General features: G+C 50.9%; 53 protein-coding genes (2 of these 53 cut by a window edge). 8 read left to right on the top strand and 45 right to left on the bottom strand.

The annotated features are described in order from the left end of the window. From HNQ57_RS01055 to HNQ57_RS18305, 12 genes are all read right to left on the bottom strand, one after another. Positions 1 to 403, bottom strand: partial view of a fumarylacetoacetate hydrolase family protein gene (locus HNQ57_RS01055; RefSeq protein ID WP_184460781.1) — the 5' portion only. Its footprint begins 386 nt before the window's first position; the window shows 403 of its 789 coding nt (coding positions 1–403); the start codon lies at positions 401 to 403; the stop codon falls past the left edge of the window. A 1-nt stretch (position 404) separates the two neighbouring features. Then, positions 405 to 1,238, bottom strand: coding sequence for an alpha/beta fold hydrolase (locus tag HNQ57_RS01060; RefSeq protein WP_184460782.1), 834 nt, complete (start codon positions 1,236 to 1,238; stop codon positions 405 to 407). Positions 1,239 to 1,377: 139 nt separating this feature from the next. Then, a complete protein-coding gene (locus HNQ57_RS01065; RefSeq protein ID WP_184460783.1) occupies positions 1,378 to 2,241 on the bottom strand; it encodes an SDR family NAD(P)-dependent oxidoreductase in 864 nt (287 codons plus the stop codon). Positions 2,242 to 2,400: 159 nt separating this feature from the next. Continuing rightward, positions 2,401 to 3,468, bottom strand: coding sequence for a transglutaminase family protein (locus HNQ57_RS01070; RefSeq protein WP_184460784.1), 1,068 nt, complete (start codon positions 3,466 to 3,468; stop codon positions 2,401 to 2,403). Continuing rightward, positions 3,465 to 5,996 (bottom strand): circularly permuted type 2 ATP-grasp protein, encoded by a 2,532-nt coding sequence (locus tag HNQ57_RS01075; RefSeq protein ID WP_184460785.1) that lies wholly within the window; start codon positions 5,994 to 5,996, stop codon positions 3,465 to 3,467. Before HNQ57_RS01075 ends, HNQ57_RS01070 begins: the two co-directional genes overlap by 4 nt. Positions 5,997 to 6,212: 216 nt before the next feature. Continuing rightward, positions 6,213 to 7,145 (bottom strand): alpha-E domain-containing protein, encoded by a 933-nt coding sequence (locus HNQ57_RS01080; RefSeq protein ID WP_184460786.1) that lies wholly within the window; start codon positions 7,143 to 7,145, stop codon positions 6,213 to 6,215. Further along, positions 7,142 to 8,629 carry a circularly permuted type 2 ATP-grasp protein gene (locus HNQ57_RS01085; RefSeq protein ID WP_184460787.1) on the bottom strand — a complete coding sequence of 496 codons (1,488 nt, stop codon included), beginning with the start codon at positions 8,627 to 8,629 and terminating at the stop codon, positions 7,142 to 7,144. Before HNQ57_RS01085 ends, HNQ57_RS01080 begins: the two co-directional genes overlap by 4 nt. Positions 8,630 to 8,965: 336 nt before the next feature. After that, on the bottom strand, positions 8,966 to 10,597 hold the full coding sequence (aceF, locus tag HNQ57_RS01090) for a dihydrolipoyllysine-residue acetyltransferase (protein WP_184460788.1): 1,632 nt from the start codon (positions 10,595 to 10,597) through the stop codon (positions 8,966 to 8,968). A gap of 21 nt (positions 10,598 to 10,618) precedes the next feature. Further along, positions 10,619 to 13,264, bottom strand: coding sequence for a pyruvate dehydrogenase (acetyl-transferring), homodimeric type (aceE, locus tag HNQ57_RS01095; RefSeq protein WP_184461109.1), 2,646 nt, complete (start codon positions 13,262 to 13,264; stop codon positions 10,619 to 10,621). 353 nt (positions 13,265 to 13,617) lie between these two features. Next, positions 13,618 to 16,488, bottom strand: coding sequence for an insulinase family protein (locus HNQ57_RS01100; RefSeq protein ID WP_184460789.1), 2,871 nt, complete (start codon positions 16,486 to 16,488; stop codon positions 13,618 to 13,620). Positions 16,489 to 16,531: 43 nt separating this feature from the next. Next, positions 16,532 to 17,614: an AI-2E family transporter gene (locus HNQ57_RS01105; protein WP_184460790.1), complete on the bottom strand. Its 1,083-nt coding sequence runs from the start codon at positions 17,612 to 17,614 to the stop codon at positions 16,532 to 16,534. Positions 17,615 to 17,653: 39 nt separating this feature from the next. After that, positions 17,654 to 18,022, bottom strand: a complete 369-nt coding sequence (locus tag HNQ57_RS18305) for a sulfurtransferase TusA family protein (protein WP_476726647.1) — start codon at positions 18,020 to 18,022, stop codon at positions 17,654 to 17,656. Between the two features lie 68 nt (positions 18,023 to 18,090). Here HNQ57_RS18305 and HNQ57_RS01115 point away from each other — a divergent pair, with 68 nt between their 5' ends. The 3 genes from HNQ57_RS01115 (at position 18,091) to HNQ57_RS01125 (ending at position 20,178) form a co-directional block, all read left to right on the top strand. Beyond that, on the top strand, positions 18,091 to 19,524 hold the full coding sequence (locus HNQ57_RS01115) for a M48 family metalloprotease (RefSeq protein WP_184460791.1): 1,434 nt from the start codon (positions 18,091 to 18,093) through the stop codon (positions 19,522 to 19,524). Positions 19,525 to 19,610: 86 nt separating this feature from the next. Continuing rightward, positions 19,611 to 19,916 carry an RNA recognition motif domain-containing protein gene (locus HNQ57_RS01120; RefSeq protein ID WP_008249240.1) on the top strand — a complete coding sequence of 102 codons (306 nt, stop codon included), beginning with the start codon at positions 19,611 to 19,613 and terminating at the stop codon, positions 19,914 to 19,916. Continuing rightward, positions 19,870 to 20,178, top strand: a complete 309-nt coding sequence (locus tag HNQ57_RS01125; RefSeq protein ID WP_226968257.1) for a VF530 family protein — start codon at positions 19,870 to 19,872, stop codon at positions 20,176 to 20,178. Before HNQ57_RS01120 ends, HNQ57_RS01125 begins: the two co-directional genes overlap by 47 nt. Before the next feature lie 224 nt (positions 20,179 to 20,402). Here HNQ57_RS01125 and HNQ57_RS01130 read toward each other — a convergent pair whose 3' ends face one another. The 3 genes from HNQ57_RS01130 to cysC all read right to left on the bottom strand — a co-directional run bounded on the left by HNQ57_RS01130 (position 20,403) and on the right by cysC (position 24,679). Beyond that, positions 20,403 to 22,538, bottom strand: a complete 2,136-nt coding sequence (locus HNQ57_RS01130; protein ID WP_184460792.1) for a molybdopterin oxidoreductase family protein — start codon at positions 22,536 to 22,538, stop codon at positions 20,403 to 20,405. A 193-nt stretch (positions 22,539 to 22,731) separates the two neighbouring features. Next, on the bottom strand, positions 22,732 to 23,928 hold the full coding sequence (sat, locus tag HNQ57_RS01135; RefSeq protein WP_184460793.1) for a sulfate adenylyltransferase: 1,197 nt from the start codon (positions 23,926 to 23,928) through the stop codon (positions 22,732 to 22,734). Positions 23,929 to 24,067: 139 nt separating this feature from the next. After that, a complete protein-coding gene (cysC, locus tag HNQ57_RS01140) occupies positions 24,068 to 24,679 on the bottom strand; it encodes an adenylyl-sulfate kinase (protein ID WP_184460794.1) in 612 nt (203 codons plus the stop codon). Between the two features lie 199 nt (positions 24,680 to 24,878). Between cysC and HNQ57_RS01145 the strand changes: the two genes are divergently transcribed. Continuing rightward, positions 24,879 to 25,763, top strand: coding sequence for a LysR family transcriptional regulator (locus HNQ57_RS01145; RefSeq protein WP_184460795.1), 885 nt, complete (start codon positions 24,879 to 24,881; stop codon positions 25,761 to 25,763). A 25-nt stretch (positions 25,764 to 25,788) separates the two neighbouring features. Here the strand turns inward: HNQ57_RS01145 and HNQ57_RS01150 are convergent, their stop codons facing one another. The 4 genes from HNQ57_RS01150 to HNQ57_RS01165 form a co-directional block, all read right to left on the bottom strand. Further along, a complete protein-coding gene (locus tag HNQ57_RS01150; RefSeq protein ID WP_184460796.1) occupies positions 25,789 to 26,982 on the bottom strand; it encodes a sulfotransferase family protein in 1,194 nt (397 codons plus the stop codon). A 33-nt stretch (positions 26,983 to 27,015) separates the two neighbouring features. Then, positions 27,016 to 28,140, bottom strand: a complete 1,125-nt coding sequence (locus tag HNQ57_RS01155; RefSeq protein ID WP_184460797.1) for a DUF1214 domain-containing protein — start codon at positions 28,138 to 28,140, stop codon at positions 27,016 to 27,018. Positions 28,141 to 28,436: 296 nt separating this feature from the next. Further along, positions 28,437 to 29,132: a tRNA (guanosine(18)-2'-O)-methyltransferase TrmH gene (gene trmH, locus HNQ57_RS01160; RefSeq protein ID WP_184460798.1), complete on the bottom strand. Its 696-nt coding sequence runs from the start codon at positions 29,130 to 29,132 to the stop codon at positions 28,437 to 28,439. 187 nt (positions 29,133 to 29,319) lie between these two features. Then, positions 29,320 to 29,742: a hotdog fold thioesterase gene (locus HNQ57_RS01165; protein WP_184460799.1), complete on the bottom strand. Its 423-nt coding sequence runs from the start codon at positions 29,740 to 29,742 to the stop codon at positions 29,320 to 29,322. A 145-nt stretch (positions 29,743 to 29,887) separates the two neighbouring features. Here HNQ57_RS01165 and HNQ57_RS01170 point away from each other — a divergent pair, with 145 nt between their 5' ends. Beyond that, positions 29,888 to 31,030, top strand: coding sequence for an acyl-CoA dehydrogenase family protein (locus HNQ57_RS01170; RefSeq protein ID WP_184461112.1), 1,143 nt, complete (start codon positions 29,888 to 29,890; stop codon positions 31,028 to 31,030). A 71-nt stretch (positions 31,031 to 31,101) separates the two neighbouring features. Here HNQ57_RS01170 and HNQ57_RS01175 read toward each other — a convergent pair whose 3' ends face one another. The 24 genes from HNQ57_RS01175 to HNQ57_RS01290 form a co-directional block, all read right to left on the bottom strand. Continuing rightward, positions 31,102 to 31,908: a bestrophin-like domain gene (locus HNQ57_RS01175; RefSeq protein ID WP_184460800.1), complete on the bottom strand. Its 807-nt coding sequence runs from the start codon at positions 31,906 to 31,908 to the stop codon at positions 31,102 to 31,104. A 220-nt stretch (positions 31,909 to 32,128) separates the two neighbouring features. Then, positions 32,129 to 33,364, bottom strand: coding sequence for a flagellar hook-length control protein FliK (locus HNQ57_RS01180; protein ID WP_184460801.1), 1,236 nt, complete (start codon positions 33,362 to 33,364; stop codon positions 32,129 to 32,131). A gap of 77 nt (positions 33,365 to 33,441) precedes the next feature. After that, positions 33,442 to 33,903, bottom strand: coding sequence for a flagellar export protein FliJ (gene fliJ, locus HNQ57_RS01185; RefSeq protein WP_184460802.1), 462 nt, complete (start codon positions 33,901 to 33,903; stop codon positions 33,442 to 33,444). A 16-nt stretch (positions 33,904 to 33,919) separates the two neighbouring features. Beyond that, positions 33,920 to 35,263 carry a flagellar protein export ATPase FliI gene (gene fliI / locus HNQ57_RS01190; RefSeq protein ID WP_184460803.1) on the bottom strand — a complete coding sequence of 448 codons (1,344 nt, stop codon included), beginning with the start codon at positions 35,261 to 35,263 and terminating at the stop codon, positions 33,920 to 33,922. 3 nt (positions 35,264 to 35,266) lie between these two features. Beyond that, positions 35,267 to 36,025 carry a FliH/SctL family protein gene (locus HNQ57_RS01195; RefSeq protein ID WP_184460804.1) on the bottom strand — a complete coding sequence of 253 codons (759 nt, stop codon included), beginning with the start codon at positions 36,023 to 36,025 and terminating at the stop codon, positions 35,267 to 35,269. A 46-nt stretch (positions 36,026 to 36,071) separates the two neighbouring features. Continuing rightward, a complete protein-coding gene (fliG, locus tag HNQ57_RS01200; RefSeq protein WP_184460805.1) occupies positions 36,072 to 37,079 on the bottom strand; it encodes a flagellar motor switch protein FliG in 1,008 nt (335 codons plus the stop codon). A 1-nt stretch (position 37,080) separates the two neighbouring features. After that, positions 37,081 to 38,736, bottom strand: a complete 1,656-nt coding sequence (gene fliF / locus HNQ57_RS01205) for a flagellar basal-body MS-ring/collar protein FliF (RefSeq protein ID WP_184460806.1) — start codon at positions 38,734 to 38,736, stop codon at positions 37,081 to 37,083. Between the two features lie 57 nt (positions 38,737 to 38,793). Continuing rightward, positions 38,794 to 39,135: a flagellar hook-basal body complex protein FliE gene (gene fliE / locus HNQ57_RS01210; RefSeq protein ID WP_008249201.1), complete on the bottom strand. Its 342-nt coding sequence runs from the start codon at positions 39,133 to 39,135 to the stop codon at positions 38,794 to 38,796. An 11-nt stretch (positions 39,136 to 39,146) separates the two neighbouring features. Continuing rightward, complete coding sequence (locus tag HNQ57_RS01215; protein WP_184460807.1) at positions 39,147 to 40,136, bottom strand: sigma-54 interaction domain-containing protein; 990 nt, start codon at positions 40,134 to 40,136, stop codon at positions 39,147 to 39,149. Then, positions 40,129 to 40,311, bottom strand: coding sequence for a hypothetical protein (locus HNQ57_RS01220; protein ID WP_184460808.1), 183 nt, complete (start codon positions 40,309 to 40,311; stop codon positions 40,129 to 40,131). The genes HNQ57_RS01215 and HNQ57_RS01220 overlap by 8 nt, the downstream gene beginning before the upstream one ends. A 604-nt stretch (positions 40,312 to 40,915) precedes the next feature. Next, on the bottom strand, positions 40,916 to 42,019 hold the full coding sequence (locus HNQ57_RS01225; RefSeq protein WP_226968256.1) for a sigma-54 interaction domain-containing protein: 1,104 nt from the start codon (positions 42,017 to 42,019) through the stop codon (positions 40,916 to 40,918). A 309-nt stretch (positions 42,020 to 42,328) separates the two neighbouring features. Beyond that, positions 42,329 to 42,679, bottom strand: coding sequence for a flagellar protein FliT (locus tag HNQ57_RS01230; RefSeq protein ID WP_184460809.1), 351 nt, complete (start codon positions 42,677 to 42,679; stop codon positions 42,329 to 42,331). 113 nt (positions 42,680 to 42,792) lie between these two features. Continuing rightward, on the bottom strand, positions 42,793 to 43,227 hold the full coding sequence (gene fliS / locus HNQ57_RS01235) for a flagellar export chaperone FliS (RefSeq protein ID WP_184460810.1): 435 nt from the start codon (positions 43,225 to 43,227) through the stop codon (positions 42,793 to 42,795). A 124-nt stretch (positions 43,228 to 43,351) separates the two neighbouring features. Beyond that, on the bottom strand, positions 43,352 to 44,743 hold the full coding sequence (fliD, locus tag HNQ57_RS01240; protein ID WP_184460811.1) for a flagellar filament capping protein FliD: 1,392 nt from the start codon (positions 44,741 to 44,743) through the stop codon (positions 43,352 to 43,354). Positions 44,744 to 44,894: 151 nt separating this feature from the next. Next, the gene (locus HNQ57_RS01245; protein ID WP_008249191.1) at positions 44,895 to 45,404 is read right to left on the bottom strand and encodes a flagellar protein FlaG; all 510 of its coding nucleotides are present in this window, start codon (positions 45,402 to 45,404) and stop codon (positions 44,895 to 44,897) included. Positions 45,405 to 45,546: 142 nt separating this feature from the next. Beyond that, entirely contained in the window at positions 45,547 to 47,013 is a 1,467-nt protein-coding gene (locus HNQ57_RS01250; RefSeq protein WP_184460812.1) for a flagellin N-terminal helical domain-containing protein, read from the bottom strand. A 620-nt stretch (positions 47,014 to 47,633) separates the two neighbouring features. Continuing rightward, positions 47,634 to 48,758, bottom strand: coding sequence for a flagellar biosynthesis protein FlhB (flhB, locus tag HNQ57_RS01255; RefSeq protein ID WP_184460813.1), 1,125 nt, complete (start codon positions 48,756 to 48,758; stop codon positions 47,634 to 47,636). A gap of 3 nt (positions 48,759 to 48,761) precedes the next feature. Then, on the bottom strand, positions 48,762 to 49,535 hold the full coding sequence (gene fliR, locus HNQ57_RS01260; protein WP_008249185.1) for a flagellar biosynthetic protein FliR: 774 nt from the start codon (positions 49,533 to 49,535) through the stop codon (positions 48,762 to 48,764). Positions 49,536 to 49,545: 10 nt separating this feature from the next. Then, a complete protein-coding gene (fliQ, locus tag HNQ57_RS01265) occupies positions 49,546 to 49,815 on the bottom strand; it encodes a flagellar biosynthesis protein FliQ (RefSeq protein ID WP_008249184.1) in 270 nt (89 codons plus the stop codon). Then, positions 49,812 to 50,558: a flagellar type III secretion system pore protein FliP gene (gene fliP / locus HNQ57_RS01270; protein WP_184460814.1), complete on the bottom strand. Its 747-nt coding sequence runs from the start codon at positions 50,556 to 50,558 to the stop codon at positions 49,812 to 49,814. Before fliP ends, fliQ begins: the two co-directional genes overlap by 4 nt. Beyond that, entirely contained in the window at positions 50,555 to 51,076 is a 522-nt protein-coding gene (gene fliO / locus HNQ57_RS01275; protein WP_184460815.1) for a flagellar biosynthetic protein FliO, read from the bottom strand. Before fliO ends, fliP begins: the two co-directional genes overlap by 4 nt. Then, the gene (gene fliN, locus HNQ57_RS01280; RefSeq protein ID WP_184460816.1) at positions 51,073 to 51,486 is read right to left on the bottom strand and encodes a flagellar motor switch protein FliN; all 414 of its coding nucleotides are present in this window, start codon (positions 51,484 to 51,486) and stop codon (positions 51,073 to 51,075) included. Before fliN ends, fliO begins: the two co-directional genes overlap by 4 nt. A gap of 9 nt (positions 51,487 to 51,495) precedes the next feature. Continuing rightward, positions 51,496 to 52,443 (bottom strand): flagellar motor switch protein FliM, encoded by a 948-nt coding sequence (locus HNQ57_RS01285; protein WP_008249178.1) that lies wholly within the window; start codon positions 52,441 to 52,443, stop codon positions 51,496 to 51,498. Between the two features lie 10 nt (positions 52,444 to 52,453). Next, complete coding sequence (locus HNQ57_RS01290; RefSeq protein WP_184460817.1) at positions 52,454 to 52,918, bottom strand: flagellar basal body-associated FliL family protein; 465 nt, start codon at positions 52,916 to 52,918, stop codon at positions 52,454 to 52,456. A 245-nt stretch (positions 52,919 to 53,163) separates the two neighbouring features. Between HNQ57_RS01290 and HNQ57_RS01295 the strand changes: the two genes are divergently transcribed. Beyond that, positions 53,164 to 53,442, top strand: coding sequence for a peptidylprolyl isomerase (locus tag HNQ57_RS01295; protein WP_008249174.1), 279 nt, complete (start codon positions 53,164 to 53,166; stop codon positions 53,440 to 53,442). Positions 53,443 to 53,498: 56 nt separating this feature from the next. Here the strand turns inward: HNQ57_RS01295 and HNQ57_RS01300 are convergent, their stop codons facing one another. Continuing rightward, positions 53,499 to 54,140, bottom strand: coding sequence for a TetR/AcrR family transcriptional regulator (locus tag HNQ57_RS01300; RefSeq protein ID WP_184460818.1), 642 nt, complete (start codon positions 54,138 to 54,140; stop codon positions 53,499 to 53,501). A 208-nt stretch (positions 54,141 to 54,348) separates the two neighbouring features. Here HNQ57_RS01300 and roxC point away from each other — a divergent pair, with 208 nt between their 5' ends. Then, positions 54,349 to 56,832 carry a putative rubber dioxygenase RoxC gene (roxC, locus tag HNQ57_RS01305; RefSeq protein ID WP_184460819.1) on the top strand — a complete coding sequence of 828 codons (2,484 nt, stop codon included), beginning with the start codon at positions 54,349 to 54,351 and terminating at the stop codon, positions 56,830 to 56,832. Between the two features lie 306 nt (positions 56,833 to 57,138). Further along, entirely contained in the window at positions 57,139 to 57,474 is a 336-nt protein-coding gene (locus tag HNQ57_RS01315) for a hypothetical protein (protein WP_184460820.1), read from the top strand. A 106-nt stretch (positions 57,475 to 57,580) separates the two neighbouring features. Here HNQ57_RS01315 and oadA read toward each other — a convergent pair whose 3' ends face one another. Continuing rightward, positions 57,581 to 57,671 carry the 3' end of a sodium-extruding oxaloacetate decarboxylase subunit alpha gene (gene oadA / locus HNQ57_RS01320; protein ID WP_184460821.1) on the bottom strand. Its footprint extends 1,724 nt past the window's final position, so 91 of the gene's 1,815 nt are visible here — the last part of the coding sequence; the start codon falls outside the window, past its right edge; it ends in the stop codon at positions 57,581 to 57,583.

Consider the following 57,671-nt stretch of genomic DNA (forward strand, 5'->3'; position numbering starts at 1 on the left):
TACATTCTGTAGCGGCCAAAACATCGGCCTCGGTGACACCGGGCCCCTGTAGGTCTGCTTTGAGCTTAAAGCCAATTTCGGCTTCTGCTCGGGGCTGGATCATATTACCGGCAACCGGCACATCGGCGCCGTTGGCGTACGCCATCGCATCGGTTAAAAAGCCAAAATCAGGTTGATGAACACCGAGCATGTCCTGCACGACTTTACTGGTCACCCCGATTTTTTTACCAACCACCACCTCGCCGTCATCTTCTAGACGACGCTTTAGCATCTGCAGGGAAATATAATAGGCATCATCAAGCGTAATGCCTGGCGCTTGTTCAGTGAGCGGTGAGATAGGCTGAAAGCTGCGCATTGCGGTATACAAGGCATTACCCAGCGCTTCAATTTCTTGTTTGTGCATATTAATTATTTCTCAAAAAATCGGCGGTATTGCGATTAAACATGTCCCGGTGTTCTACCATGACCCAGTGGCCACACTCAGAAACTAAGGTTAAGCGAATATGGCGACAATTTTTGGCAAGGGTTTGTATGCCGGTTTCCGGCATCATTTTTTCATTCACACCCCAAAAAGCCAAAACTGGGCATTCGATTTCTTGGAGGCGAGACGCCATATTGGGCACTATCATCGAGGTAATAACTTGGCTATTTTGTTGTTGAAATATACCCCAGCGTTCATTGATAAGCTGTTGGTCAACGACGCTATCGTCGTACACCAAGCCCCGACGAATAAAGTCCTCTAAGCGCTCCGGCGCCATCGGCCCAGAAGTAAATACCTCCTTCATCACCTGCATACCAGGCATATGAAAATAATCCGCCTGCTCCTCAATACCGCCCGGCGCCATCAGCACCAGCTTATTGACGCTAGCCGGATTATCTAAGGTGTACTTAATCGCAATGGCGCCACCTAGGGAGTTGCCAATAAGAGCACAGCGCTCAACGCCAAGCTGGGCGAGTAATTGCTGAACACATTCAACAAAGAAATCCAAATGATATTGAACATCCTCGGGCTTATCGGAATAACCATAGCCAATAAGATCAGGCACAATGACGCGAAAGCCCTGTTCAACTAAATAGGGATAGTTGTACTTGAAGTTGCTGTGGCCACTTGCGCCACTGCCGCTGCCGTGCAGAAATACCACAACAGGCCCAACGCCTTGATCCAAGTAGTGAATACGCTGGCCATTCGCTAGCGTGGCATACTGACCCTCTGGTAAACCCGCGATCTGTAATGCCATTTTGATGTTCTCCCCGCTTATAGGAGACCATGCCAAACCACGCCGGGCCAACACCGTCTCACCGCTATTTTAGAGCAAGGATTTTACCGAATTGCCCCGCGCTCCCTAATACCCCATATGGACGACAGCTGGACTCACACTACTGCACAATAGCGTCGCCAAACTCAGTGACGCCGCCAAAAATTGCGCGTGGCGACGGCGGCTGCCGACCATCAATATCGACCACGCCATAGTGTTCGCCAAGCTCAGCGGCCATACACACTTTGCCGCTGAATTGCATACGCTGAGGGTCTTGAGATAGCGCAGCGATAACCCGACCACTGTATTCTGGCGATTCGGCTATCGCGAGCATGTGGCCATATAATTCTGGTTGGGCGTCAATAACCGCCATGGTTCTCTCTGTTTTTAAAATTCCCATCCATAAGGCGACTACCGCTACATCGTAAGCTTTAAAATCCACCGCCATATCGTGGGCCATTTTGTCGACTGCGGCCTTGCCCGCGCCATAAGCTGGGCCATGCATATAACTGCGGCCACCGGGTGACGAGGTATTAATGACCAGACCCTGTGTGCTTTTCAGTAGCAGTGGCGCCGCAAAATAGCTCGCCACATAAGTCGAGCGCAGACCGACATCTAAAACCGCCTGTAATGCTAAAGGCTTCTCCCAGAAAGGCCCGGCGATGGTCAGACCATCAGGAACACACAGTGCATTGTTAACTAAGAGGTCGAGGCGGCCCTGTTCGGCGGCTATTTGTGCAAAAAGTGATTCGACCTGGCGGTCGTCTGCATGGTCACACACCACCGGAATTCCTCGCCCGCCACGGCGACTAACTTCTTCAGCAGTCGCAAATACCGTGCCCGGCAATGACGCCTCGCCTTCCTTTGCACTGCGCCCAGTAACATATACCGTGGCGCCAGCGTCACCCAAAGCAAGCGCAATACCTTTCCCTGCGCCACGACTGGCCCCAGTGACCAAAGCTATCAAGGTATTTTGAGCAGACATGAGCTTCTCACTAATTATTGTTTTGGAAAACGCCAGACGAACGCGACGACGTGCTTAGACCCACACTAGCATGGGCCTAGGCACATTGGAGTGACCGAAACGGTCAAGCGGATGACGGGAGCGACAGTACCCCGCGCTTACCACTGCATTGCGTATCTCTTATACGCTACGCGGCGGCAGTTGTGACTGAGTTTGCGATTGCAAAGCTTGAGTGGGGGTGGCCTGAGCCTGACTCTGGTTCTGTTGGCTCTGACTCTGTTGATTTGGCAGCCCAGCGTTTTGCGCCACCGGATCGTCCAGACGCCGAGTAGGAGTGCCATTATCTGTAAACAAGGCCCGTTCGGAGGGAGACTCCGCCCGCGACACGTCGACCGCCACCGACAATACCTGTTTGCCACCGCCACCAAATACCACACCTTTTAAAGGCGTTACATCAGAATAATCCCGGCCCCAAGCGGTAGTGATATGCTGATCCGCAGGCATAACATCATTGGTAGGATCAAAATCTTGCCAATCATCACCGGGAATATACACCGCAAACCAAGCATGAGATGCATCTGCGCCCGCGAGTTTGACCTGGCCTGGCGGCGGCAACGTCTCTAGGTAGCCACTGACATAGCGCGCGGCAAAACCCATGCCGCGTAAAACACCAATGGCAAGGTGCGCGAAGTCTTGGCAGACACCGCGACGACTGGCCATCACATCCTTCAGGGGCGTAGCCACAGTTGAGAAACCCGGGTCGTATTTGAAGTCCTTAAAAATACGGGAGTTTAACGCGTTCACCGCTTCAAGAAACGGACGATCCGGACTAAACAAATCGACCGCGAATTCACTTAGCTCCCTTGTTACCGCAATCATTGGTGAGTCAAAACAAAATTCAGAGGCTTTTACATCCTCAGTATTAGCGCCATTAATGAGCGCCGCACGCACCTCCGCGCAGGTGATGCCGCCACCGAGCAAACGCGGCTCAGACGGTGCAATTTCCACTTCACTATCAACAATCACTTCGAGGCTTCGGTGGGGCTTTTCCACCGTAAAATGGCAAACTACATTGCCAAAATAATCGACGCGTTTAATCTTGCTTGCCGGTGTTGGGATAATTCGAATATCACTAAAGTTCACCCGCTGGCCGTTACATTCACGCGGAATAAGGTAGGCAACGTTATAGCCCTGGTTCACTTGATCGGCATATTCATAGCGTGTCGAATGCTTGACTCGGTATTTCATGTCTCGCCCCTGCCACTCATTTCAACGGGTTGCGGCCCAGCGGCGTGATCAAAGTAACGATCTGCCAATGCCTGAGAAGCGGCCTTTAAATCACTGTCTAACTGACTGAGTAATTCACCCAACTTCAGGTGTTCACCGCTAGCCTCGTCCCTTGCGGCCAACTCATCCAAACGCGACATAAGCAAGGTGTTTGTTGCCCGTAAAATACAGCGCATGTCTTCCGTTAATTGAATACCCTTATTAGGGCCAAGCACTTCCTCTAAGTGGCTACGCAAACTCTCTAGCTGGAACATGACCGAACGCGGATTTTCACGATCAAACAACAGCAATTCCATGCCCTTATCGAGACGATAGCCGCTGCGATAATAACGTTTATAGACAATACGTGACTCTAGGCTCGCTAACACCGGCTTAAGCAGCGAAACATTTTGGCCATCACCAATATTAACCACCAACATACGGGTCAGCAGTTCAACCGTTTTCTGCGCCCGTTCAAGGCGTCGGCCCATTTCCATAAAGCGCCACGCCCGGCCTCTTACCATGCTCTCCTGACTGAGTCCGGAGAGTGCCAGCAAGCTCGTTATCAAAGGGTCGAGCAATTCATCTGGCGCCGCCTGCAAGCTGCTTTTTAAATTTTTATTTAAAAACTCCATGCCGTCGCGAATATCATTCACTAAACGCAGCATATCATTCGACAACAATTCTTTTACGCCGTCAGCAGAATGTAAAATGGCCTCCAGACAGTGTGCAATACTGCCTGGCCGAGAACGATTTGACACGATATCCAGCAGCTCGTGTTCCGGCGCATTAAAGTCGGCGGTTTTAGCGGTAAACCCTGGATACGTTCCCGTAACGTGGGTAACCGAGCACAATAACACTCGACGGCTTTCCGGGGAGAGGGGCTCAATACTATTAAGCTCCTCGAACGCGGTACGCACTAGACGCAAACCGGATTCAGCGCGCTCAGCGTAGCGGCCGAACCAAAATAAATTGTCGATTACCCGGCTCGGCAAACTGAAATTGCGATCGAGGGCCTGAGACTGTCGCGCTAACTTCTCCGGCTCAAAAACGCTGTCTTCGACTTCCGGTTCTGAGGCAATAATCCAGGTATCTTTACTACCGCCACCGTACTGGCTCACTATGTGCTGGGTATCAGTATGGCTGCCAATCTGCGTCAGCCCCCCCGGCATCACTGAGTAAGAGCTACCACTGGCAACCGTAAAACTGCGCAGCACCAAAGGGCGACTGCTAAACACCTTGCCATCAAGCGCGGGGGTCTGCGACGGACGCACGGCACTCTGCGCGACATAATCAACGGGGTTGGCAAGCACTTTAGCCAGAAGGCTAGCGCGCTCCTCAGCATTGAGCTCCGCGACAAACACACTGTGTCTGCCAGGTGCACGACAGGTGTGGCGAATTAATAGGTCAGCAAAATGCGCTTTGACGTACTCCAAATCAGCCGCATCACCACACCACCATGTCGGCACCGAGTTTAAGCGCAGATCTCGCCCCAGAAAGTGGCGAGCAATGGCCGGCATATACTTAGCCAACACGGGGTTTTCTAGGATACCACTGCCCAGCGGATTGGCGATAACCACGCCGCCAGCGCGCACAACTTCGGTTAAACCGGGAATGCCCTGACCAAAACTTTGTCGAGATACAACAGGATCAGCAACGCTGTCGTCGATACGCCGCAACACCACGTCTACCCGGCGCAGGCCTTCTAGCGACTTCAACCACAAGCCCCCTTTGCGCACGGTTAAATCGCGGCTCTGCACCAGCGGGTAACCCAAGTAATTTGCTAAATAGGCATCTTCGAACGAGTTCTCTTTGAATGCGCCCTGGGTCAAATACACAACAAGTGGCGCATCTTTGGTTTGGCTCAGTTCCGCCAGCTTGCGACGCCACTGTAAAAAAAAGTTAGACAAGCGATGGACGTGAGCGTCACGGAACAAACTGGGCATGACCCGCCGCAATACCGTGCGGTTTTCCAAGGCGTAACCGGTTCCCGACGGTGCCTGGGTGCGATCACCAATAACCAGCCACTCCCCATTTGCTGAGCGGACCAAGTCTGAGGCGTGGAAAATGAGCTGATGCTCGCCAGGCAGCCGAATACCATCGCAGGCCCGCAAAAATCCGGGGTGGCTATACAAAACCGCTGGTGGGATAACCTTATTTAAGATGAGGCTGCGCTCACCGTATAAATCACTGAGAATTAGATTCAGTAACTCGGCGCGCTCACGCAGCGCGTTTTCAATGCCCTCCCACTCCTGACTAGAGAGGATTAAGGGCAGTAAATCGAGATTCCAAGTGTGACTGACATTAAGCTGACCACCAGGGCTGTAACTCGCGCCATCGTCTCGGAGAATACGCTTTGCGGTGCGCTGACGCTCAAGCAGGGCATCCACCCCCATGGCATTCATAACCCGCATTGGGTAATGCCAGTGTTCGCGAATTTGACCGTCCTGGTCTACGACTTCGTCGTACTGTTCGTGTTGGGGCGTGTAGACAAAACGGTCAGTTAACATGGATGCGATGCCAAAATACGAGTTCAATAAAAGGGATTTCCCGGAAACTGGGAACACCGCTACCCCGCTGCTTAAAGCTTATGTTCTACTTGGCAATGATAATTACCTACCGGAAAATCCCATTTTGCTACTACGGGAAATTCCGAGGAGGGAAAGACTACCGCAAGTACCTTAGCCGAGCAAATATTCAAACCCGTAGCGCGCCCCTCACCTGACTTAAGTATGCTTAAACCAGCTATCCTGAATCGCAGAGTGAACAATAATCGAGCTTTGTTCCAGCGCGGTAAGATAAGCTGGAAAGCCATCAGACACATCATTATAGTCGCTACCCTTAGCGACGGTATTCACTAATTTGGTCAACGCGCTAATGACGGTCTCATTACCGGGCAATAATTCTGCAGATTCCCGCATTCTCAGCAGGCCACAGGCAACCGAACGGGGAAACAGCGTGTCCTCCAGTAAAAAGCGCGCCGCATCATCACCGTTTACCGCCACTTTCATGGTACGCCGGTAAGGCATGGTGGCATTGAGTGTGCCTAATACACTGCGCCATACCACGTCCAGCACATGGTTGGTATCAGTCTCGATAAAATCGCTAGACATACTTGCGCCCGCCTCCAGGATACGAATAGTCATATCGGCGCGCTCAAGACTGCGTCCTAGGTTCAAAAAATGCCACGCGGCATCACGCCGCATCGTGTCCGCAATTAAACCGTTAATTTGCTGACAGGTTTTAACAATTTGCCCAAGAAATTCATGACGATAGCGACGATTTAAGCCCTGAGTCATGTTTTCATTAACAAAAATCTGAAACTCATTCACCAGCTCCCAGCTCTCTGGAGGCAACATATCTCGCGTGGTGCGGATATTTTCCCGCACCATACGCAGCGACGAGGCCAATGAACTGGGGTTGCTAAGATCCTCCAATAAAAATTTCACGACCCGCTTTTCGTCCTGCACCGAAAAGCGGCGGTTATATTCGGCGTGACTGCCGCTTGCAATAACCAAGTTGTGCCAGCTAATTCCGGTATTCTGAGGTAAGTCAAAAAGCAGGCCGGTATAGACCTGAATAAGCCGCGCCATACTCTCTACACGCTCTAGGTAGCGACCAAACCAATACACTCGTTCTGCAACGCGCGACAACATCATGACTTCACCTCCCGTTCAGCCACAATCCAAGTATCTTTACTACCACCACCTTGCGAGGAGTTGACCACCAATGAGCCCTTTACTAAGGCAACGCGCGTCAGCCCGCCGGTCGTCACATCTATCCCTTTGCCTTGTAAAACAAATGGTCGCAAATCGAGATGGCGTGGTTCAGCAACGCCAGGCCCAGTCAATACTGGCGCGGTGGATAACTTTAGCGTTGGCTGGGCGATGTAATTGCGGGGGTTTGCAACCACCAATTTCCGAAACTCCTCGTGATCCTTTTTGGTCGCATGAGGCCCGACCATCATTCCGTAACCACCCGATTCATTGGCGGGTTTTACGACCAGCTGCTCAATATTGGCCAAGACATATTTCAACTGTTCGGGGTCATCGCAAAGATAGGTTTCGACATTGGGCAAAATCGCCTCTTCGCCAAGATAGTACTCAATCATTTTAGGTACATAGGCGTAAACGACCTTATCGTCCGCCACCCCCGCCCCTGGTGCGTTGACTAGCGCCACATTACCGGCACGCCACGCGCGCATGAGCCCTGCCACCCCCAGAATAGAATCCGGATGAAACACCTCTGGGTCCAAAAACAAATCGTCGATACGGCGGTAAATCACGTCTACTCGCTCTAAACCAGCAATTGACTTCATGTAAACGCAGTCGTCTTCATCGACAAATAAATCACTGCCCTCAACAAGTTCTACACCAAGCTGTTGGGCTAAATACGCGTGTTCAAAATAAGCGGAGTTGTAGATGCCGGGGGTTAGTATCACAATTTCAGGTTGTCGCACACGGCGCGGCGAAACCGAGGCCAACATATTAAAAAGCTTAGTCGAATAATCGTCTACTGGCAGAATAATATTGGTCTCAAAAAACTCGGGCAGCACCCGCTTGCTTACCTCGCGATTCTCCAACATATAGGCCACCCCGGAAGGCACCCGCAGATTGTCTTCTAATACATAAAACTTACCGTCTGCGTCACGCACCAAATCGCAGCCACAGATATGCGCCCACACACCTTTGGGCGGATTGATACCAACACATTCGGGCCGAAAATTCTTTGAGTCTTTAATCAGGTAGGCAGGCAACACGCCGTCTTTAAAAATGCGCTGTTTGTGATACACATCGTTAATAAACATATTAAGGGCTTTGACGCGCTGCTTAAGTCCTTTTGCGGTGTGCGCCCACTCTTCCGCGCTAATCACGCGGGGAATTAAATCAAAAGGCCAAGTTCGGTCAATATTCTCGCCATCTGAATACACGGTAAAACTTACGCCCATATCCCGCACGGTACTCTCTGCGGCCACCCTCCGGCTCTCTAGCTCCTCAGCACTAAGATCACCCAAAAGCTTGGCGATCTTCCGGCTCGCCGGACGCGCTTTACCCTTGGCGTTAATCATTTCATCAAAAAAATCGGCCGACGGATAGCGACTCCAGTCAATTCCATCAGCCCCTTCGTGTTTCTTCTCACTCATACGCATCGTATCCAATACATTGTAAACACGTAGCCACTACTAAAACGCGCCATCACGGTGCAGTCTCAGCTCCTGCAAGGCCACACCAAGGAGCAAAACCAACATAAAGTCATAGACTTGCCCCATTAACTTACATAGTACTTAGCAATAGCTAAGCCAAGTTGCACAGCAATGGGGTTTACTCAAGCTTGTTCACCATCATAGCTTCTAATTAGCGGTTTGCTGCTATCTAAACCCTACTCAGACCATTTATTTAAGCAAAAAAAACCTCCTGCACGCAAAGTGAAGAAGGTTTTTATGGCGCAGCCATTACTTAGCCAGTATTTATGGCCCAGTTCACAGCAGTAAACGTCGAATATCCGCGAGTACTGTGCCCATAAAGGTGAAAAACTGGCCTGCGTCCACACCGTTAATCGCGCGGTGGTCATAAGACAGAGACACTGGCAGCATTTTTTTGGGTACAAACTCACTGCCGTCCCACACTGGCTTTATTGCCAACTTAGACACACCCATAATAGCCACTTCGGGCGCATTGATTATGGGCGTAAAACCGGTGCCCCCAATACTGCCAAGACTGGAAATAGTAAAGCAGCCGCCTTGCATGTCGGCGGGCTTAAGCTTGCGATCCTTTGCCTTTTGCGCCAACTCTGCAGTTTCTGCTGCCAAATCCCACAGCGACTTTTTGTCTACATCGCGAATCACCGGCACCACCAAGCCTGCGGGTGTATCGACGGCAATACCAATATTGATGTATTTTTTATACACCATATTTTCGCCGTCAGCGCTGAGCGAGGCATTAAACTTAGGGTGTGCCTGCAAGGCCACGGCGGCGGCTTTGAGCAAAAACGGCAGTGGCGTTAATTTCACACCGCGCTGCTCGCCCTCGCGCTTTAAACCAGTGCGAAAATCTTCTAACTCACTGATATCCACCTCATCGAACTGGGTCACGTGGGGCAAATTCACCCAGCTGCGATGCATATTGAGCGCGGTGAGCTTGTGCAATTTCGTTAATGGCTGAATATCGATCTCACCAAATTGGCTAAAGTCGACGTCGGGAATTGACGGCAGCCCTGCGCCATTAGAACCTGCACCACTAGCGCTGCCCTGTGACAAGTCTTTAACAAATTGCTGCACATCCTCTTTGAGAATTCGGCCTTTAGGCCCTGTTCCCGTCATTTGTTCAAGTTCTAAACCGAACTCCCTCGCCAGTTTTCGAACCGCAGGACCGGCGTAAACATCGGCGTGACTCGTTACCGTAGGCTCAGACTTCGCAGCCGGTGCCGCCGAAACTGGCGCACTCACAACCGGCGGTGTAGACGTTTCTTTTTCTGATGCTGATGCTGATGCCTCCACCTTGGCGGCGCTTACATCCGCAGCAACCTCAATCTCTCGCTCTATTTCTGCAATCTCTGCACCCAACTTAGCGCTGTCACCCACCTTCATGACAATTTTGGTGATCTTGCCACTAAACGGCGAAGGCACTTCCATCGACGCTTTATCTGACTCCAAAACCACTAGCGAATCGCCTTCCTTGATGACATCACCAACCGCGACACACACTTCGATGACATCAATGCCGTCACTGCTGCCCACATCTGGCACTTTAATCATTTCTCGTGCTGAACTTTTTTCTTGCCTAGCCGGTGACGATGTTTCTGCGGCTGGCGCGGGCTTTTCAACGGCTGCTGGACTCGCCATCTCCGCCGATTCAGGCTTAACTTCCTCAGCTTCTCCTTCAACCTCAAGTTCGAGAATCACGTCACCAGCTTCGACCGTTGCGCCTTCTTTTAGGCTAATACTTAAGACTTTGCCTGCCTGTGGTGAGGGTATCTCCATCGACGCCTTATCGGACTCCAAAACCACGAGCGAATCTTCTTTGGCGACCACATCGCCCACTGCCACACACACCTCAATAACATCGACACTGCCGCCACCGAGGTCAGGAATTTTTACCGTTTCTTTAGCCACAAAAAAATCCTTCTCTGTAAATTAGCGATAAAGCGGGTTGGCTTTTTCAGTATCAATACCAAAGGCCTTAATAGCCTTGGTAACAACACTCAATGCAATCAAGCCGTCATCGGCTAAGGCTTTAAGCGCAGCCACCACAATATAATGACGATCCACTTCAAAATGCGAACGAAGTTTGGCGCGCGTATCGGAGCGGCCGTAACCGTCAGTGCCCAAAACCACGTAACGCGATTCAATATAGGGTCGCAATTGCTCGCCATACGATTTGATATAGTCGGTAGCGCATATTACCGGTCCCTGCCGACCGCGAAGCTGCTCCGCCACGTAAGGCACCTTAGCGTCACTCTCTGGGTGCAACATATTCCAACGCTCGCAATCCAAACCGTCGCGGCGCAGCAAGTTGATACTGGTCGCACTCCAGACGTCGGCCTCAACTTTGTAGTCGGCTTTTAGTATTTCAGCAGCGGCTTCCACCTCGCGCAAGATAGTACCGCTGCCCATCAACTGCACTTTCAGCTTAGGCTTTTTAACTGCACTGGGCGCGAGGCAATACAAACCTTTAATAATGCCCTCGGCGCTGCCTTCTGGCATGTCGGGATGGGCGTAATTTTCATTCATCACCGTGACATAGTAGAAGACGTTTTCCTTGTCTTGGTACATACGGCGCATGCCGTCTTGAATAATCACCGCTAACTCATGAGAGTAAGTTGGGTCATACGACACACAGTTAGGAATCATATTCGCCATTAAATGACTATGACCGTCTTGGTGCTGCAGCCCTTCGCCGTTCAGGGTAGTGCGGCCCGCCGTTGCGCCCAGCAAAAAGCCCCGCGCCTGGGAGTCGCCGGCTGCCCATGCCAAATCCATAATTCGCTGAAAGCCGAACATAGAGTAGAAAATATAAAAGGGAATCATCGGGTAGTGATGATTACTATATGAGGTTGCCGCCGCCAACCACGCCGAGAAGGCTCCCGCCTCGGTAATCCCCTCTTCTAGAATCTGACCTTGCTTGTCTTCTTTGTAGTACATGATCTGGTCAGAATCATGGGGGGTGTAACGCTGGCCCTGAGAAGAGTAGATACCCAACTGGCGGAACATACCTTCCATACCAAAGGTTCGCGCTTCATCGGGCACAATAGGCACTATACGTGAACCAATTTCCTTATCTTTAACCAAACTCGACAGCATTCGCACAAAGGCCATGGTCGACGAAATTTCACGCTTACCGGTGGCCTTTAGCTGGGCGCTAAAGCTGTCTAGCCCTGGTATTTCCAATGCGTCAAAATCGGCCTGACGCGCAGGTAAGAAGCCACCGAGTTTTTCTCGGCGCTTGCGCATATAGACCATCTCTGGACTATCTTCAGCGGGCCGGTAATAGGGAACAGATTTCAGGTCTTCATCACTGATAGGCACCCCGAAACGATCTCGGAACTTTTTGAGTTCTTCTACGCCCAGCTTTTTCACTGAATGAGTTTCGTTCTGGGCCTCTCCGCCTTCGCCCAAGCCATAACCTTTTACGGTCATTGCCAGCACGACCGTAGGCCGCCCCTTGGTTTCCATGGCCCTGGCATACGCTGCGTAGACTTTATAGGGATCGTGGCCGCCGCGATTCAAATACATAATATCGTCGTCAGACAGATCTTTAACCAATTCCAATAGCTCTGGATACTTGCCAAAGAAATGCTCGCGGGTATAAGCGCCGCCATTCGCCTTATAGTTTTGCAGTTCACCATCGACGACTTCATTCATACGTCGACGCAGTAAACCGGTTTTGTCTTTTTCCAGTAATTTATCCCAATGGCGGCCCCAAATAACCTTAACCACATTCCAGCCGGCGCCACGGAATACGCCCTCTAGTTCCTGAATAATCTTACCGTTACCGCGCACAGGGCCGTCGAGGCGCTGCAAATTACAGTTCACCACAAACACTAAATTATCTAAGCCTTCACGGCCCGCCAATGCGATTGAACCTAATGATTCCGGCTCATCGCTCTCACCGTCACCCATAAAGCACCACACTTTGCGGTCACCGTGATCCACCAAACCGCGGCTGTGCTGATACTTCATTACATGTGCTTGGTAAATGGCCTGTATCGGGCCAAGCCCCATGCTCACGGTGGGGAATTGCCAATAATCAGGCATCAGCCATGGATGTGGGTATGAGGACAGGCCGCCACCGTCGACTTCACGACGGAAATTGTCGAGCTGGGTTTCGTCAATCCGCCCTTCAAGATAGGAGCGCGCATACATACCAGGGGAGCTATGGCCCTGATAATAAATTAAATCCGCTTTTTCACCGCCACGGAAAAAATAGTTAAACCCCACATCGTAAAGTGTCGCCGACGAGGAGAAGCTGGAGATATGACCACCCAAACCTTCATTATTGTCGTTGGCACGCATGACCATCGCCAGCGCATTCCAACGAATCATCGAGCGAATTTTACGCTCCATAAATAAGTCGCCGGGCATGCGGCGTTCGTCGCTGGGTTCAATGGTGTTGCGGAAAGACGTGGTAATCGCCGAGGGCAGCTGGGTACCGGCACGGGCAGCGTGTTTGGCCAAACGTTTCATCAAAAACGCGGTGCGGGCCCGGCCGCCGTTTTTCAATACGCCATCAAGGGCTTCGAGCCATTCTTGAGTTTCTTGAGGGTCTAGGTCTTCGCGCAAATCGTGATCTTGATACATACACAGTCCTTAGCAGTACAGTGGGCTGTCCAGACCAGCAAGCGTCAAGCTTAGAAGTGTTCCGTTTACAACTGGCGCACCGCAGAGCGATCAGCTCAAGGTGTTTGCATTCTGCCCGTTGGTGACGGTTATCACCTGGCCCGGCTGGGCTAAACGTCGGCCTTTTGAGCCAGCGAATACCCTAATAATTGGATTTATTTGCTCCTCGACAGTCGGTTTACGACTATCGAGAGCAAGAGATTTTTACAGCTTAGTTGCCATAAATCAACAAAATACTGATATTTATTATATGAATAAAATATAACGAAACCATCAAAAACAATGACATACCCCAGTTATTTAAACGAATAAGCCGGCAAGTTAGCTTTGAACTCCTCAGCACTTTGCACTGGCTTCCCCACTGGCAGGTGATTCGGCCACTTCCCAGCCGCATACAATAGTACACCTCGCTGCGACGTCGCGCCCAAGTCGCGTTTAGCCGCGGCCAACCAGTCATCGTAACTCAAGGCGTTTAAGGCCTGAACTAACTGCTCCCGACTATCAAACTCAGCGTAATTTTCTAGCAAATCCTGCCAATGCCGACCAGCGGCCTCCCACAGATTCTCGGGCTGCTCAGCTAGGCGCTTGAGCAAGCTCGCCTTGTGCTGGCGAAAAGTTGCTTCGTCAACACCGGCTGCCAACCAGTCTTTCACATACTGATTAATTTCTGCTTGCAGCGTAGCCGCATCAACAACAGAGGATTGCACTAAAAAGATCAAACCGCCCACTTCGCGCTGAGGATAGACACTTGCGCTGACCACATAGCCTAACTGCTTGCGGGTGCGCAATTGGTGATAAAAATCAGCGCTTAAAATTTGGGCGGTTAATCCCATCGCCACCCTCGCTTGCTTGCCGGTTTCTGCGCTCTGTAAATAGAGTAACGCGGCGCTGTCATCGTGCTCAGCGGCGATTTCACGCAGAGTATTGGTCTCGGACAACTGGCTAATATGCTGCATTGGCTTGGTCGGAGACGGCTTAACAGGCAATACTTTTGTTACAAGTTTCGCTAATTGTTGCGCATCTTGCTGATCAAAATTTCCGTCGAGCAACATCCGCAACTGAACCGACTCCAATACGGCCTTTGCATGCGCGGCCACCCCCGCCATGGTCAGCTTTCGCGTCGCCGCCTCATGGGCCGCCAACCCGGGGTTTTCATGATTCAACATACGTGGCAGCTCGGCAATCAACTGCTGATAAGGTGATTGTTTTACGGCGTTTTCAAACTGGCGTAAGCGCTGGGCCTGTAAGCGTGCAAAGCGATTTTCCTGCCATGCCGGCGATTTCAAGGCCGCCAATATTTGCGCCAATAACTCGCCCTGTTTCTGGTTAAAGCCACCAATACTAATTTCAATGCCGCGCCAATCGACATCTAGGTCAAAATCCAGGCCCGCTAACTGCGCGGGGTAGGTCAACTCATTGAGCTGGTCCTTAACCATTCGCAGCCACATCTCAGTCTTGGCCAAGGACTCTGCATCACTACTGGCTTTTTCTGTTGCCAACTGCAGATACAATTTTGCCTTTGGCAGTTCAAAAATATCGTCGGTATTCAACCAAAGTTCAATGGGTGCGGCGCTAGGCACAGGAACGGGTTTGCTCTCGCCTCGACCGCGTTTCAAACTAAAATCACTGGCAACAAAATTATTCTTCGCTGGCAATGTTAAAGCCTTGGACGATCCCGACGCCCAAGCCGCTAATTCGCCTTGGGTAATAGGTCGTTTGCTATACCCAACCTGATAACGGGGAATATCAATGGTCGGTTTTACCCCCGGCGCCACTAGAGTAATAAAGCTATTATCCGGTCGCATCGCGGCGAGGAACTCAGCCAGCAATTCAGGCTGATAATCGTCCATTAAATACGGTGCGCGCATTACCTCGGCGGCAGGGTATTTTTGCATAGCCATCGACAATTGCACCACGTCGTTTATCGGCGCTGGCTGCGCGCGAAACAAAAAGCCCTGAATTGCCAAACCTGCCTGCTCAGCAAAGCGCCAACGCTCAACACCTTGCGCTCGCAGTTGCGCAATATTTTGGTATATGAGTGCGACTATCTCATCGGCGTGTTTTAGACCCACCTCGGTGAGCGCAACCTCAATTCCGAACATCGCCCCGCCCTGGTAATTCAAACTTTCACCAGCACTCAAACCATCGGCCCAACCTTTACTCTTAAGCACTGACAGCAAGCTGCCTTCACCTTCGTGACCAAGGATGTTGCCAATGTAATTTAACGGCTTGCTGCGCCAGTGGGGCTCGGCATCTGGCACGGGGAAATTTACCGACAAGGAGCGACGATTCTGTACAGGTTGAATATTGATCCAACGCGGCAAGTCACCAGCCTTAAAGAGCGGTGCAACAATTGCATCAAGTTGACGCTCGCGATTGGCAACACCACTGAACTTAGGCCGCACCATCGCTTCAAGCTCGTCCAATGATTCGCGACCAATGACCGTTAAAGCCATAATATTGGCGGAGTAATTGCGCTGATAAAACGCTAACAACTGCTCGCGCAGCGCCGCCTCATTATCACTGTGCAGGGTCTGTAAATTACCCACTGAAAATTTTGCAAAGGGGTGCGCTGGATTAACTTGGGCCTTAAAGACCGCCAACTCTCGACGGCGATCATCTTTAATCCTTGCTCGGTATTCCGAATTCACTGCATTGACTTCCCGGCCCACATACTCCGCATTAAACAGTGGCGCAACAAAAAACTGAGCAAACTGGTCTAGCGCCGGCTCGAGCGAGTCGGCACTGATATCAAAGAAATAATTAGTGTCTTCAAAACTTGTAAACGCGTTATGACTACCACCATGAGCGGTAATGAAGGCCTGATATGAACCCGCCTCAGGGTATTTTTCGGTTCCCAGAAATAACATATGCTCTAAAAAATGCGCCAAACCTTGGTAATTCTCGGGATCTTGCCGACTGCCCACATTCACATCCAAAGAGGCAGCTGCTTTATCGGCGCCGGCATCAGATATCAAGAGCACTTTTAGACCGTTCTCCAGCACCGTATAGCGGTATGCGCGTTGATCGCTAGGGGGTTTGGCTACCGCCGCAGACTCCCCCGCAATGCCAAATTTGGCGCTATTTAAGCCGACACTCTCCAACCAAGCACAGGCTGAAAGTTGCAACACAAAGAGGAACACAAACGTCGATTTCAAATAGCTCACAAAGCATCCTTATTAATAAAACAAATTCGCGACACAGGTAAAATTATTCCGCAACGGGTGCCTTCGCCGCAGAGTGTTGGCGCACTGGCCTAGGCCAAGCGTAAATAATAGCCTTAACCAAGGTCGCTAAGGGAATGGCGAAAAATACACCCCAAATACCCCACAAGCCGCCAAACACTAATACCGCCACTATAATGGCGACCGGGTGCATATTAACGGCTTCAGAAAACAACAGCGGTACCAAGACATTACCATCGAGTCCCTGAATCACGCTGTAAACCATAAATAGCGTAAAAAACTCACCACCCCAGCCCCACTGAATATACCCCACCAACAACACCGGCAAGGTTACAACCGCCGCGCCAATATAGGGAATCACCACCGACAGCCCCACTAACAATGCCAATAGAGCAGGATAATTAAGGCCAATCACTTCAAAGCAGATATAAGACACCACGCCAACAATAACGATTTCTACCGCCTTGCCCCGCACATAATTGGCGACTTGCACATTCATCTCTGACCAAACTGCACTCAGCAAGGGCCGATGATTTGGCAGAAAACTCGCCAACCAGCCCAAAATCGTCGCTTTATCCTTTAAAAAGAAAAACACCAAAATCGGAATTAAGACAATATTAATCATCAAACCCAGCAAATTGGGCAGCTGCGCGATTGAAAAGCTCAGTAAATATTGACCGACCGACCCCAGTTCTTTGGTGGCAATCGCCATCCACTCACGAATTTGTTGCTCGGTAAAAAGCTCGGAGCGCTCCGGCAGGACCAGCAATACATGCTGGAGCTTGCGGAGCATGGTTGGCAATTCCTGAAACAAATTAATCAACTGCTGCCAAACCAGTGGCAACAAGACCACCAGCACACCAAAAAAGACACTGACAAAAACCGTATAAGCTACCGCGATGGCCAACCATTGGGGCGCGCCAGCCCGACTTAAGCGCGCGATAATGCCCTGCATCATAAAAGCCAAAACAATGCTCGCCACAATGGGCACCAGCACATTGCCAAGGCTTAACATCATCACGAGTACTGCGGCGATTAACAGCAGCAGGACTACTGTCTCCTCTTCCGCAAACAAGCGATCAAACCACGAGCGAACAATACCCAGCATGAAGCAATCCTTTATGAATGATAACGGGGAATGAAAGGCCTATTTCTTTCTGAACAAGTAACGATAGCCAGCATCCTGCTCTTCGCTGAGTAACAAGGTATGACCACTTTGCTTGGCAAATACCTCAAAATCCCGCCAAGAACCAACATCGGTGGCAAGCACCTCAAGTACCTGACCTGCAGCCATGCGGTTAAGCGCCTGCTTAGCTTTTAACAAGGGCAGCGGACAATCTAAGCCGCTGGCGTCTAAATAGATATCAATATGCGTCATAGGCTCAATGTGTGAAATCGAATTTTCGCTAGTATAGCCTGCTCGTCTAAATGGCCCAAGCAAGGGAATTGCTGCAGCACCCCAGCAGCGCGTTTGAGGCAGAAACTCCCTAGCACTTTTAATGAATAATGAGGTCATAGAGACTACGCTCTTGTATTATCAAGGGCCATATCGCGTTCCTCTGTTAGAGTGGCTAAGGATTTTTTGTGTTAAAACGTGCCTTCGGTATCAGCCTTATTGTGTTCGGTAGCCTTGTATTTGCCGACAACAGCCCCAGCGACAACCTACCTGATTTAGGCGATGTCACCGCCTCACGCTACTCCGCCCAGCAAGAACACGACTTGGGCAGGATGTGGCTGAAAATGTTCCGCAATAGCGTAAAAACAGTTAACGACCCCTTGATGCAAGACTATATCGAAGGGCTGCTCTACCGTCTCGCCTCCCACAGCGAACTGAAAGACCGCCGTCTCGAGACGGTGATCGTCGATAACGCCACCATCAACGCCTTTGCGGTTCCCGGCGGGGTCGTCGGCGTACACAACGGTATATTCCTCTATACCGACAACGAAGCGCAATTAGCTGGAGTACTCGCCCACGAAATTGCCCACCTCAGTCAGCGGCACTTTAGCCGCTCAATGGACAATGCCAAGCAAAGCACCATACCCACCCTCGCGGGTTTATTGGCCGGGGTTGTGCTGGCCGCAACAGCAGGCGCCGATGCGGGCATTGCAGCAATAACCGCCACCCAAGCCGCCGCATTGGACAGCCAATTGCGCTTTAGTCGCCAACACGAACAAGAAGCGGATCGGCTCGGCATGGAAACACTGTCTAAAGCCAATATGGACCCCAATGGTATTCCATCGATGTTTGTGAATATGAATGCCAATAGGCGCTACGCCCGCTCGAAACCGCCAGAATTTCTGCTGACCCACCCTCTCACCGACAGCCGGATTAGCGACAGCGCCAATCGCGCTCGTCAATACCCTAGGCAGGTCTATACCGACAACCTAAACTTCCAATTAATGCGAATGCGGGCGACTCTTCAGCACAGCAAGAATCCAGAGGACCTGCTTAAAAACTGGCAAAACGACAGTGGCGTGAACGGCGAGGCGCGCCGCTACGGCGTGGTTATTGCCTTAATCGCCCTAAATCGCTGGCAAGAAGCCGACGAGCAACTCGCCGCCCTGCTCAAAGACGACGGCAGCCGCATCGCTTATCAGTTGGCCAAAGCCGACATCCTCGTAGGCCAAAAGCGCTATAGCGACGCCATTCGTTTATTGCAAAGCCAGTTGGCTATCGCCCCCAACAACAACCCCTACACGGTAAAGTTGGCGGAAGTATTACAGCTCGACAACCAGTTTGATGAAGCCGACAAGGTGCTGAGCTTGCAATCCAGACAGCGACCAAACGACCCTAATCTGTGGTACCAATTGGCAGAAGTGCGCGGCTTGGCGGGCAATATTCTCGGTGTGCACATGGCCCGCGCCGAGTATTTTATTTTGCAGGCGCAATTTGAGAGGGCAAAAATGCAGTTACGCTATGCCTATGAATTAACGGTGAGCAATAAAATTCAACAAGGTCGCATCAAACAACGGCTAAGAGATATTACCGATATGGAAGAAAAACTGAAAAACCTCTGAGGGATTCACAAATCCAGCGGGCTTTTACGCGCAGTTAAAGCCCATAAGCGCTATACTTCGCGGCATATCACTAAAACGGCCGCACCATGAAATTACTTATTCGCAACCTCAACCGCACCACCACCGAAGCCGAGCTACTTGACCTGTTCGAAGCCTACGGCGCGGTGCAATCGCTACAACTCGTTAGAGACGAAGACGCTAATCTGTCTAAGGGATTTGGTTTTGTTAATATGCCGAAGGCCGGTGAAGCCAAGGTGGCAATGCAAAACCTTAACGGGAAAATTATTGGCGGCTTTAAAATCCGCGTAAAAAGGGCTGAAGACCGTGTTGAAGAAACTGCGAGCGATGAGCTTGACGATACGCAAGCGCCTGACACCGACCGCAATGACTGAAAAAGCGGCCAATACCTCGGCCACCCAAAAGGCATCGCCAACCGCTAAAGACCCCATGCACGGCATGACCTTAGAAATGATCCTTGTCCAGCTCGAGCAACAATTCGGCTGGGAAGAATTGGGCCGCCGAATCAAAATAAAGTGCTTTACCGACAACCCCAGCGTGGCCTCTAGCCTCAAATTTTTACGTCGTACCCCCTGGGCCCGGCAAAAAGTAGAAGCGCTGTATATTCGGAGTCAACGTTCGCCGCGAAAGGCCTAACATCAGGAGCCTTAAGCCCGACGCTACCGACAAATTACTCCCGCTAAAGCTAGCTAACCAACACGCCCCCAGCTTAATGCCGCAAGCACCCAATATAGACTCCTGCCTACGCAGGAGTGACGAACTATATAGAGCAGTCGCACAGCAGTAAATTGCATTCAGCATCAAGTTATAGCTGCGCAGTCAGCTAGCCATGTAAGCGCAGGCATGCACCTACATCGCCCTTAAATCGCCTGCAGGGTCACTGGTACGCCGTTCAACACCGCATTGCCCGACAATTCATCGAGATGCATTTCATCGGTCAGATCATTCACGCTCACTCCCGCGTGGGCCTCAGCCTCCAGCCACCGGGTGCCACTGCGGTGATGCCCCCAACCGTGGGGAATACTCACTACGCCAAGCATCATCTCGTCACTAATCGCCGCCGCCAATTCAATGCTGCCCACCCGCGAGCTAACCCGCAGCTGCTGTCCATCTTGAATATTAAGATGCCGCGCATCTTCAGGATTTATTAAAACAGTGCAGCGATCCTTACCTTTGACTAAGCGATGACTATTGTGCAACCAAGAGTTATTACTGCGCACATCCCGCCGTCCAATAAGCAAAAGCTTGTCACCCCCGGTATCGCGATTAAAGAAACGGGTGTTCACTCTTGCGAGGTCTTTCAAGAAAAACGCCGGTTCGAGGTGCACCTTACGATCCGCATGGTGGCTAATCGCCCCAGAGGCCGGTTTTAATGCCCCCAAATCCACGCCGTGGGGTGATTTCTTTAACTTATTCAAGCTCAGCCCCGCAAATGGGTTTTTACCACCGCCATAGGGCCCTTTACGCAATAAGACGTTGAGTAAGCCCGATGGACCCATACGGCGAATTGTATTGCGGGCAAGCTTTTCCTTGAGACTATGAGCTGGCTGTAAGCGGTCCCGCAGGCCGAGTAATATTTCCCAGTCGTGACGACCATCTTTGGGCCTGGGAAACAGCGCCTCGGCATAGCGCGCATTATTGCGCACCGCCAGCACATTAAAGGTTACATCGTAGTGCTCGCGCTCCAGTGGGCTCACTGGCGGTAGAATGAAATCGGCGTGGCGACTACTTTCATTGATATAAAAGTCGACCGCCACTAGCAAATCTAATTTCTCAAAAGCACGATCAAGCTGCTCGCCATTGGGGGTCGACAACACCGGATTCCCAGCGATCAACATCATACCCTTAATCTGCCCCGCGCCCGGCGTGGTAATTTCCTCTGCAAGCGTTGCTACTGGCAACTCACCATTAAATTCGGGCAAGCCCCGCACCCTGCTGTGGTAGCGGCCCATGTGACCACGGCCACTCTGAGCCAAAATATCAACAGCGGGTTTGGTAAACATCAGCCCTCCGACACTGTCGAGGCGCCCAGTCAGAATATTAAAGAGCATAATCAGATACTGGGTTAAGGTGCCAAATTCCTGCACGGACACACCTAAACGCCCATACATAACCGGCTGCGACGCCGCGCAAAAATCATGCACCATAGTGCGAATAACCTCAGCGGACATTCCCGTCAGCGGTGCCACTTTTTCAGGGCTAAACTCCGCAAAGCTCGCTGCCAAGTGCGCGGGATCTTGGTCAAGGTGCTCAGTTAAACTGCCCGTGTTCACCAAATCGTCTGAGAACAAGACATTGAGCATTGCGAGCAATACCAACACGTCACTGCCTGGTCGCACAAAATGATGCGCGTCGGCGAGCTCCGCCGTTGCTGTGCGACGGGGATCAACGACCACCAATTTACCGCGTTTGCGCACATCTTTAAGGCGCTGCTTAACATCAGCAACACTCATTATACTGCCGTTAGACGCCAAGGGATTCGCACCGAACATTAAAAAGTGATCGGTATTATCAATATCGGGCACGGGGATCCGCAGCTGATGGCCAAACAGTTTCCAACACACAATATGGTGAGGCAGCTGATCGACCGACGTCGCCGAGAATTTGTTTTTGGTCTTCAAGGTCCGCAATAAGCCGCCGCTCATCAGAATCGAGCCAGTGTTATGAACATTGGGGTTGCCCAAGTACACACCAAAGGCGTCGTTGCCGTGCTCGGCCTGCAGGCTGGCAATTCGCGCTGCCACTTTATCCAGTGCATCGTCCCAGCTCAGCTCCTGCCATTCCCCATCCACTTTATGCAAGGGCCGGCGAATACGGTCGGGATCTTCATATAAGTCTTTCAGAGCAATCGCTTTAGGGCAAATATGGCCGCGACTAAAGCTGTCGTCTTCGTCGCCTTTTATTGAGGTTATAACGCCGTCGTCAACCTTGATGGCAATGCCACACATGGCTTCACATAAGTTGCAGGTGCGGAAATGGGTTTTGCTGGCGGACATACTCATACCCTCTTATTGTTGAGATGGGGAAAAGCTTAGTGCAGCGATGTTAGCAGCGATTACACACAAATACCTCATTTGATCTCCATATCGCACTATTCCAAAACAGATCGCCATCAAGCAGGCAAAAAAAAGCCGAGGCGACGAGCCTCGGCTTTTTTAGCAGCCACCTAAGTGCGGCGGCAATACTAACTTACGCTTTTGCGTCTTCGATCTGATAGTACTCCATCAGAATCTTAGCCACTTCTGGACGCGAAAATTCCGGTGGCGGCGCAATGCCATTGCCCAGCATTTCCCGTACCTTGGTGCCCGACAGCAACACAAAATCTTCTTTGCCGTGATCTGGCGCGTCGCGCATCATGACTACTTTATCTAATTTCTTAGAGTAAGCAGTATGGTCGGCGCGGTAAATTTCGATATCCATGGCGCCAGCAGGTACTTTCTCATCGAAAATAGTCTGGGCATCAAAACCGCCATAGTAATCACCCACACCGGCGTGGTCGCGACCAACAATCAGGTGAGTACAGCCGCAGTTCTGGCGGAACAAGGCGTGCAAGACTGCTTCGCGCGGGCCAGCGTATAACATGTCAAAGCCGTAGCCAGTAATCATTACGGTGTTTTTGGGGAAGTAAACTTCAACCATTTTACGGATAGACGCGTCGCGGACATGCGCAGGAATATCACCCGGCTTAAGCTGGCCTAACAGCATGTGAATCAAAATTCCGTCAGTGCCCAGATCTTCCATGGCCATGCGGCACAGCTCTTCGTGAGCACGGTGCATTGGGTTGCGCGTTTGGAAAGCAACCACCTTCTCCCAGCCACGCTCAGCAATTTCATTGCGAATCTCGACCGCGGTGCGGAAGGTATCTGGGAAATCAGCTTGGAAGTAAGAGAAGTTCAGCACCTGAATCGGGCCAGACAACATGATATTGCCCTGGGCTTTAAAGGTCTGTACACCGGGGTGTTTGTCGTCCAATGTGCCGAAAATATTCTCGGCCATAAAGTCGATTTGCTCAGCGCTAACGGTTTCAACCGCTTCAACGTCCATAATCGCCAAGACAGGATTACCGTCAACATTGGGATCGCGCAAGGCAATGCGCTGGCCGGCAGTGATGCCCTGAGCATCTTTACTCAGGTTTACAATTGGCACGGGCCAGAACAGACCATCGGTCGTGCACAAGTCCTTCGCCACGGCCAGTGAGTCGGCTAGGTTCATATAGCCTTTCAGCGGGGTGAAGTAACCTGCACCCAACATAACCGCATTAGCAGCAGCGGCAGAGCTAACCAGCAGTGAAGGCAGCGTTTCAGCTTCGGCATTCAGGGCGTGGTGTTTTTCAGTGTCGTAGACAAATAGTGGGCTAAGTTCTTCGGCGCCATGGGGTTTGATCATTTATAGATGCTCCGTTAGGTGGTCTAGTACGGTATTAAAGTAATTCGTTCTTACAGCCGGGCTAAATGCTGGACGGGAGATGAGAGACGCTTAAAACCAAAGCGGCTCTGCGTTTACCGTCTCCCATCCAGCGTCTCCCTTAAATTATTCCGCGCGCAGTCATCATTTCCAGTAGCACGGCCACTTCTTCTTCCAAGCTCTGCTCGTGGCTGTTTAATACCAATTCAGGCTTGAGTGGCGCTTCGTAAGGGTCGTCGATGCCCGTGAAGTTTTTAATTTCGCCAGCGCGGGCTTTTTTGTACAGACCTTTGGGGTCGCGCTCTTCGGCGACGGCCAGCGGTACATCAACATGAACTTCGATGAAGTCCATATCACCTGCCACGTGCAGTTCACGAACAATATCGCGGTCCGCGCGGTAAGGGCTAACAAAGCTCGACAATACGATAACGCCGGTGTCGACAAACAACTTAGAGATTTCGCCAATACGACGGATGTTTTCAGTGCGATCTTCGGCGCTAAAGCCCAAGTTTTTGTTAATACCCAAGCGAATATTGTCACCGTCTAAACGGTAGCAGAGATGACCTTTTTCCATCAGCGCCTTTTCTAGAGCAACGGCGACCGTGCTTTTACCGCTGCCAGACAGGCCGGTAAACCACAAGGTGGCGCCTTTTTGGTTTAACAAGGCATTGCGGTCTTCACGGCTTACTTCGCCGTCGTGCCAATGTACATTGGTCGCTTTAACTTCAGTCATGTATTCAACTCCGCTGGGCTGCTGATCGTCAATTCACTAATCGAAAACTGTCTAGTGCTAAGCGCGCCTGTTCAAGCGGCACTTAACACTGAGGGTCGCCATAGTAAAAGCATTTTTATCACAAGTAAAACAGGCTATTATTATAGTCAGTATCGATTTTATCGATACTGACTTCCGTAATCACCGCAGCCCAAAGTCCATGAAATACACAATCAGGCAATTAGAGATTTTTCTCAGTGTAGCCAAATTCCAAAGCGTGTCTAAGGCCGCCGAACAGCTCTGCCTATCGCAATCAGCCGCCAGCGCTGGCCTGCAAAGCTTAGAGAAAGCCTATGGCGTCACCCTCTTCGACCGCCAGGGTAATAAAATCAAACTCAATCCCATCGGCCACACACTGCGCAAGGAGGCCGAAACCCTGTTCGCCCACTGCCAGCAATTTGACGATGCCTTAACCCTGCATAGCGACATTGGCCATCTCCGCGTGGGCGCCAGCTTTACCATCGGCAATCATTTGGTGGTGCGCTACTTGGCGGATTACTTAAATAAATACCCGGAAGCCGACGTGCAGCTAGAGACCGCCAACACGCCGGAGGTAGTCGCCAAGGTACTGAATTACGAGGTTGACGTGGGCATGATCGAGCGCGAAGTTCAGCACCGCGAACTCGAACTCATTCCCTGGAAGGAGGACGAGCTGGTGGTGTTTTGCAGTGCTACTCATCCGCTGGCTAAGAAAGGCCTACTCAACGACGCCGACATTAAAGCCGCCCGCTGGATATTGCGCGAACCCGACTCTGGCGCCCGCCATACATTTGACCGCGCCCTTGCCGGATTGCTACCCGAGATCGAAATTTACCGAGAATTCAAACACAACGAGGCCATCAAAAGCGCCGTTGAATCAGGTCTTGGTATCGGCTGCCTGTCGAAGGTGGTTTTGCAAAACGACTTTCGCAATGGCGATTTAGTGCCCTTAAAGCTCGCCAATCGCGACATGACTCGGATGTTTTATTTTGCCCTGCCCAAACAGCGCCACAACAAAAAAGCCGTGGAGTTCTGGATTTCGCTATGCAGTAAACTGGGCGAATAAATTACCTTGCCCAGTTTATACTTCCCTAAACGACGAAGCGCTGTCGATACTCAGCAAATTGCGCCTTCAAGCCCGCTTCCGTTAAGCCAAACTGCGCTAAGGTATATTCGTGAGCTGGCCGACTGTCACGACGATTGGCTTCCTGGTGCTGCTCCATCGCCAGCTTCGCCGCTTCGGTAAGTTCCATACCAATAAAATTGTAGACCTTCTGAACCGAGCTCAAGGGGTCTGCAACGGTATCTTTATACCAAACATCCAAGAACGCCTCGGGTTGGCGATCACGGGTTTGCAAGGTATGTAAGGTGCCTCTGGCGTATTTCGCAGCCCACTGTTCCCCCACCACTTTGCCATCAACGTTATCACTTCCCAAAACCCACAGGTTGTAATTCATGCTTGCTGCCGAGGGTATAGTCTGCAGTGGGTCGCGATGGGTTTGCACAATTTTGGCGTCAGGAAACACCTTTAATAAGGTCGCAATGTGGTGGATATGATGAGGGGTTTTTAGCAACCAACACGCCGCCTGTTGGCCGCTGCACTTTTTTTGCCACTGCAAAAACTGCAACAGCCGCTTTAGGTACTGATAGGCTGGGGTATTGTCATTCTCGTCGTTCCATTTTCCGTAAGTCGGTACATTGCAAAAGGCATCGGGTACCGTGCTGTAAAAGCTGTGTTCCAATAATAAAATATCTTCATCAGCCGCTATCGGGTCCATGGGGTGAATCGCGGCAATTTCTGGATTTGCCGCCAGCATGGCCGCCACTTCCGCCTCTGCCGAGCTGATACGCGAGTCTTTAGTTTTAAAATCCCAATCTAATTCGGGCGCTGGATTTCGCACTTCGTACCACAACGGCGCATAAAAACGTTTGTCCGCCGCAAGTATGCGGTGGAAAAAGGTTGAACCTGTGCGCTGCAAGCCAATAATCACCACTGGCGCAACAATGTCTTCGTTCAATATTTCCGGGTATTTAGCAATCCAGGCCTCCACACGCAGACGGTTGATGAGAATATTCAAAATCCGCTGATATTGGCCAAAACGACCGCCAGCATTGAGGTTTGCCTCGTCGTTTAAGGACTTGACCAATACCGCCAATGGCTCGCGAAAAGAGTCATCACCAAAGTCGCTTAGACCAGTGACCTCAGTGGCTTCACGCAATAGCGCGGCAACACTCAAATCCACTGCTGGTATTGCCACTGTTGTATTACCTTGCTCTGTACCCACGGAAAATCTCCTTTTTATTTATTATGCGACCAATCACGGTGCCTGTATTAGCTGCGGCAATTCATGCATTTTTACTACTCGGCACTGGGGCTGAGGATGTTCTGCAGCGCCTATCCACCGAAACGCCATAGTTCCCTCGCGATGACCTGTAGTATCTAACCAATTAACACAGCTCGGGTCTGTTGCGCCAACGACAATGCTGACACCGCTATCGGAGCGATAATGCGCAGTATGCTTATTAAGATGAATTTGCACATAGCGATATTCCAGTGACTCCATCCAATAATTATTAAGCTGAAAATTCCAGTTATCGCATTCCGGAATACGGTCTACCTCAATCAATAAGGCCTCGTCATCAGCCAATTTAAAATAGCCGTGATAGTAAAAAATATTGGGATCACCACCAAGTTTCTGGCAATAAGCCTGATCCGCTGGTGGCAGGGAGTTTGGGTGTGCCTTAAAGTCTTGCGCCCAATCTGCGAACAAGCTCGCAGTGCCCTTCACAAAGGCGGTGGTCTTACGCAAACTTTCCACGAGCTGCGTTGCTTGCAAGGGCGCGGGCTTTGCGCCATCAGCATTAAGGCGCTCAATTCTAAGGTCGGCAAACACCTCGGTGTTTCGGTCTAAAAAGGTTTCGCGCACCAAAACAGCAAGCGTGTCGTCGGTAATTTTAAGCCAATTGCCCGGCTGCGGATGCCGCGACAAAATTACCTCGACACTGCCGTCGGCATTGACCGCCAAGCCGCTGTGGGTATCAAGCGATGCCACCGAGCGCATATTGCCATCGGCCTCTTCGTAGCCCCCTGCAATCGCAATAAACCCCAAGTACGCGACCGTGCCTCGACTGCCACTAATGCGATAGTCGTTCATGCCATTAATTTCCGCGCGCAGATAAATATTGTCTGGGTTGTCGGCGCCAATTTTCGCGGTTTCATGGGAGGGTCGATAAAACGTCGGGAAGTCGCGATCGCTGCACTCCATAAACATATCGAGGCCAATACGCGTTAAGCGCGTTAAGTAGCGCCAGCCTTCGGCGCGATTGAAGGCATCATTTGGCGCCTCAGCGCGAAGAATTTGCTGCCCCGCAGCCTTCAGCTCGTCACAGAATTGTTCCCAAATTTCGCCGCTGACGACCTCGTCGGCTGAGTTGTTTGCCATTGACTGTCTCCTTTTATTATTGAGGCAGTGTGGCAGTTTTGCAGGGGTGCTTATATCACCCAATTAGATGACGCTGATGGGGACGAGTCTGAAGTCGGAGGTCTGATGTCGGATGCCTGGGCGCTGTATGCTGGACGGGAGACGCTAAGTCAAAAGCAGATTCCCGCGTTCGCTGTAGTTAATAAGCGCAGCGCATGCTTTTAAGCGTCTCCCGTCCAGCATTTAGCTTCCTCAGTCAGCGGTTAATTCCAACAGGGCGCTCTTTTCACGTCCGACATCAGACCTCCGACACCCGACTACGCCTTCGACGCCCGCCCTTCCCGTACAGCCAACTGCCAGCCCAAGCCATCAAGTAGCTCGCCGTCCTCGTCCATGGGCGGATAAGCCAAGCCATTGGCGCGACAGTAATCAGCCATTTTCGGCTGAGCCCATTCAAACAAGGTGCGCTGATAGCTTTCATCGTCGAGGCGAGGCTTGCTATATAGGCCCGCAAGCTGCCGTTGACGCTGAACCTCGGCCAAGATAATGCCTGCGGCAACCGAGACATTAAAGGACTGCACCATGCCCATCATCGGTATGGTGATAAATGCGTCGGCGAGCGCACAACCGGCCGGGCTGACGCCGAGTTTCTCCGCTCCCATTAAAATCACCGTGGGTTTGGCGTAATCCGGTTCCCGAAAATCGACCGCGCCTTCGCCAAGATGGGCCGCGAGCACTTGATAGCCCTGCGCTTTTAAGGGCGCTAAGGCAGTCGTCACATCCTGTTTACGCTCAACATTCACCCAGCTGTGCGACCCCATCGCCGTGCCGCGGAAGGCCTTATAGTCTTTGTCGGGAATAACACAGTGCATACTGCCAATACCGGCAGCATCAGCGGTACGCACAATAGCTGAGAGATTGCGGCTTTTATGCACATTGTCAGTAACAATAGTGAGATCCGGCTGGCGGAATGCTAAAACCTGACGCAGGCGTTGGAAGCGTGCTGCGGTCATTGCTGGGGCCTCAAGAATAAATGGGGCATAAGTTTACAGTAGCCCATAGAGCAGTGAAACATCGGCTTGGGTGACGCTGGACGGGAGACGATAACGCTTAACCAAACAGCGCACTGTTTTTTTGCCTTAGCGTTTAGCGTCTCCCATATCAAGCGTATCGCCTTATATTCAATCTGCCGCCCAGCCGCTAGGACGCCGCTATCACCGCTATCGTCAGTCGCGAAACACACACCGTTTTATCCGCCTCATCAGCGATGCGAATCTCCCACACTTGAGTGCTACGGCCAATGTGTACTGCTTTTGCCACACCGGTAACCACGCCACTGCGCACTGAACGAATATGGTTGGCATTGATATCCAGCCCTACGCACACAAAGCCTTTCTCACAGGCTAAATTGGCCGCCAGACTGCCCAGCGATTCGGCGAGTACTACTGAGGCCCCGCCATGGAGAATGCCAAAGGGCTGGTGAGTACGCTTATCGACCGGCATAGTGCCAGTAATAGAGTCCGCGCCAATATCGGTAATTGTGATTCCCAGCACCTCGACAATGGTATTCGCCGACATTGCGTTAGCTTCATCTATACTTGGGGTATGCGTCCAAATCGTCATGTCATTTTCTCTTGGTCATTTTTAAAAATTACTGCATTGCAGACGGTCATGAAAAGGCTAAAAATCTCCGCTGACATTACAAGTTGACTCTGCTAACATGGGCATAATAATAGCTAGCTTATTAACCGGAGGATACCCCATGTCGATGATCCCAAGAACTGTTTACGAAGAAGAACATGAATTGTTTCGCGGCTCTGTTCGCAAATTCTTAGAAACCGAAGCTGCGCCATTCCACGCACAGTGGGAGAAAGACGGTCAGGTTGATCGCGAACTGTGGATCAAAGCGGGCGAACAGGGTTTCCTTTCCCCTAGCGTTGCAGAAGAATACGGTGGTGTCGGTGTCGACTTCCGTTATAACGCGATTGTCGACGAAGAATGCGGTCGCTCAGGCTTAACCGGTATTGGCTGGGGATTGCACTCAGATATCGCTGTACCTTACATCGAACGCTACGGCACTGAAGCGCAAAAGCAAAAATATCTGCCCAAGTGCGTTACCGGCGAAACCATCATGGCTATCGCCATGACGGAACCCGCAGCGGGCTCAGACTTACAGGGCATTAAAACTACCGCCATTAAAGACGGCGACGATTACATTATTAATGGTTCCAAAACATTCATCACCAATGGTCAGCTTGCCGATCTCGTTATTGTCGTCGCCAAAACCGACCCCAGCGCTGGCGCCAAGGGCATCAGCCTGTTCTTGATGGAAGCGGGCACTCCCGGTTTTACCAAGGGTCAAAATTTAGAGAAGATCGGCCTAAAAGCGCAAGACACCTCAGAGCTGTTCTTCCAAGACGTGCGGCTATCAAAGGATCAGTTACTGGGCGAAGAAGGAAAAGGCTTCATTTATATGATGCAAGACCTTCCCCAAGAGCGATTAAACGTGGCCATTATCGCTGTCGCAAATGCCGAGTCGATTCTAGAACAGACCATAACTTACGTTAAAGAGCGCAACGCCTTTGGCAAAACTGTTGCTACGTTCCAGAACACCCAGTTCAAATTGGCTGAACTAGAAACCCAAGTTTGCGCCGCGAGAGTGTTTTTGGATCGCTGCCTAGAACTGCACGTTGAACACAAATTCGACTCAGTAATGGCTGCAAAAGCCAAGCTACTTACCACTGACCTTCAGTGCAAAGTAATCGATGAGTGCCTGCAGCTGCACGGTGGCTATGGCTTTATGTGGGAATACCCAGTGGCTCGCGCTTTTGCCGACTCACGCGTTCAGCGTATCTACGCAGGTACTAACGAAGTAATGAAGCTGATCATTGGCCGCGACTTGCTAAAGTAAGCCTGCCATACCGGTCAACTAACGGGGCTGCTTGCAGCCCCTTTTTTATGCATTGAATTCAATAAACAAAATTAAATGCTATGGCCCAATTGCGTCACTGGGGCATTCTGCAAAGCCAGTAAACTACTTTGATCAACCATAATTAAGCCGCGCTTGGGGCGATCAAGATCAATAATAATAAACACAATCATGGCAATTAAAAACGACACCATCAGGGTCGGCGCCACCACTCGTTTACCACTCAAACCACTTGAATATCCCAGCATCCCGCCAGAGGCAATAAACACCGTAAACAACAGTAAGAGCACAACTTCCGGCACCCGCATTTGCTGCAGGGCATTGCGCTTGCCTTGGCTGTCGATCATTTCATTCAAGGAGTTAACAAAGGCCCCAGACGTTACCGGGCGCGGGTCGGCATTGGTTGCCGCCACGGCGAGCGCCCACAATTCACTTTGCAGCGCGGCAATCGTTTGATTGTATTTTTTCCGCTCCAAGGCGTGGCTTAAATCAACCTTACCAATTGCAATCCGCATATCAACATAACGCGCCAGCAAGGCATTGGCCTCGTCCTGAAACTGCACCGGCAATAGCTGCACCCGTAAGCTCGCAGTGCCAATAGCATTGGCTTCGGCAATTAAAGCCTCACTGCGGCCGTCAAAACGCTGCATAGACATGCTGAAGGTAAAACCCAACAACAACGCCAACAAACCGAGAATACTACCCTGTATCGATCCCGTGAGCGTCTTCACCTCAGAATCCGTACTGTGTTGCACAAAGCGACCGATTCTAAAACCGACTTCATTCAACAAGACTATGAGAAGAAACAAAACACCGGTAATCAACAGACTGTCGTAATTATAAAGAAAGGGCTGGGCCATGGTATTTCCTAGGTTTGAAATCACACGCGGTCAACAGAGAAAGACCGCCACAAATGCTGACAACCCTAGTATAAACAACGCACGGGGAAGCACTGGCCATTGGTGGCGAAAAGAATTAAAAAGTTCCAGTGCTAACAAAGATTTTCGTCAACAGGTTCATTGGCGGGAGGAAAACCCATGACAAGGCCCCCTTAAATTGCGCAACACTAAACGCTTTGCGCTAGGCGTAATAATCAACCGCAAGCCTACCGTCACTGGCAGCTAAGACGTCAGCTTGATTGCCTAACTCATCATCGCGCTTATCACTACTCGCTAGGTCGGCATTCGCCGCACGGCCGTTTAAATCGCGCTGACCAGCTGACTCACCGGCAAATTGTTGATTGCTATTGGCTGCAGCGCCGTTGCCAAGATTTGGGTTGTGACTAACTTTTACCTCATCCAAGCGCAAGCCTTGCTGCTCAAGGCTGCTATTTAAGCGCGGCAGCATTTTTTCAATTAAATCACTGGTATCACCATTCTGCGTTTGAAACTGCACCGAGGTGCTGTCGCCCTGCATAGATAGCTGAATGTGGATACTGCCCAGCTCTGCTGGATTCAACTGCATGGTTGCGGTGTGAACACCGTTATTCATCATCATACCAATCCGCGCCGCCATAGCTTGCCCCCAACTAGGGTTGTCAACCAAGCTCTGACTCATGGTCAATGCGACCGGCGCACGCGATACATTACCACTCGCGCTATTTAAGCTGTCTTTAAGTTGCGACGTCGCCGCCAACTCACCAAACTCGACGTCCACGTTAAGGTTTTCTACCTTTTGACCTTTGCTTTGCATTAGCCCCTCACCCACCGCAACTGCACCCTGCAGCGCCGCCGCAAAGCCAGTTGTTTGGGGTGTTAGCGCAGGCTGAGTCGCGGCCAGTAACATTGGCGCTTTACCCTGATTTTCGCTCTGCAGGAGTTTTGCTTGCTGTAAGAGAAGCTGGTCTACCGCCTGTTGACCGCGATTACCGCCGCTCAGTGCGTTGTTGTCGTCAATGCTCATCGCTGCGCCCAGCTGAGTTCGCGACCAGTCGATTTGCACCTGCTGCCAGCCCACTACGCTGTGTTCAGCATCTAAACCGTCTGCGCCCCCCGCGAGCGCGATGCTAGCGGCACTGACAGGCGAGGTGAGCGGCAAATCTGTGCCCACTAGCGGCAAGTCTTTGCCGCTCGCAAGATTCTGCGCTAAGACATTTAAACCATCACCAGCTTCTTCATTTAACAGACCCAAAGCATCGGCATCGCTTGGTGTGTCGGTGTCGGTATGAAGATGACTGGCCTTGCCCATATTTCCGGCAAGTAATTGATTAAAGGGCAATTGCGAGGTGGAATCACTGGTATTCGCCCCTTTCACAGCGGCGCGCCCTGACTGAACTGCTTCGCTGCTACTCAGCGCGGGAAGGGAGCTAGACGGCATAACAAGTAACCTTTACAGATTAATCTGATTCGGCAGCCCCGAGGCTATAACCGACAATACTAAAATTAGAGCAAGGCCTATGCCATATCCATATTTTGTCGAGCCGACCAAACAAAGCGTTGACTCGTTAGGTCGTCTGCTTGCCGCTGCTCTTCTGTATTGACTTGCTGCTGCTCCTGCTCGCGGTAGCGATCAGTGAGTTTCTCTAAACTCATTGCGCGACAGCGACTGTCTAACCAATGCTGACGTTCAGTCGCGACATTGGCTTCCGCGCGCGCGACAGCCTCGCCCTGCTGAGCCACTGCCTTAGCAAGCTTACTCATAAAATGACGGGTTTCTTGTAAACGGTGCACATCCAGTTTTTGCGCACTGTGATGTTGGCTAGCGTCAGCGTATTCACGATAATACTGTTTTAACTCATCGTATTTCTTTTGCTGGTGATCAAAGTGCTTTTGACTTTTCGCAAAACGCTTAGCCTGCTCCTGTTCTTTTCGGTCCGCCAAGCTATTCACGGTGTGCATACGCTGGGATTTTTTCATTTAGCCATCTCTTTGCTTATGCGTCGTCCAGTAACAAACCGAGCTGATCTAGAGAGCTGTCAAATGGCTCTGCTTCGTCATAGGCCTGCTGTAAAAATTTCACCATATTTGGCCACAAGCCAACGGCATGATCTAAGCGAGCGTCGCTGCCGCGCTGATACGCACCAATCGTTATCAGGTCGCGATTTTGCTGATAAAGCGAGTACATCTGCCGAAAATAGCGCACCTGATCTTGGTGACTCTTATCCGTAATATCATTCATAGCTCGACTTACCGAACGCTCAACATCAATGGCGGGGAAATGCCCGGCATCAGCCAGCGCCCGCGACAGCACAATATGACCGTCTAGAATCGCTCGGGCTGAATCCACTATGGGGTCGTTTTGGTCATCACCCTCGGCCAACACGGTATAAAACGCCGTTATTGAGCCGCCACCAACCGCGCCATTACCCGCGCGTTCGACTAGCGCCGGCAAGCGGGCAAAAACTGACGGCGGATAGCCCTTTGTCGCAGGTGGCTCACCCGTGGCCAAGGCCACCTCACGTTGAGCTTGGGCGAATCGGGTTAACGAATCCATAAGTAATAACACTTGCTTACCCTGGTCACGAAAATGCTCCGCGATCGATGTTGCCAGCCAAGCCCCTCTCATACGCATCAGCGGCGGATGATCTGCAGGGGTTGCAATAACCACCGCACGTTTCATGTCTTCAGTGCCAAGAATGCTGTCAATAAACTCCTTTACCTCGCGGCCCCGCTCACCAATCAAGGCCACCACCACCACATCGGCCTCGGTGAAGCGGGTCATCATGCCCAGCAACACGCTTTTACCTACGCCGCTACCGGCAAATAAACCTAGACGCTGCCCGCGCCCCACCGTTAGGAGTGAGTTAATTGAGCGCACCCCTACGTCCAAAGGCTCGCGAATAGGCTGGCGCAACAGGGGGTTAATCGGCGTGCCATTGATCGAGCGAGTTTGCTTGCAATGCAAAGGACCTTTGCCGTCCAGTGGCTTGGCCGCGCCATCGAGCACCCGGCCTAATAACTCGTCACCCACGGGGAAGTCTGAGCCCTTGGCAATGGGAATAACTCTGGCATTGGGCATTACGCCGCGCAGCTCACCGGTGGGCATAAGCAGAATTTTATCGGCGGCAAAGCCAACGACTTCGGTTTCTAACCAATCGCCATCTGCGGCCTCAACTAGGCAATAGCCCCCTACCGGCGCTTTGCAGCCAACCGCTTCCAGCATGGTACCCACCACTCGCTTCAGCTGCCCCTCTACCGTGAGCCTTTCTCCACCGCTAAGGCGCTGCCGGTAGAGGGCAAAACGCTGTTGTATTTGTGCACTGGGATCATTTATCACCGCTCAAACCCCATGCTCAATATTGTCAGCGTCACGCTGAGGCACCATTGTCTCGCCCAGCATTTCGGCTACAACATGCTGAATACGCGTTTCCAGCTCTTCATCTATTCTTGACTGATCGCTGTTAATTCGGCATCCACCGCGACTAATTGCCGAGTCTTCAATTAACCGCCAGGCGGGGTCTAACTGTTCGTCGCGCTCAGTGTGCAAGTTGCGCAGCACGTCGGCATCGGCTGGATTTAGACTGATATCAAAGCCACTATTACTCAGGGGCAGCGCTGACACTGCTTTATGAATAAGGTTTTCAATAAGCTCAGGTCGCAGGCTTAATTCGTGGCGCAATAATTGTTTTGATATTGCCAGCGTCATTAAAAACAACTCGCGTTCAAGCTCACTATCAACCCACTTCAACGGCTCCCGTAACGCCGCCAACGCCAGCTGTAATTGCTGACTCTGCTCAGCCAGCAAACGCCTAGATTCCTGCTGCCCCCCAGCCAAGCCCTGCTGAAATCCCTGATCATAGGCTTGCTTACGCTGCGCTTCAAAAGTGTCGGTAGGATTAGACTGATCCGCCGCAATCGTTTGAACGCGCTCAGGTATTGCGCCGGCATTCGACACTGGCGAAGCCATTACTGACATATCGGGTAGCTGCCAAGGCCTATGCGCCACCGAGGCTTCAGTAGAATCTACCGCTGCGGGTAGAAGATCGTCTACTTCTGCATCGACGACCCGAGGCACAAATACCTGAAACACATCCGCCATAGCAGCCTCTTAGTTTGGTAAGTTGCGGTTAGACAGCGCTGCTAATTCACACATAATCGTCATTACCACCGCGCCCCAAATCGATCTGGCCCGCCTCCGCCAATTTTCTGGCGACAGCCAAAATGTCTTTCTGGGCAGCCTCAACATCGCTCAACTTCATGGGCCCGCGCGCATCCATGTCTTCAATTAACATCTCTCTAGCGCGTTTAGACATATTGCCCATAATCTTATCGCGGACTTTTTGGTCGGCCCCTTTTAAGGCCATGGGTAAAATATCGGAGCTGACCTCTCGGAGTAATAATTGAATGCCCTTGTCAGGAATATTAATCAAGTTACTAAACAAGAACATGAGGTCCTGTATTTTCTCAGACAATGCCTCATTCTTTTTCGCAACCGACTCCAAGATGCGTGTTTCCGCTTCAGGGTCTAAGCCATTCATAATCCCGGCTACGGTCAGCGCACCATCAATTTTGCGGTTTTTGAAGGTTGCCGTAACCGAGAGCTTTTTCTTTAATACCGCTTGTAACTGACGCATGGCCGCTTGCGGAATAGTCTGCATATTGGCAATGCGCATCACAATATCATCTTGTAAATCCGGCGCCATTTGCTTCAGCAAAGCCCCTGCCTGCTCCTGGTCCATATGCGCCATGGTGATGGCAATCAACTGTGGGTGTTCATCCTTCAACATATGTAGCAGGGCGTCGGGTTCCAACCAGCGCAGGGAATTCATCTCCTGTGACTCTTCGTCACCCAATACCCGATCGGCCAAGGTCGCGCCCTTTTGCTCACCGAGCGTCGAGGTAAATAATTTGCGCACATAGCCGTGCACACCAACCCCAAGCGACGTCTCCGACTGCATCGACATTCTAAAATCATCGACCACCGCCTCGGCGCGCTGATTGTCCACACTGCGAATCGCAGCCATCGCCGTGCCAATAAGTTCTACTTCATGGGGGTCAACAAATTGCAGCACTTTAGATGCCTGCTCTTCGCCCAGCATCAATAAAAACAAGGCCGCTTTTTCGCTGCCCTTACCGCCCGCACCTGCTGCCATATTAGGATTTACCATTTTCTTCCGACACCCATTTTTTCATTACTTGCGCCACGCGCTCCGGGCTTTCATTCACCACCGAGCGCACTTCGGTCATTTTCTCTTCAAAACCCATTTTTCCACCTAACTGGGCAGGCGTCATTTGCGGGCCGCCCAGCGCCGCTACAGCGGGGTGCAAAACTTCGCCAGTAACACTGTCTACCGCGCTACCGGGCGGGAGTGCGCCACTGACCCCGCGCGCGGCACCGCCACCTTGCATCAGGGTTCGCATACCTGGCCGCAGCACGGCAAATACAATTAACAATACCGCCAGCCCCGCAAAGGTTTGGCGAATTAAATTGGCAAACCAGGGCTGTTCCCAAAATCCGGGGGCACTCATTTCTTCACCAAAACCGACCGGCGTTTGAAAATCTGCTGACACCACCGTCACCCGATCGCCCCGCTCAAGGTCAAAGCCAATCGCATCCCTCACCAGGAGGTTTAACTTTTCTAGCTCAGCCGCGCTAATTTCTACCGAGGTCGCTTGTCCGCCTTCGCTAGGGCCCGCGCGATTCGCTACCACAACGGCTACCGAGAGTTTTTTAATCAAACCTGTTGGGGTTGTTGTATGATTTAAAACCCGCTCAATTTCATAATTGCGCACTATTGAGCGACTGCCAGTTCCAACGCCATCATTGTCGCCAGCTCCCTGGCCACCAATGCTCGGTGGCTCATTCGTCAGTGCCCCCGGAATACCTTTAGCGCCCGCGTTACCCGCAGCACTGCGCCCCTGTTCATTAATTTGCTCACTGCGCACAACCTGGCGATCTGGGTTCCAGCTTTCGCGGCTTTCTTCGCCAGTGGAAAAATCCACATCGGCAGACACCTTCACTCTTACTTGCCCGGCGTCAGCGAGTGGTCTCAACAAATCTTCAATACTGTCCTCATAGGCGCGTTCAATTCGCTGACGGTAACTAAACTGCCGAGAACTTAAACCCAAATCATCTTTATCGCCCTGCTCAGACAGTTGATTACCTTGCTGGTCAACCACCGTCACTTGTTCGGGCGCCAAACCGGTAATACTTGAAGCCACCAAATTCATGATGGCATTGACGTTCTGCTTATCAATACTGCTACCGGGGTAAATATCTAGCATAATCGAGGCGCTGGCCGGTTTACGATCACGCACAAACACCGACTGTTTTGGAATAGCCAAATGCACCCGCGCCTTTCGCACCTGATGCATACTCTCAATGGTGCTCGCCAATTCTTGCTCTAGCGCGTAGTGATACTTCTTAGACTGCATAAACTCACTAACACCAAAACCCTGCTCTTGCTCCAGAATTGCCATTCCCGTGCCATCACGCATAACACCTTGGCCTGCCAATTTAATTCGCGCGTCATGAATTTTTTCAGAGGGAACCATAATAGAGCCAGTTGGCTCCTGAATTTTATAAGGAATACCCGCAGCATTGAGAGCATCAATCACGCCCGCTGCTCGCTCAGGCGCAACATTCGCGTATAAGGTGCGGTAATCCGTACCTTGGGACCACATTACGGCAGCCACACCAATAGCCACGCTGGCGGCAATGCCCACCAATATCAACAGCTGACGCATTACATCATTTTTCGCCAAATCAGCGAGTAAACCCGTCAGCGGATTGTTTTTAGCTTCAGCCATGTTGATAGCCCACCGTCAGTATAATATTTCTCATTACCATTCCTACCAGCAAAGGCATTACATCGACATCCGCATGACTTCTTGGTAAGCATCAACAAACTTATTACGAACTTCAACGACGGCCTTAAAAGCCACTTCCGACTTTTGCATATTTACCATTACTTCGGTCAAGCTAACATCCTTAGCACCGGCCTCAAACGCCGCAGCCAGCGCTCCTGAGGCTTTTTGAGTACTGTTAACCGCGTTAATAGACTCTTTAAGCATCGCCCCAAAATTAACATTAGAGGGCGCATTAACGGCGAAACTGTCTGCCTCCACCATGCCCGACTTCGCAACGCCGGTCTGTTCCCGCAAGGCGCGAATCTGAGTGAGTATTTGATCAACCTTCATATCTGACATGGTCTATCTCCTTAACCCATCAGGTAACTTTGTTCACGCAAACGCGCCAATTTATAGCGCAATGTGCGGGGGCTAATACCTAGAATTTCTGCAGCTTCTTTTTTAGATCGTCCTAAGCGCAAGGCGTCACTAATAAGCCGACGCTCCTGGTCGCGCATAAACCCATCCAAGACTCGACCACTGCCCACGTCACCGTCATCTGCACGACGCATCGGCGTGTCCGCGCTGTACACTTGATCGTTGATAAAGCTCATTCCAGATTCAAACTGAATATCTTGATCGGTAATTTCATTACTCTGCCGCAGAATTAAAGCGCGCTGAATAACGTTATCAAGCTCGCGAACATTACCAGGCCAGCGGTAGTGCATTAGCTTTTCAATGGCATCTTCAGTTAACACTCCGTCAACGCATTGAATGCTGCTATCGCGCGCCAGAAAACTCAGCGCTAGGGGCAATATGTCACCGCGCCGCGCGGCCAATTCTGGAATATGTAAGGGAAATACATTCAAACGATAAAACAAATCCTCGCGGAACATTCCCGCTCTAACCACTTCGCGTAAATCTCGGTTACTGGTGGCAATCACTCGCACATCCAGATTCAGGGTTTTACGACTACCCAAGCGTTCCAGCTCACGCTCTTGAAGAACGCGTAGCAACTTAGCCTGTAAGCCAAGCTCCATCTCCGAAATCTCATCCAGTAGTAAAGTGCCGCCTTGAGCCTGCTCAAATTTACCCGCATGACTATTAATCGCTCCGGTAAACGCGCCCTTCTCATAACCAAACAGCATCGCTTCAAGCATGTTTTCTGGAATTGCAGCGCAATTCAACGCCACAAAAGGGCCGCTGTTGCGGCGCGAGTTATTGTGAATATAGCGGGCATACACCTCTTTGCCCGCGCCACTCTGGCCGCTAATCAACACCGTTGCATCAGTCATCGCCACTCTGGATGCCAATGTTTTAAGGGACTGCGAGGCGCTATCGGCCACTATCAACTCAGACATGACGCACATCTCCTTCGGCAAAACCTGCAAGCTTATTCTTATGAAGCGTGGCCAACACCGCATGTAGCTGCTGCCCACTACTCAACAATTCTCTACGGCAAAGTTCGCGATAGTATTCAGATGTTAGGGATTTATTGCTTTCACCTTTGCGGCCGGTATCGATAATTTTAATCATGCCCGAACTCTCTATTAATCTCTTTAGCCTAGACATAGCAAGCAATATGCCATCAAAAAAAATACAATAAATACAACATGTTAAACAACAACACGGCGAATTCGCCATTTTTTTGGCGACGCCATCCGACTGCATTGCTGAAAGCTTGACGGTAAAGGCGCGACGCTAAATCAAAGGCAAATCGTCGCAATCACGACAACCCCTGTAATTCAGCGCCACGTAAACAAGTATTCAAACGCAAGGAATGTGCTTCAGTATTGGTGCTTAAGCTGCACTTCGTGGCGGGGATAGACCCCTGCCTTCGCAGGGGTGACGTCGTAAGCATATTTCGTCGGGGTGACACCGCACTGGGTGCAACAGTATGGGTGCTTAGCAGACGTAGCGCAGTCTATACGCAATACGTTAACTGGCATAAATTCTGTGGCTGAGTTTGTGGTATTTTACCCGCTACAGCGTCATTGCTGCGTGGTAGGTTTGCACACAGGCGAAAGCCTTGAAATAGTCGTAAGGAAACTACGTGGCTGCGTCATCCCTGCGCAGGCAGGGATCCATGTGAGCGATAGCGAATGCAGTTGATATAGCACTGAACCAAAAAAAAGTTTAACTAAGACACGCCAAGTTTTTTCATTTTCTCGGCAAGCGTAGTTCGCTGTAAGCCAAGTAGCTGGGCAGCACGAGTGATAACGCCGGCTTCCTTGCGCAGCGCCTCGCTGATAAACCACTGTTCAATTTCGAGCAGATAGCCTTTTAGATCGATTCCGTTATCTGGCAAGGGCGGACGACCTGGATTCGATGTAACATCAAGAACAACTTCATCGTCGTCAGCGTGATAAGCGACAAGTGACGACAGCAAGGCATCCTGATCATCGCGACTCGTATCATCATCATTCTCGGCAAGCCCGAGCATCTGGTATTTTTTAGGAAGATCTTGAGACCGGAGTAGCTTTGCCCCATGAGTAATGGCCAAACGCTCCATTAAATTTTCTAACTCGCGCACATTGCCGGGCCAAGCGTACTGCTGCAATGCTCGCATTGCACTGCTGGCGAACTTCGGGGGCTTCATACCTTTAGCTTCTAGTTTTTTCATGAACAAGGCCATTAAGGCCGCGACGTCTTGGGCGTGCTCACGGAGCGCAGGTACTTCAATAGGAAACACATCCAAACGATAAAAAAGATCTTCGCGAAAACTACCATCACGAACCATTGCTTCTAAATCACGATGGGTTGCCGCCAAAATTCGCACATTACAGTGCTGGGTTTGATTACTGCCCACGCGTTCAAAACTGCGCTCTTGCAAGACCCGTAATAGCTTAACTTGCATCGGCAAACTCATGTCACCGATCTCATCCAAGAATAAGGTCCCGCCTTCGGCCATTTCAAACCGGCCTTTACGAGTAGCTACCGCACCGGTAAAGGCGCCCTTTTCATGACCAAAAAGTTCACTTTCCAATAAATCTGCGGGTATCGCACCACAATTCACTGGCACAAAGGGCTTGGCTTCACGTGACGACGCAGAATGGATCCGGCGGGCCACAACTTCTTTGCCACTGCCGGACTCACCGCGAATAAGCACCAAGGTATTGAAGCCTGCTACCTGATCAATAAGCGCATCAAGTGCTTGCATAGCATCCGACTCCATGGCCTGAGGAACAGCGATATCACACCCACTTGAAATCACATTATTATTTAACTGCGCTGAAGCGGTCATTAAGTCGAGAACCTTTTTCAAGCTCGGGTTGCACATAGCAATGCAATATTGCTAGCACTTAGCCGGCGACCAAAATAATCAAATTAATTAGCCGCTATGATGCCGAATTCAGGTTACGTTTGGGTATAGGGGAAAGCCCTAGGTACTAAAAACCAACTTAGCAATTTAAAGACACCCCGCTACCGCTAATCCATACAGTCAGAATCTTATTTCCAAGATATTGATGGCGCAAGAATTTGATCAGAAAACAAGAAAAGCCCACAAATGGCGAACGCGCACTAAGGCTAAGGAGGGGATTATACGCGCTATCTATGACAGGCTATGGCTCAAATAAACGTCAACGTTACGTACGTTTTTCCGAGACAGATTAGCATCAGTCAACATACTGCTACGCTGTAGGTATAAAATATCCGTCACCTGCTGATCAATGTTTAGAATTGCTTCAATGACCTCAGCCACTTGCTGGCTTTCCGACGGCGCGCAGTCCTTCGCAAAAAAAATATCCATTAACGCGCGGCGACGATACTGCTGGGCAACGGCTTCGGCCCAGTCGTTACTCTCGGCGAGATGCTGAATATTTTCACTCATCAGCAATATGTCGCGAAGTTCGCGCTCGCGCGTGCCGAGCACCTCGGCATTGCGCAGTATTTCAATACTCATTTATCACCTGTTAAATAGCCCGGCTAGCACAATCCGAGCAACATTGATCAAAAGCAAAGAAAGCTATTCTACGAACCGCTACGGCACGAAAAATAAATTATGCAACTTAAATACTATACCAACTCTGCCTGATAACGAGCATTTGATTCCGTACCACTTACCTCACTCGGAATGGCATCCCAAGCTTCTTTTAACTCTTTCAGTAGTGACGAAACCTCGTCGAGCGCTTCTTCATCATTATTGATATTGGCGAGCAGTAAGCGACGATTCATATAGTCGTAAAGATTCTCTAAATTCTCGCTCATTTCGGCATTTACGCTGTGATCGAGACTCATCCGCAAGCCGTCAACAATTGACATAATGCGATCTATAGCAACAATTTTAGGTTGTACATCTTTGCGCTGCATATGCCCCTTGGCCACGGCCAAACGATCTAATGCACCATCCATTAACAATTGTATTAAGCGGTGCGGACTGGCCGCCGCTACTGAAGATTGGGCGCCAACGGATGCGTATGCCTGGGTCGCTCTACCTGCTGAATAGCTCATTTTTCTTCCTCTTGGTAAGCTCTGTATGCCTACCTTAATTGACGGCTCTTCACTGGTTTTCTTTAGTATTATTTACAGTCATTTACGGTGGAAAATACCTACTTGCGGCGCAATAAAAACACGCTTACTTCTTAAACACTGAGCCCGGTAAATTATCTAACTGCTGAGTTAAAAAGGTACCCGTTGCGTTCAATTGACCCAGCAAGGTATCTAAGGCCGAAAACTGCGCCAAATAACGCGCTTCAATTGATGCCACCCGCCGATTTAAGGTTTCACGCTGATCGGCAATGCGTTCTACCTGCTGTTTTAAACCTGCGGTGCGGTTGTCTAAAATGCCTCCACCGGCGGTAATATCGCCTATCAATGCATCTAAACGGGTGGCGTAGCCATTTTCACCGGCAAACACGCCCGCCACATTGGCAAAATCAGCGTCAAGCACAGACGTCAGCTTAGTAGCATCCAGCTTTAGCTTGCCCTTTTCTATCGTGGTTATCCCTAGTTCTGCCAGGGAATCTAAGTCCACGTCTAAACCGCTAACAAGGGTGCCCATTTCCTGACGTATTCTATTCGCCACGCTGCGGGTTGCGGAATCACCCTGCAATAAGCCAGCGGTATTCGCCTCTGGATTATAGGCGGTTAAATCATTCAGGGTTGCGATCAAGCTATTGTAGCCAGTCACGAAGCCTTCAATGCTTTTCTTAACCGCGGCGGTGTCATGCTTTACCGTTAAACTCAGACTTTCACCGGGCTTGGCCGTTTTAACATCAATGGTGATCCCTTCCAGCATGCCCTCAAACTTTAAATTGGCGCTGGTTTGGGTAAAACCGTCTACAACAACAATAGAATCTTTAGCTTCAGCCTTCTGGCTCATTGGGCTAGTTTGCGCAGGATCATAGGCCAACTGGCTCAAATCACCGGTATCGCTTGCACTCGGCGTTACGTCGATTTGTATACTGTTCGCCACGCCCGTTTTACTAGACGAAAAAACCAAATGGGCGCCATCTTGATCGGTGACAATACTCGCTGCTACGCCGGTATTATCAGCGGCCTTGTTTACCGCGTCGCGGATTGCCGTTAGGGAGTCTTCACCGTCGGCAACTGTCACTGAAAACGTTTCGCCGTTCTGGCTAAAGCTCAGCACCCCACTGCCGACCACCGTAGCGCTGTCGGTATAGGCTTGCGACGCAATGGTGTGTTTGGCCGCCAATTGCTCTACTTTTACCGAATATGTACCCGCGGCAGCCGCTGCTGTTGTGGTTGCCGTAAAAACAGCATTATCTGAGGAGGTCGCCGAACGCTTGGTAAAGGTGTCGACATTTTTTAAGGCGCTGAGGCTGTTTTGAAAGGTCGTCAATGATGATTTGAGCGAGCCGAACGCAGATAAGCGCGCCTGAATAAGCGCTTCTTTGGAGGCGAGACGGGTTTCTTGAGGGGCGCGTTCTGCCTGAACCAATTGCGAGACAATACTATTGATATCCAGCCCTGACCCAACACCCGATGCTGTTACCGACGCCATAATGTCTCCTGCACCTGAGGTGCCTTAGCCTGAATTATTTGCGAAGGCTGCCATTAACCTCCTACAAAACCCATGGCCTGCTGTTACTTTGCCACGCAAAAACGTGAACGATTTAGCCATTCAAACACAGACAATGCACGTTATGCGCCAATTAAGCCTGGTCTTCAATCAAACTGCCGGTACCTTCAATAAAAGTACGGGCAATATTCAATAATTCTTCTGGCGGTATCTGCCGTATAACTTCACCCGACTCGGCGTGAATGACTTTTAAAATTGTTCTACCAGTAGTGTCGTCTACCGAAAATTCGAGGTCGCGCTCGCGGTCCTTGAGGATTTCATTGAGTTTGGCAACTGCTTGCGATGTTTTCTCTATACTATTTGTTGAGTCAAATTCTGCCACCAAAGCCATGGCCAAACGGCTTAACTCATTGCTCGGTTTGGTCTCTTCACCCCGTGCTTTTGCGGCATCTTGGGCAGTGCGACTGGGCGCCGCTTGCGAGGAATTCGAGGTAGACGGCAAAGATTTGCCGCCCGGTACCGGCACAAACCGGCCGCCAGCTTGCGTTGCCGCGCCCGCGTTAGTATTTGCCGCCGTCGCACTCGGTGACGCTGGCTTGGCATAGCTTGGCGCTAGCGCTTGTAATGATAAGCTCGTATCCATAATGTAACCTACTCACCCTATCAAACAGTTATACCAGAAACACGAACAGAGCCTTTAGGCCCCGTCGTCTTTCCCGTTAACTCCCTGTCTGGGCCGTTAATTCCCGCCATCCAATGGATGGCGGGTCCTAGCGGGCTGCGACTTACTGCAGCAGACTCAGAGCGGCCTGTGGTAATGCATTGGCCTGGGCTAAGATCGCGGTGCCTGCCTGCTGCAGAATCTGCGCCTTAGTCAGGTTGGCAGTTTCAGCCGCAAAGTCAGCGTCCAAAATCCGACCACGTGATGCCGCCAAGTTTTCAGAGATGGTCTGCAAGTTAGTAATGGTAGACTCGAAGCGGTTTTGGATCGCACCAAAGTCGCTGCGACGGTCGCTGATTGCGGTTAGAGCTGAGTCAACACGGCGGATCATGTCATTTGAAGCGGCTACCGTCGTGACACCTGCAGACGACAAGTTACCGGACACTGCTGCGTCAGTCAGACCTGCACTTGTCGCCGCAGCGCCAGTAAAGGTAATCGCCTCAGAAGCGTAGATGGAGAAAGTGCCATCACCATTATCTTCAGCAAGACCGTTGCTACCCAGTGCAGTGTTGATCGCTGCCACCAAATCTTCGGTGGAAGCGTAAGTGCCATCAGCAACTGCAACCGCGTCAGCATCACCGATTGCGATACTGAAGTTACCTGCGACCGTTACACCTGTCGCTGCAGTTGGCGCTACAACAGCATCACCTACGGTATTAGCGGGTGCCGCCGGAGCCGTACCACCTGAGCCGCCAGCGGTGTAAACGACATTTTCCATCCCTGCAAGGGCGCCCGGCGCATCACTAGTAATAGTAAAGTCTGAGCCAGATCGAGTAGCTGTGGCAAAGCCTGATAGCGCAGCATTTAACTTGGTCTCAATACTAGCAGCGTCCTCAGCCGCACTATCCAGAGTAATTGAATAACTTGCTCCAGCAAAATCGAAGGCCAAACTTCCTGGGGTGGTATAATCCCCTTCTATAGTAGCTGAGCTAAAGGTCGATACAGTCGCTGTACCTGCATCACCAGAATCTCCATCCATCACAACACTTAAGTCACCAGAGACTGCGCTTGCCGTTGCTCCCAAAGAGTTAAGGCGCGTACTTGCAGTCAAATCAAGACTAATAGTCTCACCAACGTTAGAGCCAACCTGGAACACCGCATTACCAAAGGAGCCATCCAGAATCTTGCGGCCGTTGAACGAGGTCTGTGAGGAGATCCGATCGATTTCAGCCAGACGCTGCTGTACTTCCGCGTCGAGTGCACCACGGTCAGAGTTAGAGTTAGTCGCGTTAGCAGACTGTACTGACAACTCGCGAATACGCTGTAAGTTGTTGGTAATTTCGTCCAGCGCCGCTTCACCAGTTTGCGCCAGTGAAATACCGTCGTTGGCATTACGAACCGCTTGGTTCAAACCATTGATTTGGGTGGTAAAGCGAGTAGAGATGGCCAGGCCGGCAGCATCGTCTTTAGCGCTATTAATACGCAGACCAGTAGAAAGGCGCTGCAGCGAGGTGTTCAATGTTTCTTGCGACTTTTGCAGGTTGCGCTGGGCATTCAAAGAGGCAACGTTGGTGTTGATGCTAAGTGCCATGGTAAATCTCCTTTCCACTCTATGCGGTAAAGACGTAAGTCTTTGATTAAGCACCAGTCAAAGTGACTGTAGTTTGCTTTCAATCCAATTAACGGCCGCGTATGAGAGAACTTTAAGTTTTTTTTAGTATTTGTGGTAAATACGTATAAAGGCAGGTTGGAAGTCGAGTGTCAGGCGCTAGGTACCAAGTGCTCGCTTAATACTTGACGGGAGACGGGGGACGCTTTTATTCGCTGCGCTCACATGGATACCTGCCTGCGCAGGTATGACCACAAGATCAAAAACGTCATTCCTGCGAAGCCGGGGGCCCATCTCCACAACCGGCTGGCTCTTTCCCAATACTTTCGCCTGACATCAGACTTAAACCCCTGTTATGACGCAGATACCGCACAACGCAAAGCCATCGTCACTCCTGCGCAGGCAGGAGTCCATCTCTGCAACGGCACAACCGGCAGACGCATTCACAGTACTTACTTACGACCTCTGACTTAAGCCCAAGGTGTAACGTAAATAAAACACAATGCAAAACAACCGTCACTCCTGCAAAGGCGGGTGTCCATCCCAACAACGGAGTAACCGGCTGGAACTTATTCCCCCACGGCCAATGTCTGACCTCAGACCTAAAGCAAGTCTTTCAAGTAGGCGTCGTCCACCTCTGGCTCCGGCGGCTCGGGGTATTCGCCACCCAAAGTCTCCCAACTCCGCAGCTGATACACATAGGTCAGGATTTGCGCCACGGCCAAATACAGACCCCCAGGAATTTCGGCATCGAGGTCAGTACTGGCAAATACCGCCCGCGCCAATCGAGGAGACTCAACAATGGGAACGTCGTGTTCCATAGCCAATTCACGGATCTTAGCGGCAATATTGTCGGCACCTTTTGCTAACAAGGTCGGCGCCGCCATGCGGGCTTCATCGTATTTCAGGGCCACGGCAAAATGGGTGGGGTTGGTGATAATAACGTCGGCAGTGGGGACTTTTTCCATCATCCGGTTATTGGCAGCGGCTTGTTGCATTTCCCGCAGTTTGGCTTTTACTTCTGGGCGGCCGTCAGATTCCTTGTGCTCATCCCGCACCTCTTGACGGGTCATGCGCAATTCCTTGTGGTAATTCCACAGTTGCCAGGGCACATCGATGGCCGCTATTGCGAGCAGCGGCAGGCTCACAATAAAGAAGAACCAAACCAGCAGTGATGCGCTGTTTTTAATCGCCTCTTTCGGCTCTTGCAAGCCCAGGCCGAGAATATCGCCAGCCAGCCCAGAGAGGAGAAATATCGCCGCCGCGCCAATAAACACCATTTTCATAAGCGCTTTGGCTAATTCACCGAGGCTACGCAGAGAAAATAATTTAGCGACCCCCTTAATCGGGTCCATGCGCGATGGCTTAACACTTAAATTAAACGTCCAACCGCCCAAAATGGTCGAAGAAAACACCACGGCAATAATGGCGATTAGCATTAACGGCCAAATTGTCAGTAAACCGCGAACCAAGGTTTCGTAGAGTCGACTCGCTAATTCTCGCTCATCAGCAATGAGAAAGCTCGGCGACAAACTACTCGACAGTAGATCTTGTAATGCCACCGCCAACTGCCCGCCAGTAAATAGCAAAATAGCGGCGCCCGACAGGGTTACCATCATGGTGGTGAGTTCTTTTGAACGCGGCACCTGCCCCTTTTTTCGGGAGTCGGCGAGTTTTTTCTCCGATGCGTCTTCTGTGCGTTCTTGACCGTCTTCGTTCTCAGCCATGATTTACATCCCGAGAAATTGCTCGGCGGCCACAAAGGCAGCACCGAGACCAGAAGACAAAAGTGGCAATAAATTTGGTAACAGGCGATCCACCACCATAAAACCAATTAACATCGCGATTGGGAAGCCCACCGCAAACAAGTTCAAGGTGGGCGCTGCGCGGCTAACCACACCCATCGCAAGCTGCACCACTAACAGTGCAACCACAGCGGGAATAGCCACTCGAATTGCACCGGTAAACAGCTCCGCACCGCGCACAATAACCACCCCAAGCTGGTCGCCAGATAAAGCGCCACCGCCAATTGGCCAATACTCAAAGCTTCGCGCCAATAGATCTAAAAAATCCAGATGGCCATTCATGGCGACAAAGAGCAGCATGGTAAATATCAGTAAGAACTGAGACAAAACCGGCACTTGCACGCCACGCTGCGGGTCGACCATCATCGCAAAGCCCAAGCCCATACCCATGGCGATTAACTGCCCCGCCAAAATGATGGCGTCAAACACCAGCTGAATAATAAAACCAAGACATAAGCCAATGAGAAATTCATTGGCGATAAGGAGCATGGTTTCTATGCCCAGTAAATTCATTGGCGGGGGGGCAGGCAAAATCGGTAGCAGAACCGCAGTAATAAACACCGCCACCATAATTCGAGCGCGGGCAGGAATATAAGCTGCACTGAATAAGGGAGCCGTCATCATGGCACCGCCTACCCGTATAAAAGGCAGCCATGCACTCGCCAGCAAGACGCTGAGCTGGTCTGCAGTAAGCCCCATCACGGTAAGGTCACCCCACCAAGCTCGGGATCATTTCAAACAGTTGGGTGGTGTAGTCTATTAATTGACGCAGCATCCACGGGCCCGCTATACCCAGCACCACCACAAGCACCACCAGCTTTGGAATAAAGCTTAAGGTCATGTCTTGAATTTGGGTGGCTGCCTGAAACATACCAATCATCAAGCCAGCGGCCAGCGCCGACAGCAATAAGGGCGCGGCCAATAACACCGTTACATTCATGGCCTGTCGGCCAAGTTCAATAACCGTGTCGGCGTTCATTGGTAAAAACTCGCCGCTAATGAGCCCATTACCAAGCTCCAGCCGTCTACTAACACAAACAACATAATTTTAAAGGGCAGCGAAATCATCATCGGCGACAACATCATCATACCCATAGACATCAAAACACTGGCGACCACCAAATCAATGACCACAAAGGGGATAAATAATAGGAAGCCGATTTGGAAGGCCGTTTTCAGCTCACTGGTTAAAAACGAAGCCATTAAAATGGCAAAGGGTACGTCCTCGGGTTTGTCAAAGGCATCTTGGCCGGTGATCTCGGCAAAGCGGGCAATGTCTTCTTCACGAGTTTGCCTTAGCATAAAGGCACGGAAAGGTTTAAAGCCGGTTTCAACGGCCTGTTCAAAGGGCATTTCTTCCGCTATATACGGCTTAATTGCATCGTTATATGCAATCTCAGCCACTGGCTGCATAATAAACATGGTGAGAAACAGCGCCAAACTCAGCAAAATTTGGTTTGACGGCGTCTGCCCCGTGCCCAGCGCTTGGCGCAGTATCGACAATACAATCATAATCCGCGTAAACGCAGTCATTCCTAACAGTAACGCGGGCAATAAGGTCAGCGCCGTCATTACCGCCAGCAATTGCAGCGATACCGTATACTCTTGGCCACCCCCCGCTGCGGGCATAGCGGTTACGGCGGGCAAAGACAGCTGCGCCGCGTTGGCGAATAACGGCAGACAGGTTCCTATGAATAACAGCGATTTAGCTATGCGACTCATGATGCACCCCCAGAATCGCCGCTTGGGGTCTTAGGTGCAGATTGTTTGGGCAAGCGCGCTAATAATTTAGCAAAGGGCGAATCTTGAGGAATCACCTCGTCGCTACCTTGTGGCGACGACCAAGTATGCAATGTATTGATCGCCGTTGCGGTACAACCAAGCAGCAGTTTTTCATCACCGACCTGCACCACCAAAAGCTTTTCTTTCATACTCAGCGGAATCTGGCCAACCACCGCTACGCCGGCTTGATTAGGCCCCGCCACCAAACGGCTTTTACGTAACAACCACAGTAAAACCACAATACACAGCGACACCAGCAATAGACTGCCAAGCAAACCACTAATATCAAGTTGCCCCAAGCCCGGCGCAACTGTCGGCAAGACTGGCGTTGCCGCACTGGTCTTGGCCACCGCTAAGGGCTCTACCGTTCCGGCAACGTCCTCGCACCAAGCGGGCAAAGCAATCGCAGCCAAAATGCCACCAAGCCCATAAGACACCCTACGCAATGACACCATCATCCCCGGCGCTCACGCTCTTCTTGGCCCACGACTTCGGTGAGCATAATACCGAATTTGTCTTTAACCACGACAATTTCGCCACGCGCCACCAGAGTATCGTTTACCAAAACATCAAGCGGCGTACCTGCCGCGCGGTCCAATTCAATAATCGCGCCCTGACTAAGTTCGCGCAAATCGCGAATACTCATTTTGGTTCGCCCAACTTCAACAGCGACATTGACGCTGACATCCATAATCATATCGAGGCTCATATCATTACTCATACGTCCACTCCCCGATGGGCTAGCTGCTGGCTTTGTTTGCTGAGCGCTTGTGTGTTCATTTAATTCCTTAATTTCTGCGGCGCTTACCGCCTCTTTTAGATCCGTGGCAGCCGCCACTGGCTCTTGATTATTGACGTCGTCTGTCATGCATCCTCCTCAGCGCTGGGGCCGCTTTTTCGGCACTGGCCCCTCGAGTTTCACCGCTAAATTTCCCTGGTGACTGCCAAATCGACCCCGCATAAACGGCTTACCATCAACTTCCAAAATCAATTCATCTGGCGAGGGCAAATCAATAATATCGCCGACCTTAAGACCGGCGACTTTTTTCAAACTCAGTTTGGTTTGCGCTAACACCGCCACCAATTCTATTGGGGCCGACTCCAAACCTTCCAGTAAACGATCTCGCCAATCATCGCTAGAAGGTTTGCGCTTACTTTGCGCGGGATCACCTAGGCTGTCGCGCACTGCATCAATTGCACTCCACGGCACAATCGACCACAGGCCGCCAACAAAATCACCGATATTAATTGTAAATCGGGTGGCAACTAAGGAATCTGCTTCGCTAATGGTGTCTAGCATGCGCGGGTCGTTGTATTGCGCGGCAATTGTCGGATCAGTTTTTATTACCGACTTCCAGGCACTGGCAATATCCGGGAGCAAAGCGGTGTTAAGCATTTCCATGAAACTGAATTCAGATACCGACAAGGTTTCGCGGTCACCCTGTTGACTTGCGCCAGAACCGCCAAAGTAGCGATCAACCAACTGAAAAACCAACTCAGATTCAAAAGCCAAAAACAAGCTGGCACTCATTGGCAGGCCCTGCACCACAGATAAACTGCAAGGCGCAGATAAGGTGTTCACCATTTCGTCAAACTTCATCACGGTGATTTTATCGGTCTGAACCGAACTCACCGCCGCGACAAACTCCTGCATTCGATCTTTGGTCGCATTGGCAAACTGCGACTGAATCAGCGACAACGCCGGAATAAGGCGTTGCACGGCGTAATCTTGACGAGCGAGATTATACTTGCCCTTACCTGGGCCATTGTCTTCCTCGCCAGCCATAAGCGCCTCGAGCTCTTCCGGATCGAGTACGTCACTCACATTGGCAACCTCATTGCACGACGAACTTGGTAAAGTACACAGCGTCGATGCCGCCTTTACCAGATTCCGTCTTTAAAACGTCATTAATCACCGCCATCGCTTCTTCTTGAATTTTCTGGCGCTGTTCTACGGTGGCAATTGCCTCGCGATCTAACTTGCTAAGAAACAAGAGCAAATCATTACGAATTCGCGGTTCATATTGCTCTACCCGACTAAAAGTATCATCTCGACGCGACATTAATTCAATTTCAATCATCAAAAAGCGCATGCTGCGCTCATTCTGCAAATTCACAACAAAGGACGGCGACAGGCTGTAATACTCCGGCGCTTTCAGGGCTGGAGCAGCAACTACCGCAGCTTCACCGTCAGCTGCGGGCATCGGCCGCGCAGTGCTCTTCATAAACCACCACGTTCCGCCGACCGCTGCCAGCAGCAAAACGAGCACACCCACAATTAAAATAATCTTTGATTTCATACGTTATGATCCACAATCTGCATACAGAGAAAACATAGCTGCTAAACGGGTTATAGCAAGCCCCATGCCAATGAAAATTATACTTAAAAATCAAACGCTTAATATAGATACAAATCCTTACGACAAAACTTTGGCGCCCGCCGGCTTAAAACAACCAAAATTTAAACAACAATATCAACCTCTCTCCAACAACTAGGCTCTTGGTTGCTGCTATAATTCATCAAACATATTAAGGAGATCGTTTAATGACCGTTGCTTCAGCACGACACATACTGGTTAAAACCGAACAAGAAGCGAAAGATATTAAAGCTAAAATTGCTAAGGGCGGCGATTTTGGTGAATTGGCGAAAAAGCATTCCGATTGCCCGTCTGGCAAACAGGGTGGCGACCTCGGCGAATTTCGCCCCGGTCAAATGGTAAAACCCTTTGACGACGTAGTTTTTAAAGAAGCGGTTTTAGAAGTACACGGCCCCGTTAAAACCCAGTTTGGTTACCACTTAATTCAGACTATTTACCGCAACTAAAATAGCCGCAAGCGTCAATAACGCGAGCTCGGACTGCACACTTTAGTGAGGCACTACTAAGGTAGTAACAGGGAGTCTGAGCCAGCAAAATTATTTAGGTAGGAAATCATGGTACGAGCTGACTCGCGCTGATACTCGGGCGTAATAACGCCATGAAAATGATACGACAAGCGCAAACACGCAGTGCCTAGCTCAACCGTTAATGCGCGGGCATTCGGATTGGATGCTGGCAAGACAACATTGACTGACGCCATCAACATTTCAACCTGACGGCCCAAATGCTCAATGGTCAGTTCCAGAGCCTTACTACTTTCATCGCTGGCCATCGCGCCTAAAATCAACATCCGGCCAACGGGGTTACTATTGTGGAACTCCGCGACCGTCTCAGTGATTCGATAAACCATCTGCGGCCATGACAGCCTGCCTAATTGCTGCACCGCTCCCTCAACATGCCCCTCAAGTTTTATCAGATAACGCCGACTCAGCTCATTTAACACGGCATACGGTGTCGGGAAAAAATGGTAGATACTCGTTCGCGTATAACCAAGCCGTTCAGCCAGTTCTGGGATAGAGAACCCAGAAATACCCTTGGCGAGCAGTAGTAGCTCTGCCTCGGCAAGGATTTTCTCAAAACGCGCTTTGCCCCGCAGCTGCTGCGGGGCTCTAGCTTCTGATATCACGGTATGTGGACTGTTCATGGCTAAACACTATCACTTGACAGTCAAAACGTACATAAGTATGTTAATGGTATTCCCATACAATCAGTACGCAATGTTTAGTTAACTGGCTATATGACAATGCCAAACGCCAGTAAAAAAATAAAACCTAAAAATAACTACAGCACCATCCATACCCAGGGCGATACCAGCACAAACGACGGGTAGCACCGATCTTGAGGAATAGCAGATGAACAATAACAGCCACTCGCTTCTACGACTTAGTCTACTAGCTGTCTTTTCGATCAGTGTTGCGGCCTGTGGCGGCGGGAGCACCGGCGCGCCCCAGGGAGCGGTTACTACACCTCCAGTAGTGGATAGTGGCGAGCCAAGTACATTTGCCAGCACCGAACAATATTTTAGCGAGCGTGTCACTCCGCGCATGGATTACTGTCGAAACTGCCATGTCCCCGGTGGCGTCGCCGACACCGACGATGGCAAACGCTTTATGCTCGGCACTAGCAGTAATAGCGACTACCTCAATACCTTCGAGGCGTGGCAGGTGTTGGGTAAGGGCGTCGCAAGCAACCGCATATTAGCCATGAATGCCGACCCTAAATTAGCCCACAGCGGCGGTAAAAGCTGGCCGGTCGGCAGCCCGGCTTACCAAGAAATAACCACACTATTAGGTTGCTGGGACAAGCCTGACAGCTGTCTATTGAAAAGTGACAACACTACAGTCGAGCAGCTGCCCTTGCTGGGCAGCCGTCGCGCCGCGCATCGCTGGGCGGAGTTTTGCGCAAACAATAGCGACGACGCGATACTCCCAGCCGACCCACGCAGCTTAATTCAACCAGGTGTAAATCAGGGCAAGGCAGTTTTTTTTAATGCTTACTGGGAAGATTGTCATGCCAACCTCCCTGCCGAGGAACAACAAGCCAAGACCTGCGGAGAATATCGAAGCCGTCGTGATCGCGGCCTGCAATTTCTCGTCGACGAATTACCCGTAGGTACGGTCTCCGCCGCGGACTTTGATAACACGTGGAAAAAATGGGGCTTAGCATCCCGCCCTGATAATTTTGAAGAGCTGTACACATTGCGCTATGGCATGAACTACGCACCTTTCGATAACCCTTATCCGCGCAATGGCGAAGACCCCAATCAAAGCAACGGCGGCTCAGGCCAATTGCCCTTGGGCCTGCGCCAAAATAAAGACGCCGACGGTAAGTGGACTGGCACCATCGGCAGTGCCGCGTGCTTTCTCTGTCACGGCGGCCAAGTTGGCGATCCACGCAAAGGCGATAGCGTGCACATTGGTATAAGCAATATTGGTTCCGGCAATAATAATTACGATGTACTGATGTCGGCCAAAGATGGCTCGCCTTTCAATGGCCTGGTGTTAGTAGAAGACGCCTTGCCACCAATGGATATTAATGCGGTTTTCAATATTGGCATTAAACAGCGCGGTCAAAACAATGCGGTCGGCGCCTTTGAATTTTTGGTCACCTTACTCGATTACGACTCCCTCGGTGTGAACCCCAACCCCTTAAAAAGTGTGACTGGCGGCAGCGCCCAAGGTGTGCAAGATGTCGCCCACCCCCTCGCCCACACTCAAGACACCCCGCCGTGGTGGAATATGGGTATGCGCCCGCGCAAGTTTTTTGACGCAGGGGTATCCAATGACAGCACACGAATCATCATGGCCGCCGGGCCGGGTGAGCTAAATGAAATTTTTTCCCAAGACGGCGCGCCCTACCGCAATCGTATCGAGTTGTGGGATCAGGACCTAGAGGCTTATTTCCTATCACTTGAGTCGCCGGAGTACCCCGGCGAGGTGAACACCAGCCTCGCGGAACAAGGCGCTATTTTATTCCACAACAAAGATCTTTGGGCGGAAGAAGGCAATGCCGCACACCCTAAACCACTGGGTGGCAATGGCTCCTGCGCATCATGCCACGGCGTGTATTCACCGCGCTTTGCTAACGACCCCAACTTTTTGGAATCACCGGTGTTAGAAGGCGTTGCCGGACATATTTCCCCCCTAAACGTAATCAACACCGACCGCGCCCGCTCAGATATGCTCACACCCACTCTGCGCCAAGGCTGGGACACCACTTATTGGGGCTATACCGACGGCGTTGAGGGTTGGGTCGCACCAGAAGACAAAGACCCACTAACCGAAATGCTAGACGACATGATGCCCATTGCGAGTCGCCCACAAGGCTTATGCGGCTGGGAAAAGGACGTAATCGGTTATCAGGCGCCACCGCTATACGGCATCTGGGCGACGGCACCCTACTTTCACAATGGATCAATACCCACACTCGCGCAGTTACTCGACTCCAGCAAACGGCCCGCAATTTGGCGGCGTGAGATCCAGCAAGACGGCGCTGTGAAAGGCTTTAACCAAAGCATGGCAGCTTACGATCACAACGCCATAGGGTGGAAACACGACGAGCTAGTGTGCGCCGATATTCCCGGAAATCCATTAAGCAACTGCAACCCGGTTGACGATAAAGGACCATCACTGACCCAGTTGGCGCAGAGCTATTTAAACAGCACGCTGAGCTGGGCTGGCTTAGTCAGCATCCCTGACCCCGCTCCCGGTTCTTTTGATAAACGACTTATCTACGACAGCCGAATTTTAGGCAACGGCAACGGCGGTCACAGCTTTAGCGATGTACTCAGCGATGCCGAGCGCAAAGCAATTATCGAATACCTTAAAACACTCTAGTTAATTCATTTCCAAAAAAAAGCCCACTTATTCAGAGTGGGCTTTTTGCGCTCAAGAGCTCAGTAAGGCCTCGGCTTCTACTCCGGCGCGATTTCCACTAACACCTCACCCGGCGTTACCCGGTGACCTTTCTTGACAAAGATATCAACTATCTTACCGGCTATTCGAGCCTAAGCACTATAAATCATAGGCGTAAACATCGAACCCTAACTTTCGCATGCCCAGATTCGACAATAGCATGCTGATCTAGTACCTAACGATTTTCGTAAGCTTTCATGTATCTTAAAAAAATCTGAGGCTGCTGGTATGAAAAAATTTATTGTTGAAAGCTACGAACTGGTAATGGATAGCAGTAAGAACCCCCTTCGCCATCTCGATCTCGCGTCGCAACACTACACTATGCAGGTTCTAGCGTGGATGTGGAGTATGGTGTTTTCACTGAGTTTCTTGTCAATATTCTATTTTCACTACGTATGGCTAGGCCACTTATTGGTATTGGGTGGCATCTGTTTCACGGTAGGTGTGTTCCGCTCCGCAGAAAATACTCGCCTGCAATTAGCCTGGGCACAAAACGAGGCTGTTTCAAAAGAAACGTACAGTCATGCCTCTGCCTGCACTTGGAAGCTAGATAAGGAAGCGTAAAAACTACGTTTTTGAATAGCAAAAGCCCCTGTATGTTTTACCAAAAACGTAAACATACGGGGGCTATCTGCTAACTAAACTGAGTTTTAAAAACGGATTACCGCGCTTATTCCGCTTCTATCTCAATAAGCACTTCACCCGGTGTTACACGGTCGCCCTTCTTAACAAAGATATCAACAACCTTACCGGCAATAGGC

Origin of the sequence: Zhongshania antarctica (assembly GCF_014202945.1) — a bacterium.
GTDB classification, from domain to species: Bacteria; Pseudomonadota; Gammaproteobacteria; order Pseudomonadales; family Spongiibacteraceae; genus Spongiibacter; species Spongiibacter antarcticus.

Bases quoted from the DNA above. Each gene is read 5' to 3' on its own strand.
- fliQ (WP_008249184.1), bottom strand. From the start codon at position 49,815: ATGAACGCCGACACGGTTATTGAACTTGGCCGACAGGCCATGAATGTA.
- HNQ57_RS01175 (WP_184460800.1), bottom strand. From the start codon at position 31,908: ATGGCCCAGCCCTTTCTTTATAATTACGACAGTCTGTTGATTACCGGT.
- HNQ57_RS01220 (WP_184460808.1), bottom strand. From the start codon at position 40,311: ATGATTAAAATTATCGATACCGGCCGCAAAGGTGAAAGCAATAAATCC.
- HNQ57_RS01315 (WP_184460820.1), top strand. From the start codon at position 57,139: ATGAAAAAATTTATTGTTGAAAGCTACGAACTGGTAATGGATAGCAGT.
- HNQ57_RS01120 (WP_008249240.1), top strand. From the start codon at position 19,611: ATGAAATTACTTATTCGCAACCTCAACCGCACCACCACCGAAGCCGAG.
- trmH (WP_184460798.1), bottom strand. From the start codon at position 29,132: ATGACCGCAGCACGCTTCCAACGCCTGCGTCAGGTTTTAGCATTCCGC.
- HNQ57_RS01215 (WP_184460807.1), bottom strand. From the start codon at position 40,136: ATGTCTGAGTTGATAGTGGCCGATAGCGCCTCGCAGTCCCTTAAAACA.
- HNQ57_RS01195 (WP_184460804.1), bottom strand. From the start codon at position 36,025: ATGGCGGATGTGTTTCAGGTATTTGTGCCTCGGGTCGTCGATGCAGAA.
- HNQ57_RS01125 (WP_226968257.1), top strand. From the start codon at position 19,870: ATGAGCTTGACGATACGCAAGCGCCTGACACCGACCGCAATGACTGAA.
- HNQ57_RS01225 (WP_226968256.1), bottom strand. From the start codon at position 42,019: ATGACCGCTTCAGCGCAGTTAAATAATAATGTGATTTCAAGTGGGTGT.
- HNQ57_RS01165 (WP_184460799.1), bottom strand. From the start codon at position 29,742: ATGACGATTTGGACGCATACCCCAAGTATAGATGAAGCTAACGCAATG.
- fliE (WP_008249201.1), bottom strand. From the start codon at position 39,135: ATGTCAGATATGAAGGTTGATCAAATACTCACTCAGATTCGCGCCTTG.
- HNQ57_RS01060 (WP_184460782.1), bottom strand. From the start codon at position 1,238: ATGGCATTACAGATCGCGGGTTTACCAGAGGGTCAGTATGCCACGCTA.
- fliS (WP_184460810.1), bottom strand. From the start codon at position 43,227: ATGAGCTATTCAGCAGGTAGAGCGACCCAGGCATACGCATCCGTTGGC.
- HNQ57_RS01070 (WP_184460784.1), bottom strand. From the start codon at position 3,468: ATGAAATACCGAGTCAAGCATTCGACACGCTATGAATATGCCGATCAA.
- fliP (WP_184460814.1), bottom strand. From the start codon at position 50,558: ATGAGTCGCATAGCTAAATCGCTGTTATTCATAGGAACCTGTCTGCCG.
- HNQ57_RS01230 (WP_184460809.1), bottom strand. From the start codon at position 42,679: ATGAGTATTGAAATACTGCGCAATGCCGAGGTGCTCGGCACGCGCGAG.
- fliJ (WP_184460802.1), bottom strand. From the start codon at position 33,903: ATGAAAAAATCCCAGCGTATGCACACCGTGAATAGCTTGGCGGACCGA.
- HNQ57_RS01085 (WP_184460787.1), bottom strand. From the start codon at position 8,629: ATGAGTGAGAAGAAACACGAAGGGGCTGATGGAATTGACTGGAGTCGC.
- fliF (WP_184460806.1), bottom strand. From the start codon at position 38,736: ATGGCTGAAGCTAAAAACAATCCGCTGACGGGTTTACTCGCTGATTTG.
- HNQ57_RS01170 (WP_184461112.1), top strand. From the start codon at position 29,888: ATGATCCCAAGAACTGTTTACGAAGAAGAACATGAATTGTTTCGCGGC.
- HNQ57_RS01130 (WP_184460792.1), bottom strand. From the start codon at position 22,538: ATGTCCGCCAGCAAAACCCATTTCCGCACCTGCAACTTATGTGAAGCC.
- fliG (WP_184460805.1), bottom strand. From the start codon at position 37,079: ATGGCAGCAGGTGCGGGCGGTAAGGGCAGCGAAAAAGCGGCCTTGTTT.
- HNQ57_RS18305 (WP_476726647.1), bottom strand. From the start codon at position 18,022: ATGACCTCATTATTCATTAAAAGTGCTAGGGAGTTTCTGCCTCAAACG.
- HNQ57_RS01290 (WP_184460817.1), bottom strand. From the start codon at position 52,918: ATGAAATCAAAGATTATTTTAATTGTGGGTGTGCTCGTTTTGCTGCTG.
- HNQ57_RS01105 (WP_184460790.1), bottom strand. From the start codon at position 17,614: ATGCTGGGTATTGTTCGCTCGTGGTTTGATCGCTTGTTTGCGGAAGAG.
- HNQ57_RS01155 (WP_184460797.1), bottom strand. From the start codon at position 28,140: ATGGCAAACAACTCAGCCGACGAGGTCGTCAGCGGCGAAATTTGGGAA.
- fliR (WP_008249185.1), bottom strand. From the start codon at position 49,535: ATGGGGCTTACTGCAGACCAGCTCAGCGTCTTGCTGGCGAGTGCATGG.
- HNQ57_RS01245 (WP_008249191.1), bottom strand. From the start codon at position 45,404: ATGGATACGAGCTTATCATTACAAGCGCTAGCGCCAAGCTATGCCAAG.
- fliN (WP_184460816.1), bottom strand. From the start codon at position 51,486: ATGACAGACGACGTCAATAATCAAGAGCCAGTGGCGGCTGCCACGGAT.
- HNQ57_RS01080 (WP_184460786.1), bottom strand. From the start codon at position 7,145: ATGATGTTGTCGCGCGTTGCAGAACGAGTGTATTGGTTTGGTCGCTAC.
- roxC (WP_184460819.1), top strand. From the start codon at position 54,349: ATGAACAATAACAGCCACTCGCTTCTACGACTTAGTCTACTAGCTGTC.
- HNQ57_RS01295 (WP_008249174.1), top strand. From the start codon at position 53,164: ATGACCGTTGCTTCAGCACGACACATACTGGTTAAAACCGAACAAGAA.
- cysC (WP_184460794.1), bottom strand. From the start codon at position 24,679: ATGACTGAAGTTAAAGCGACCAATGTACATTGGCACGACGGCGAAGTA.
- HNQ57_RS01075 (WP_184460785.1), bottom strand. From the start codon at position 5,996: ATGTTAACTGACCGTTTTGTCTACACGCCCCAACACGAACAGTACGAC.
- flhB (WP_184460813.1), bottom strand. From the start codon at position 48,758: ATGGCTGAGAACGAAGACGGTCAAGAACGCACAGAAGACGCATCGGAG.
- HNQ57_RS01250 (WP_184460812.1), bottom strand. From the start codon at position 47,013: ATGGCACTTAGCATCAACACCAACGTTGCCTCTTTGAATGCCCAGCGC.
- HNQ57_RS01180 (WP_184460801.1), bottom strand. From the start codon at position 33,364: ATGCCGTCTAGCTCCCTTCCCGCGCTGAGTAGCAGCGAAGCAGTTCAG.
- HNQ57_RS01065 (WP_184460783.1), bottom strand. From the start codon at position 2,241: ATGTCTGCTCAAAATACCTTGATAGCTTTGGTCACTGGGGCCAGTCGT.
- fliO (WP_184460815.1), bottom strand. From the start codon at position 51,076: ATGATGGTGTCATTGCGTAGGGTGTCTTATGGGCTTGGTGGCATTTTG.
- sat (WP_184460793.1), bottom strand. From the start codon at position 23,928: ATGATCAAACCCCATGGCGCCGAAGAACTTAGCCCACTATTTGTCTAC.
- HNQ57_RS01145 (WP_184460795.1), top strand. From the start codon at position 24,879: ATGAAATACACAATCAGGCAATTAGAGATTTTTCTCAGTGTAGCCAAA.
- fliD (WP_184460811.1), bottom strand. From the start codon at position 44,743: ATGGCGTCGGTAACAGCATCGGGTGTTGGGTCAGGGCTGGATATCAAT.
- HNQ57_RS01300 (WP_184460818.1), bottom strand. From the start codon at position 54,140: ATGAACAGTCCACATACCGTGATATCAGAAGCTAGAGCCCCGCAGCAG.